Below are 46,178 nucleotides of genomic sequence, written 5' to 3'. Positions count from 1 at the left end.
GGAGCCGGAGTCGTCTGCGTGGGAGTCGGCTCCGTCGTGGAGCTGGTGGGTGTGGGAGCCGGCGTCGTCTGCGTGGGAGTCGGCTCCGTCGTGGTGCTGGTGGGTGTGGGAGCCGGCGTCGTCGGGACGGGCTCGGTCGTGGTGGCGGTCGGGGTCGGCGTCGTGGGCTCGTCCGACGGCGTGGTCGTCGGGGTCACCGGCGGCTCGGGCGCCCCGGGCTCGGTCGGCTCGGGCTCGGGAGCGACGGGCAGGTCGGGTGCATCAGGCGCATCGGGCACGGTCACATCAGGCGCATCGGGCACCACGACCGGGGGCACCACGACCGGCGGCAGGACGATCGTTGCCGTGACGGTCGGGACCTTGGGCCTCGGAGGGCAGGTCCCCAGGTCGGTGCCGGGCAGCGGCACCCACACCTGGCGGGGCGGGCACGGCCTCGGCCCAGACGGGGTGGGCGTCGAGGTGGAGCGGGTGGGCGTGGGGTCCGCGTCCGTGGTGGTCGGTCGGGGCGCGGTGGGCCGAGGCGTGCGGGTCCGGGTCGGGTCCGTGGTGGGGCGCGGTCGGGGCTCGTCCGGCACCGTCGTCGGTCGCTGGGGCCGCGTGGTGCGGCCAGGGGTGCTGGGGACGCTGGGCGCGGGCACCGTGACCGTGGCGCCGGGCGAGGTGAGCAGCGGCGGGATCGTGGTGGGCGACGAGGGGCTCGGCGGCGAGGGCGACGTCGAGGGCGGGGCCGTGGTCGACGGAGCGGGCGAGGAGGGCGACGTGGTGGCGCTCGGCCCCGGAGCCGGGACGGCGATCCCCGAGCAGGACTCGCCGCACGCGACGAGCTTGGCCCGCAGCTCGGTGGAGCCCTTGTCGACGGTGCTCTGCAGGGCGGCGAGCTCGCCCAGCGCCTCGGCCGGGACCTTCTGCCGCAGCGTCTGCAGCTGGGGCTGGACCCAGCTCGTGAACTCCTGGACGACCCGCAGGTGGTCGGGCTCCCGCGTGTCGTCGAAGGCCGCGAACAGCTCGGTCTGGCCGGACTCGACCGACGCGGCCGCGTCGCTCAAGGACGTGCGGATGTCGTCGGCGACCTGCGGCGTCCGATCGGCGAGGGCGCCCGCGTCGGCGACGTGCTCGCGGGCGTGCGACAGCAGTGTCCGGCCCTGGGCTCCGTCGGACCCCGCGAGACGGACCTCGAGGCCGTCGACGACCCCGCGGACGGCATACAGCGCGTCCCCGGGGAGAGCCCCCTGGGCCGCGACGCCGAGGCCGGTGCCGGCCACGACGACGCCCGCGGCAGCGCCGGCGAGGACCTTGGGCCAGGTGCCGTGGATCGTGAGGACGGACGGCTGGGAGACCGGCGCGGGGGCGGACGTCGGCGGGGAGGCCGCGACCGCCGCCGCCTCGGTGCGCAGGGTGGCGGCCAGTCCGGAGACGAACGACGGGTTGGGCCCGGGGATCGGCACGGAAGCGACCTGCTGGGTCAGGCTCAGCAGGTCGGACATCGCGGGGGAGGGTGGTGTCGTGCCCTGGAGCATGGCTTCGAAGGCGTCGGCGTCAGCGCGGGACACGAAGTCGTCGATGAAGCTCACCATGGCACCCCTCCTCTCCTCAGTGTCTGGGTCTGGCTCTGCGTATGGGACTGCGTCTGCGTCTGGGTGTGCTGGTCCGCCATGCTCAACGAGCGAGCGGGCCGTAGGTTACGGGAACCGTCACAGGTCTTCGCCCTCCAGCGCCCGCTGCAGCGCACGCACGGCCCGGAGCTGCAGCTGCTTGACGGCGTTCTCCTTCTTGCCCATGACCTCGGCGGTCTCGGCGAGGGACAGCCCCTGGACGAAGCGCAGCGTCACGCACTCCGCCTGCTCGGGGCGCAGCTGGGCGACGGCCTGCAGGAGCCGCTCGTCGCGCATCCGCTGGAGCACCTCGCCCTCGGGCGCCTCGACCTCGGTGTCGGCGTCCCGCATGTCCTCGGTGGTCACCTCGAGCCGGAAACGCGAGGACTTGGCGTGGTCGTTGACGACGTTGCGGGCGATCGTGACGAACCACGCCGCGATGTCCTTGCCCTGCCAGGTGAACCCCGACAGGTTGCGCAGCGCCTTGATGAAAGTCTCGCTGGTCAGGTCCTGGGCGGTGTGGACCGACCCCACGCGCACGTAGATGTAGCGGTAGACCACCTGGACGTAGCGCTGGTAGAGCTGCCCGAACGCGTCCTGGTCGCCGCCCTGCGCGAGGACCACGAGGGCGCGCACCCGCTCCAGCTCGTCGGGGTCCGGGCCGCTCCCACCGGAGGACGACCCGCCCCCGGTGCCGGATCCGCCCGGCGGGTCCGACAGCGCCAGCCACAGCAGGCTCAGGTCGACGGTGACCGACGCAGACACGGCGCCCCCCGCGTGCGGGTGGGCGCCGAGGAGGGCGGAGAGTCGCGTGGTCACCCGTAGGAGAGTGTCGCGATGCCGCGCCGTCGCGATGGTCTTGATAGGTCCTCCTGGCCCGAGCGACTCCCATTGCAGCACATGCCGCCTGCCAGGGACGAGCGCGCCGGGCCGGAACGTGCCGGCGCGTCCGCCCCGCGCGCACCGGCACCCGTAGAGTCGGCACCGTGCACACCGACCTCACCAGCGCCCGCGTCGTCCTGCTCGGCCGCCCCGGCTGCCACCTGTGCGACGTCGCCCGCGCGACGATCCACGAGGTCGCCGGGGAGAGCGGGGCGAGCGTCGCGGAGTACTCCATCGACGACGACCCCGACCTGCGGGAGCGCTACGCCGAGCAGATCCCCGTGGTCTTCGTCGACGGGCGCCAGCACGACTACTGGAGGGTCGATCCCGCACGCCTGCGACGGGCGCTCGGGTGACGGCCGCACCGTCCTTTTGGGTGCCCGCCAGGCCGGGGCATACCCTGGACAACGGTGCCTACCCGCCGGACGGGGCGGGCAGAAGGGAGCCCCAGGGGCTGTGAAGGTCGAGGTCGCCGAGCGTCGTGAGCTGTCCGACGCCACCGTGCTCCGGCTACCCCTGTATCTCGAGGCGGTGGCCGCGCTCGCTGCGCGGGGGGTGGGCAGCGTCTCCTCCGAGGAGCTCGCCGCCTCCGCCCACGTCAGCTCGGCCATGCTGCGCAAGGACCTGTCCCAGATCGGCTCGCTCGGCGTGCGCGGCGTCGGCTACGACACCGCGGTGCTGAGCGACCAGCTCGTGTCGGTCCTGGGCCGCGACGAGGTGCGTCCGGTGGTCATCGTGGGGATGGGCCGGCTCGGCCAGGCCCTCGCCTCCCACGGCGGCTTCGACGGCGACGGCTTCGAGGTGGTCGGGCTCTTCGACCACGACCCACAGGTCGTCGGCGGCTCCGTGCTCGGCCTCGTGGTCCAGGACGTGACCGACCTCACCGACGCGGTCTCCCGGCACGGCTCCCGCGTCATCGGCGTGGTCGCGACCCCCGCGTCGGCCGCTCAGCAGGTCGCGGACCTGCTCGTGGCCGCCGACGTCCGCGCCATCCTCAACTTCGCCCCCACGACCCTGCAGGTCCCGTCGACCACGGACGTGCGGGCCGTCGACCTGTCGTCCGAGCTTCGTCTGCTCGCCCACCGCTCGCGGACCTCGCCCGCGTCGGCCCTCGGAGGTGCCCCCGCGTGACCCTGCTCGTCATCGGCCTGTCTCACCGCAGCGCCCCCATCGACCTGCTCGAGCGCACGACGCTCGGCGACGACCGTGCCCAGACCCTGCGGTCCGTCCTCGCGACGAGCCAGCAGGTGCGGGAGGCGCTCGTCGTGACGACCTGCAACCGCACCGAGGTCTACGCCGACGTGCTCACCTTCCACGGCGGGGTGGGCGAGATCGGCCAGGCGATCGCCGACGTGACCGAGGTCGACGCCCTGGTGCTGCGCGATCACCTCTACGTCCACCACGAGGACCGGGCGGTCTCCCACGCCTTCTCGGTGGCCTGCGGCCTGGACTCCATGGCGATCGGCGAGAGCCAGATCCTCGGCCAGATGCGCTCGGCCCTGCGCGCGGCCCAGTCGCGCGAGGAGGTCGGGCCCGAGCTCAACGCGTTGTTCCAGCGGGCCCTGCGCGTCGGCAAGCGCGCCCACACCGAGACCGAGCTCGACGACGTGTCCCTGTCGCTGGTCAGCGCCGGGCTGGAGGAGGCCGAGCGACACGTCGGTCCGCTGACCGAGCGGTCCGTGCTCGTCATCGGTGCCGGGGCCATGAGCGCCCTGTCCGTCGCCACGCTCACGCGGTCCGGGGCCGCCGAGGTGATCATCGCCAACCGCACCCAGGCCAAGGCCGAGCACCTGGCCCGCGCGTATGCCGCGCGCACCGTCCCCTGGGCCGAGCGCGTGGAGGCGCTCGCCTCCGCGGACGTGGTCGTGACCTGCACGGGCGCGTCCGGTCGCATCGTCGGCCGGGAGCTGGCCGAGCAGGTCGCCGCCGCCCGCCACCACCGCCCGCAGGCCTACGTCGACCTGGCCCTGCCCCTCGACGTCGACCCAGCCGTGAGCGAGGTCGAGGGCGTGCAGGTCGTGGGCCTCTCCCGCCTCGGCGAGCTCATGGCGCGCGACGGCATGGTCCCCGCCCAGGTCCAGCAGGTGCGCGACCTGGTCGTGGAGGAGGTCGCGGCATACCTCGCGGCTCGCCGCGTCCAGGCGGTGGCCCCGACGCTGACGGCGCTGCGCTCGCGCGCCCGCTCGGTCGTCGATGCCGAGCTCGAGCGACTCGACACCCGCACCCCGGACATGGACGAGGCCACCCGCAAGCAGGTCGCCCTGACGGTCCACCGCGTGGTCGAGAAGATCCTGCACACTCCCACCGTGCGGGTGAAGGAGATGGCCGACAAGGACGTGACCGGCAGCTACGCCGAGGCGCTGCACCGGCTCTTCGACCTGGACCCGCACACCGTGGCTGCCGTGTCGGCCGCCAACGTCGAACCCGCCGTGGAGATCGGTCACGCAGATGCCTGAGCAGCAGATCGTCCGCCTGGGGACCCGCCGCAGCGCCCTCGCCACCACCCAGTCCGGCTGGGTCGCCGAGCGGCTGCGCGAGCTGGGCCTGCAGGTCGAGCTCGTCGAGATCACGACCGAGGGCGACGTCAGCGCCGCCCCCCTGACCACGATCGGCGGCACCGGGGTCTTCGCCTCGGCGATCCGCGAGGCGCTGCTCGACGGCCGGGTCGACTGCGCCGTCCACTCGCTCAAGGACCTGCCCTCCGCCCCCGAGCCCGGCCTCTTCATCGCCGCCGTGCCCCGTCGCGAGGACCCCCGTGACGCCCTCTGCGCCCGGGACGGCCTGACCCTCGCCGAGCTGCCGCCCGGGTCGGTCGTGGGCACGGGCTCGCCCCGCCGCGCCGCCCAGATCGCCGCGCTCGGCCTCGGGGTCGAGCTCGTCCCCATCCGCGGCAACGTCGACACCCGCCTGCAGCACGTCCGCGACGGACGGTGCGACGCCGTGGTCCTCGCCATGGCCGGCCTGTCCCGGCTGGGGCTGGTGGACGTGGTCAGCGAGGCTCTCGACACCGTGCAGGTGCTGCCGGCCGCGGGGCAGGGAGCCCTCGCGCTCGAGTGCCGCGAGGACCACCCCCTGCGCGAGGTCTTCGCCCGCATCGAGGACGCCGAGACCCGCGCCTGCGTCGAGGCCGAGCGGGGCCTGCTCGCCCGGCTCGAGGCGGGGTGCACGGCGCCGGTGGGCGCCCTCGCCGAGGTGGTCGAGTCCGAGGACGGGCTGGAGCTGTCCCTGCGAGCGTTCGTCGGGAGCCCAGACGGGTCCGACGGGCTGCGTCGTTCCCTGACCGGGTCGTGGACCGAGCCCCGTGACCTCGGTCACCGCCTGGCCGAGCTGCTCCTGGAGGACGGCGCCGCCGGACTCGCCGGGGCGGTGAGCGGACTTGGCAGCCCGACCGGGGTGGGCCAGACTGCCCCCCAGAGCACAGATCCCCTGGCGTAGGAGCACCCCCACGATGCGCAAGGCCTCGAGCACCGGCAGGACCACCGGGAGGCACGGCCCCGTGCCCGCACCCCGGGCGGCGACGGGGGCGCGTGCGCACGTCGCCTTCGTGGGGGCCGGTCCGGGTGATCCCGGCCTGCTCACGCTGCGGGCGGCCGAGCTCCTGGGCCAGGCCCGCATCGTCCTGCTGGACCGTCCTGACGACGTCGAGGTGGTGCGTCGCCACTGCCGCGAGGACGTCGACGTGGTGCCCCTCGTCCCGGTCGGCCGCGTCGACCCGGCTGCGACGACGCCCGACGGCCCAGCGCCTTCCGGGCCGGCGGGCTCGCTGGCGCTGCAACGACTCCTCGACGCGGTGGGCCGCCTCGGGGGGACCGGCCTGGTCGTGCGGCTCATGAGCGGCGACCCGGGCGTGTTCTCCGGGCTCGAGGCCGAGTGCCGCGCCCTGAGCGAGGCCGACGTCCCCTACGAGGTCGTTCCGGGCGTCTCCAGCCTCCTGGCCGTCCCGCTGTATGCCGGGATCCCGCTCACCTCCCAGGACTCCCCGCGGCTGCACGTGTGCGACGCGGCCCTGCCGCAGGACCTCGAGGCGTCCGCCGCCGAGGACGTCACGGTGGTGATGTCCGGGACCCCCGGACGGCTGGTCGAGCAGCTCAGCACCCTCCTGGACGCCGGTCGCGCCCCCGAGACGCCCGTCGCGCTGACCGACCACGGCACCACGGCGCACCAGCACACGAGCGCGACCACCCTGGGTGACGCCGCGCACGTCCTCGACCACGCCGACGAGGACCAGGAGCTGCTGGCCGTCATCGGCCGCACGGTGGAGCTGCGGAGCACCATGAGCTGGTTCGAGACGCGGCCGCTGATCGGCTGGAACGTCCTCGTCCCCCGCACCAAGGAGCAGGCGACCGGCGTCGTCGACCGGCTCGCGTCATACGGCGCGACCGCCACCGTGGTCCCGACCATCGGCATCGAGCCGCCCCGCACCCCGCAGCAGATGGACAAGGCCATCACCGGCCTGGTGACCGGGCGCTACGAGTGGATCGGCTTCACCTCGGTCAACGCCGTCCGCGCCGTGCGCGAGAAGTTCACGGAGTACGGCCTGGACACGCGGTCCTTCGCCGGACTGCGGATCGCGGCCGTCGGCGGCACCACGGCCGCGGCCCTGCGCGAGTGGGGTCTCGTGCCCGACCTCGTCCCGAGCGGGGAGCAGTCGGCCGCGGGGCTGCTCGAGGAGTGGCCGCCCTACGACGTGCTCCTCGACCCGATCAACCGCGTCTTCCTGCCGCGCGCCGACATCGCCACCGACACCCTCGTGGCCGGGCTGCAGGACATGGGCTGGGAGGTCGAGGACGTCACGGCCTACCGCACCGTGCGCGCCTCACCGCCGCCCGCCGAGGTGCGCGAGGCCATCAAGACCGGCCAGTTCGACGCCGTGCTGTTCACCTCGAGCTCCACCGTCCGCAACCTCGTCGGCATCGCCGGCAAGCCGCACCGCGCCACGGTCGTGGCCTGCATCGGTCCCGCGACGGCGCGCACCGCCGAGGAGCACGGCCTGCACGTCGACGTCCTCGCCCCCGAGGCCAGCGCCGACGCCCTGGTCGACGCGCTCGCCGACCACGGACACACGCTCGCTCGGGCGTCCTACGACGCCGGCGACCCCATCGTGCTGCCCAGCAAGCGCCGTCGCAGCCGCCGCAGCTGAGCACCGCCGGCGCACCACCACCTCGCGTCCCCGATCGCACCACACGACCGCACCACCGACCTCTGCTGGAGACACCCTTGAGCTACCCGCTCCACCGCCCCCGCCGCCTGCGCCAGAGCCCGGCCGTCCGCCGGCTCGTGGCCCAGACCCGCCTCCACCCGGCCCAGCTGATCCTGCCGGTGTTCGTCAAGGAGGGGGCGACCGAGCCGACACCCATCGGATCCATGCCCGGCGTGGTGCAGCACTCCCTCGACACCCTCGAGCAGGCGGCGCGCGAGGCGGTCGCGGCCGGGGTCGGCGGGATCATGGTCTTCGGGGTCCCCACCAGCAAGGACGCCGTGGGGTCCGGCGCGACCGACCCGGACGGCATCCTCAACGTCGCCCTGCGCCGCCTGGCCGACACGGTCGGGGACGAGCTCGTCGTCATGGCCGACCTGTGCCTCGACGAGTTCACCGACCACGGGCACTGCGGGGTCCTCGACGCCCGCGGCGGTGTCGACAACGACGCCACCCTGGAGCGCTACGCCGCGATGGGCCTGGCCCAGGCCGAGGCGGGCGCCACCGTGCTCGGGCTCTCCGGGATGATGGACGGCCAGGTCGGGCACGTGCGCCGAGCCCTCGACGAGGCCGGCCGCACCGACACGATCGTGCTGGCCTACGCCGCCAAGTACGCCTCCGGCTTCTACGGCCCCTTCCGTGAGGCCGTCTCCAGCTCGCTGCAGGGCGACCGCGCGACCTACCAGCAGGACCCGGCCAACTTCACCGAGTCGCTGCGCGAGACCCGCCTCGACATCGAGGAGGGCGCCGACATGGTCATGGTCAAGCCGGCCCTGCCCTACCTCGACGTGCTGGCCGCCGTCGCGGCCGAGTCCACGGTGCCCGTCTCGGCCTACCAGGTGTCGGGGGAGTACGCCCAGATCGAGGCCGCCGCGGCCCACGGGTGGATCGACCGCGACCGCGTCGCGCTGGAGGCCCTGACGAGCATCCACCGCGCCGGTGCGCAGCAGATCCTCACCTATTACGCAAGCTCGGCAGCACGCTGGCTGAACTAGTCGTTACGCTGGGTGCTTGTCGGTGCCCCGAATGACGGCACCCAGGGGAGCGAGGGTCTTGTGACGGACGACGTGCGGTGGTTGAGCCCGGCGGAGCAGGTGTCGTGGCGGGCCTACCTGCGTGGGCAGCGCCTGCTCGAGGTCGCCCTCGACCGTGACCTGCAGACCCACGGCGTCTCCCTGTCGGAGTACGAGATCCTCTCGATGCTGTCCGAGCAGCCCGGGCGCCGGGAGCGCATGTCCGAGCTGGCCGCCCTCGTGGTCCAGTCGCGCTCCCGGCTCACCCACACCGCCAACCGCCTCGAGCGACGCGGCTGGGTCCAGCGGCACCCGGTCCCCGGCGACGGGCGTGGCGTCGAGCTGGTCCTGACCGACGCCGGCGTCGAGGCCGTGGTCGCGATGGCCCCCGTCCACGTCGAGAGCGTGCGCCGCCACTGGCTGGACGCCCTGTCGCCCGAGCTCGTGCAGGCGCTCGGCGACGCCATGACCCGGGTCCGTGACGACAACGGCACCTCGCAGCAGCAGCGGGCCGAGGTCGCCCGCGTGTGCGGCGACTGACGAGCGCGGGTTCGACCCGCGCCCGGCCGGGCTGAGAGACTGAGCCGCATGACCACCCAGCCCCCGTCATACCCGTCTGCCGCTCCCGCCTCCGAGGCGTGGTTCGAGCGGGCGAGCGCCGTGATCCCCGGCGGGGTCAACTCCCCGGTCCGGGCCTTCCGATCCGTCGGTGGGACACCGCGGTTCATGGCGAGCGCGACCGGTCCCTATCTCACCGACGTGGACGGCCGGGAGTATGTCGACCTGGTGTGCTCCTGGGGGCCGATGATCCTCGGGCACCAGCACCCCACCGTGCTGGAGGCCGTGCACGAGGCCTCGCACAAGGGCTTCAGCTTCGGCACGCCCAGCGAGAACGAGGTGCTGCTCGCCGAGGCGATCGTCAACCGGGTCGACCCGGTCGAGCAGGTGCGCCTGGTGTCCAGCGGCACCGAGGCCACGATGAGCGCGCTGCGCCTCGCGCGGGGCTTCACCGGCCGCTCGGCGGTCGTGAAGTTCGCCGGGTGCTACCACGGCCACGTCGACGCGCTGCTGGCGCACGCGGGCAGCGGCGTCGCGACCTTCGCCCTGCCGGACTCCGCGGGCGTCCCGGCCAGCTCGGCCGGCGAGACGATCGTGCTGCCCTACAACGACGTCCGCGCCCTCGAGGAGGCCTTCGCGCGCCGCGGCGACGAGATCGCTGCCGTCATCACCGAGGCCGCCCCGGGCAACATGGGGATGGTCCCGCCGGCGCCCGGCTTCACCGCCGCCCTGCGCCGGACGACCCGCGAGCACGGCGCGCTCCTCATCAGCGACGAGGTCATGACGGGCTTCCGCGCCTCGGCCGCCGGGTGGTACGGCCTCGAGGGCCCGACCGTCCACGGCGCCCCCGACCTGTTCACCTTCGGCAAGGTCATGGGCGGCGGTTTCCCGGCCGCGGCCTTCGGCGGGCGCCGGGACGTGATGGAGCACCTCGCGCCCAACGGCCCCGTCTACCAGGCCGGCACCCTGTCGGGGAACCCCGTGGCCACCGCCGCCGGCCTCGCCACGCTGCGCGGCTGCACGCCCGCGGTCTACGAGCGCCTCGAGCACGCGGCGCACGCGATCGCCGACGGCGTGGCCGCCGAGCTGGCCGCCGCCGGGGTGGCCCACACGATCCAGTGGGCCGGCTCGATGTTCTCCGTCTTCTTCCGCGAGGGCCCGGTGCTGTCCTACGCGGACGCGCAGGGCCAGGACACCGCCGCGTTCGGACGCTTCTTCCACAGCATGCTGCGCCAGGGCGTCCACCTGCCCCCGAGCGCCTACGAGTGCTGGTTCGTCAGCGCCGCCCACGACGACGCCGCGGTCGACCGCGTCCTCGCGGCCCTGCCGGCCGCTGCCAGGGCGGCCTCAGCCGACGATGCTACGATGGGAGCGTGACGAGCAGCATGACCGCGACGGCCCGCACGATCGTGCACGTGATGCGTCACGGCGAGGTCTATAACCCCGCCAAGATCCTCTACGGACGCCTGCCCGACTACCACCTGTCCGACCTCGGTCGGCAGATGGCCGACCTGGTGGCCGAGTCGCTCGAGGGTCGCGACGTCGCCCTCGTCGTCGCCTCGCCGCTGGAGCGCGCGCAGGAGACCGCCCGGCCCGTGGCCGAGCACTTCGACACCCCGATCCTCACGGACAGCCGGCTCATCGAGGCCGGCAACCACTTCGAGGGCCGCCGGTTCGGCCACGGCGCGGGGTCGCTGCGCAACCCCGCCAACTGGTGGCTGGTCCGCAACCCGTTCACCCCCTCCTGGGGCGAGCCCTACCGCGCCATCGCCCGCCGCATGGAGGCGGCCGTGGACGCGGCCCGGCAGCACGCGCCCGGCCGCGAGATCGTGCTCGTCTCCCACCAGCTGCCCGTCTGGACGCTGCGCCGCCACCTCGAGGGTCGCCCCCTGTGGCACGACCCGCGACGCCGGCAGTGCAGCCTGGCCAGCCTCACGAGCCTGCACTACGACGGCGACCGTCTCACCTCGATCGTCTACAGCGAGCCCGCGGGCGCGCTCCTGCAGGTCGCCGAGCCCACGGTGGGGGCATGACGCAGGTCCGACGCACGCTCTGCGCCGCGCTCGCGGCGGTCGCGATCGGCATACCGCTCGCGGGCTGCTCCGACGACGCGGGCTCGATCAACGCCCAGGCCCGCTCGGGCGACCAGAAGGGCTACATCTCCGGCGACGGCACCATCGAGCGACTGACCGCGGCCCAGCGCAAGGAGCCGGTGGCGCTGCAGGGCACGACCCTCGACGGTGCCTCCTGGTCCGTCGCGCAGCAGCGCGGCCACGTCGTCGTCCTCAACCTCTGGGCCTCGTGGTGCCCGCCCTGCGTCGAGGAGCAGCCGCGGCTCAACGCCCTGCAGGCCGCCGTCCGCAAGACCCACCCCGACGCGGTCTTCATGGGCGTGCACGCGGGCCGCGAGTCCTCCGACAACGCCCGTGACTTCGCGCGTGCCCGTCAGGTGCCCTATCCCACGCTGGCCTTCGACGGCCAGACCGTGCTGGCGCTGCAGGGCAAGGCGCCCTCGCCGCCGACCACGCTCGTGCTGGACAAGCAGGGGCGCATCGCGGCCCGGGTGCTCGGCGCCATCACGTCCGAGCGCACCGTGCAGGACCTCGTCGACGACGTCGCCAAGGAAGCCGGGTGATCGCCGGCGTCACCGACGTCATCGCCGAGGGCACCCTCCCGCTCGCGGCGTGCGTCGCGCTGCTCGCCGGCGCCGCGTCCTTCCTGTCGCCGTGCGTGCTCCCGCTCGTGCCCGGCTTCCTCGGCTACGTCACGGGGCTCGGTGACACGCGCCTCGAGGACCGCCGCACCAGCCGCATGCTCGCGGGCACGCTGCTCTTCGTCCTCGGCTTCACCGTCGTCTTCGTGCCGCTCGTCATCCTCGTCGTCACCTCGGTCTCCACCCTGCTGCGCGAGCACCGGGAGGTCCTCGAGCGGGTCGGTGGCGTCGTCGTCGTGCTGCTCGCCCTCGTCTTCGCCGGGATGGGGACCCAGCGCCAGGTCAAGGTCGGCTGGCGACCCGCGGCCGGTATGGCGGGAGCCCCCCTCCTCGGCGCGGCCTTCGCGCTCGGCTGGACCCCCTGCATCGGCCCCACGCTCGGCGCCGTCATGGCGCTCGGCAGCCCCCTGGACGACTCCGCCACCGGGCCGCTGGCGCGCGGTGCCGTGCTGGGCGTGGCCTACTGCCTCGGTCTCGGCCTGCCGTTCCTGCTGCTGGCCGGTGGCTACGGCCGGCTCTCGGGCACCTGGACCGCGCTGCGCCGCCACCAGCGGGCGCTGCAGCTCGCCGGGGCCGGCCTGCTCCTCGTCCTCGGCCTGCTCATGGTCCTGGGGCTGTGGCAGCCCCTGGTCGCGGGCCTGCAGACGCGGCTCACCGAGCTCGTCGGGAACCCGGTCCTCTGATGCCCGCCACCTCCTCCCACACGCGTGACCGCGCCACCGGCGGCGGCGGCGCTGGCGACGGCGCCGACATCACCCAGCCTCGGCTCGGCCCGATCGGCTGGCTGCGCTGGGCCTGGCGCCAGCTCACCAGCATGCGCACCGCGCTGCTGCTCCTGCTGCTGCTGGCCCTCGCCGCCGTCCCGGGCTCGGTCTTCCCCCAACGCGACATCGACCCGGTCAAGACCCGCGACTACCTCGAGCAGCACAAGACCCTCGGCCCCTGGATGGACCGCGTCGGGCTGTTCGACGTCTACGCCTCGCCGTGGTTCGCCGCGATCTACCTGCTGCTGTTCATCTCCCTCGTCGGCTGCGTCGTGCCCCGCCTGCGCCTGCTGTGGCGCGAGCTGCGCGCCGCACCGCCGCGAGCCCCTCGTGTCCTCGACCGGATGCCGGAGCACCGCGTCGTGGAGCTCGGCGACGTCGAGCCGGAGCGCGCGCTCGCGGCGGCCCGCGAGGTGCTGCGGAGCCGGCGCTACCGGGTCCGCGCCGCCGACGCGGCGGCCACGGGTGGGGCGGGGCGGTCGGCATACGGCTCGGTCTCGGGAGAGCGCGGCTATCTGCGCGAGGTGGGCAACCTGATGTTCCACGTCGCCCTGCTCGTCGTCATCGTGGGCGTGGCCCTCGGCCACCTGCTCGGCTGGCGCGTCGACGCGATCGTGCCCGAGGGGGAGACCTTCGCCAACACGACCAGCCAGCACGACACCTTCACCAAGGGGCCGTGGGTCGACGAGGAGTCCCTGCCGCCCTTCACCGTCCGCGTGGACCAGGTGCGCGTGGCCTTCGAGACCACGCTCAAGGGCAAGCAGTTCGGGCAGCCGCGGTCCTTCGAGGCCGACGTGACCACCCGGGACACGCCCGGGGCCGCCGAGCGCCGCCGCAAGCTCGAGGTCAACGAGCCGCTGAGCTTCGGGCAGTCCTCGGTCTACCTGCTCGGCAACGGCTACGCCCCGGTCATCACCGTCAAGGACGCGCAGGGTCGTCAGGTCTACAAGCAGGCCACCGTCTTCCGTCCGCAGGACAACAACTACACGTCGACCGGCGCGGTCAAGGTCTCGGCGCTGCCCCCCGGCAAGCAGCTCGGCTTCCTCGGGCTGTTCGCCCCGACCATCTCCGACGAGGCGCTGCGGGCCATGCCCCAGTCGGACTTCCCGGCGCCGGTGGCCCCCGGCCTGCTGCTGGAGCTGTGGGAGGGCGACCTGTTCCCCGGCGGGCGTCCGCAGTCCGTCTACACGCTCGACACCCAGGCGATGAAGCAGCCGACGCTGGAGAGCGGCCTGCCCGTGCGCCTCGCGCTGCGTCCCGGCGAGACCCAGACCCTGCCGGGCGGTCGCGGGACGGTGACCTTCGAGGGCGTGCAGCGGTTCGCCGGGCTGTCGGTGCGCTACGACCCGGGCAAGCCCGTGGCCCTGCTCGGCGCCGTGCTGGTGCTCGTCGGCCTGGTGCTGTCCCTCGTCGTGCGGCGTCGACGCGCCTTCGTGCGGATCGGGGAGCGCGATGGACGTACCCTGCTGGAGGTGGCCGGTCTCGCCAAGAACGACGACCCCCGCCTGGGCGAGGCCGTCGACGACCTCACCGAGCAGCTCTGCGAGCGACTCGGGCTGACCCCGCCCGCCCGGTCCACGAAGGAGAACGCACGATGACCAACGAAGCCCTCGCGGGCTACTCCAACCTCGCGGTCTACTCCGCGCTCGTCGTGCTGGGCATCGCGTTCCTCGCCTTCGCCGTCGACCTGGCGGGCACCCGCAGCCGCGCGCTCGCGGGCCGGTCGGGCGCCTCGGGCGAGGGCCGTATGTCGGCCGCCTCCGGCGGCACGGACACCCTGGTCCGGGGTGACGCTCCCGCCGTGGTGCAGGCCGACGAAGGTCCGTCTCGTCGCCAGGCCGCCGGCATCGGGATCGCCCTGTCGCGGCTCGCGTCGCTGCTGCTCGTGGCGGCCGTGGTGATGCGGGCGCTGTCGGTGTCGCGCGCTCCCTGGGGCAACCTCTACGAGTACCTCCTGACCGCGGCGGCCGCCGTCAGCGTCGTCTACGTCGTGATGTCGCTGCGCCGGGACGTGCGCTGGCTCGGGGTCTTCCTCACCGCGCTGCTGATGCTCATCCTCGGGCCCGCCCTCACCGTCTACACCGAGGCGGGGCAGCTCATGCCCTCGCTGCGGTCCTACTGGCTGGTCGTGCACGTGTCGATCGCCATCATCGCCACCGCGATCTTCGCCATCGGCGCAGCGCTCAGCGCGCTCTACCTCGTGCAGGAGTCGAGCGAGCGGCGCCAGGCGGCGCAGGCCCGGCTCTCGGGGTGGCGCCAGACGCTGCTCGCGGCGCTGCCGCCGTCGCGGACGCTGGACCGGATGGCCTACGGGCTGCACGTGGTCGCGTTCCCGCTGTGGACGTTCACCGTCATCGCCGGCGCCGTCTGGGCCGAGAAGGCCTGGGGCCGCTACTGGGGCTGGGACCCCAAGGAGGTCTGGTCCTTCATCATCTGGGTGGTCTACGCGGCCTACCTGCACGCCCGCGCGACCACCGGCATGAAGGTCCGCACCGCCACGTGGATCGCGATCGCCGGGTTCCTCTGCATCGCCATGAACTCCTTCGTGGTCAACAAGTTCATGTCCGGCATGCACTCCTACTCGGGGATGTGATCGACCGATGAGCTCTCCTGGACTGCGCTACTCGCTGCTGCGGATCATGCTGTTCCTCGGCTGTCTGATCGTCCTGTGGCTCGTGGGGCTGCGCGGCCTGCTCCTGGTCATCCTCGCCGGCCTGCTGTCCATGGTCGTCTCGCTGTTCGTCCTCCGCGGCCCCCGTGAGGAGTTCAGCGCCCGCATCGCCGAGCGGGTGGACCGCAAGGCCGCGCGCGCCGAGGCGGCAGGGGCCCACAAGGTCTCCGACGAGGAGGTCGAGGACGACGAGATCGGCCGTTCGACCGGCGAGGGCACGGCCGACGACCGGGCCGCGCGTCGGACCGAGCGACGGCACGACGGTCTCTGACATGGCTGGCATCGACCCGACCGCCCCCGAGGTGGATGACGCTCAGCCGGCGGGAGAGACGCTGGGGTCCCCCACCTCGCTGCCGTTCCGGCTGGACGACTCCTACGCCCGCGCGGTCCCGGCGCTGTCGCTCGCGTGGTCGGCCGCTCCCGTGCCTGCACCACGCCTGCTCACCCTCGACGAGGGGCTGGCGGACGAGCTGAGCCTGGACCCGGCGTGGCTGCGCTCGCCCGACGGGGTGGCCCTGCTCAGCGGGCAGGTGCCCGAGGGCGTGACGACCGTCGCCCAGGCCTACGCAGGTCATCAGTTCGGCGGCTACTCCCCGCGGCTGGGCGACGGGCGCGCCCTCCTGCTGGGGGAGCTCGTCGACGGGTCCGGCGCGCGCCGCGACCTGCACCTCAAGGGCTCTGGCCGCACGCCCTTCGCCCGCGGCGGCGACGGCAAGGCAGCGGTGGGTCCGATGCTGCGCGAGCATGTCGTGAGCGCCGCCATGCACGGGCTCGGCATCCCGACGACGCGGGCCCTCGCGGTGGTCGCGACCGGCGAGACGGTGCTGCGCGAGACGCCGTTGCCGGGGGCGATCCTGGCGCGGGTCGCCGCCAGCCACCTGCGGGTCGGCACCTTCCAGTACGCCGCCGCGACCGGAGACCCCGCCCTGCTGCGATCGCTGGCGGACTATGCCATCGCCCGCCACCACCCGGAGGCGGCCGAGGCGGACGAGCCCTACCTCGAGCTGTTCCGCCGGGTGACCCTGGCCCAGGCCGAGCTCGTCGCCCGGTGGTCCCTGGTGGGCTTCGTCCACGGCGTCCTGAACACCGACAACATGACCATCTCCGGCGAGACCATCGACTACGGCCCGTGCGCGTTCCTCGACGCCTACGACCCGGCGACGGTCTACAGCTCGATCGACACGGGTGGTCGCTATGCCTTCGGCAACCAGCCTGCGGCCGCCCAGTGGAACCTCGCCCGTCTCGGCGAGACGCTGATCCTGCTGATCGCCGAGGGCACCAAGGACACTGAGGGCGCGGACGGCGCGGACGGCGCGGACGGCGCGGACGGCGCGGACGCTGCGGTCGAGGCCGCGACGGGCGTGCTGCACGAGTTCGCCGAGCGCTACGACCGGGTCTTCGTGGACGGCATGGCCGCCAAGCTCGGGCTGGCCGGTCTCGACGCGGCGACGACCCGTGACGTCGTCCGTCCGCTGGTCACCGACCTGCTCGCCCTCCTGCAGACCCATGGCGTTGACTGGACGTCCTTCTTCCGCGCCCTCGCTGCGGGGACGGCGGGCGGTCATTTCCTCGACGCCATGGCCTTCGACGCCTGGAGCGCCCGTCGCGACGCCCTGCTGCCGGACGACCGGGCGGCCGTCGCGGCCCGGATGGACGCGGTCAACCCGGTCTACGTGCCGCGCAACCATCGGGTCGAGGAGGCTCTGGCGCGCGCGACCGCGGGTGACCTCGGGCCGTTCGAGCGGCTGCTCGACGCCGTCGCCAGCCCGTATGCCGAGCGGCCCGGCCTCGAGGATCTGCGCGGTCCTGCGCCGGCGGGCGCGCCACGCCACATCACCTACTGCGGCACCTGACCTACCGCCGGTAAAGGCATCGACCGGCCTTCGTTCGCCAGGTCGATGCCTTTACCGGCGGTAGGTCTGTCAGTGGATCGCGAGGCCGGCGGCCAGGAGCCCGCCATAGGTCAGGGCCACCAGGCCCGTCGCCGCGAGCACCCGGATCAGCGCGGGACCGGTCGCGCCGCGCAGCACGTCGAGGCACGGCTTGATCGCGGGCAGCAGGCCGACCAGCCCGAGCAGCGCCCACCGGTGACCGGCCCAGGCGGCCAGGCCGGCGCACACCGCGGGGGTGACCATGAGCACGACATACAGGATCCGCGTGCCGCGGTCCCCGAGCCGCACCGCGAGGGTGCGCTTGCCCGCCACCTCGTCCCCGCTGATGTCGCGCAGGTTGTTGGCGACCAGGACTGCGGTGATGATCGAGCCGATGCCGACGGCGCCCGCCCAGGTGCCCGCGTCGACCTTCTCGGCCTGGGTGTATGCCGTGCAGACCGTCGCCACCAGCCCGAAGAACACGAACACGAACACCTCGCCCAGCCCGGCGTAGCCGTAGGGGCGGCGTCCGCCGGTGTAGAACCAGGCCGCCAGGACCGCGGCGATCCCGATCAGCAGCAGCCAGGTGTCACCGGACAGTCCCATGAGCGCCAGCCCGGCGAGGCAGGCAAGTCCGAAGCACGTGAACGCGGCGTATTTGACCAGCAGCGGCGTCGCGAGGCCGCCGCCGACGAGCCGCACCGGTCCGACCCGGTCGGCGTCGGTGCCGCGGATGCCGTCGCTGTAGTCGTTGGCGTAGTTGACGCCGACCTGCAGGAAGAGCGCGACCAGCAGCGCGAGGAGGGCGAGCGCGGCGTCCCAGTGACCCAGCCCCGCTGCGGATCCGGTGCCGACGGCGACGGGAGCAAGAGCTGCGGGCAGGGTCCGCGGGCGAGCGCCCTCGACCCACTGGGAGATGGTGGCCATGAGCACATTGTCTCGTGATCGAGAGATCGCGCTGCGCACGGCACGCGTGCCGGACGGGTGAGTCGCCGCCCCCGCGGCTCGGAACGCCCTGACCGACGCGTAGCGTCCGACCTGAGACGACCGGTCGACCGATGCCCGGTCCCTGGTGCGTTGGCGCAGAGAGTCGAGGCGGTCGATGGCGACCTTCGTCCTGGGTGTGACCCTCCTGGTCCTGGGTCTTGGACTCGTCGTGTGGGGGCGGAGGGCCCTGCGCGGTGCGGGCGCCGCGCCGGCCGGTCCGCCCCAGCCGCCGGCCATGCCTCCGCTGCCGTCCGAGCTGGGGCCGGGCGGCACGGACGCGTCGGGCGCCAACCGGTGGGAGCGCGCTGCCAAGGCCGAGAAGCGACGGCGTCCGATCGTCGCTCCGGGCGGGCCCTCACGCTGGCCGGTCGTCGGCGGCTGGGTGCTCACCGGTCTCGGGGCGCTGTGCCTGTTCCTGTCCACGCTCTACACCCAGGACGTGGGTGAGGCGATCGTCGTGCGCACCCCTGGCGGCACGGTCGCGGGGGTGGACAGCACCCCGGGGTTCTCGATGAAGGCGCCGTGGAACGACATCGTGAAGTACGACGTGCGCAACCAGGTCATCACCATGGCGCAGGAGAGCGGCGCCACCGACGGCCCGGCCATCAACGCCCAGACCACCGACAACGCGACCGCGGCGATCGACATCACCATCCGCTACTCGATCGTCCCGGCCAAGGTCGGCGACATCTACCAGGCCTACCGCACCCAGGAGGGCCTGGTCAGCCGGGCGCTGGACGTCGACGTCCGCTCGATCGTGCGGGACGTCCCGGTCAACTACACCGCCGGCGAGCTGCGGCAGCGACGAGCCCAGGTGTCGTCCGACATCGCCAAGGAGCTGTCCCGACGCTGGGAGCGGCTCGGCGTGACGGTGGACTCCGTGGACCTGCGCGACATCCGATTCCCCCAGGAGATCGAGCAGTCGCTGGCTGCCGTGCAGACCGCGCGCTCGCGCGTCGAGTCGGCGCGAGCCGAGCTGGAGTCCGCCAAGATCAACGCCGAGAAGGTCAAGACCGAGGCCCAGGCCCAGTCCGACTCGGACCAGATCATCCGCTGCGGAGCGATGTCCACCACGGTCAAGGAGATGATCGCCGGCAAGGAGGTCAACTCGGTCAAGGTCGTGCCCGTGCCACCGGCCCAGTGCCAGAACCGGCTCAACGAGCAGGTCCTGACCAGCAAGTACATCGACATGCTCAAGGAAGCGGCGGCCAAGGGAAACACGGTCTACGTCGTGCCGCCCACCCAGTCCTCGCTCATCCAGCTCCCGGCACCGGCCCCCTCTCCCGCCGCCTCGGCGCCGCGCTGAGCGCCTGGGACAGCAGTTCCCGGACGGCCGCGCGGTCCGGCTTGCCCGGCCCCCGCAGCGGTATGCCGTCCGCGGCGGCGACCACGCGGGGCAGGGCGTGGGCCGCGAGGTGGGGGCGCAGCGCCGCCCGCACCCGCTCGGCGTCCCAGCCGGTCGCGACCTCGGCCGCCGCCGGATCGCCGACTTCGTACCGTCCGGCGTGACCGCAACCCCCACCCCCACCGTCACCGTCGCTCCCGCCTCCGTTGCCGCCGTTGCGCGCGCCGTCCTCGACGACCAGCGCTCCGACGACCTGGCCCCACTCGAGGTCGGGGACGCCGACGACGACGCACTCGCGGACGCCGGTGACGTGGGCCAGGATCGCGTCCTCCACGACGCGGGGGGCGACCTTGAGCCCGCCGGTGACGATCACGTCGTCGGCCCGACCCAGCACCGTGAGGGTGCCGTCCTCGGCCAGCTCGCCGAGGTCGTCCGTGCGGAACCACCGCGTGCCGTCCTCGACCGTGAAGTGGGTGGCGGTGAGGGCCGTCTCGCCGAGGTAGCCGTCGGCCACCATCTCGCCCCCCAACGAGATCCGTCCCTCGTCGAGCCGGACGCGGGCGCAGGAGAGCGGCCGTCCGTCATACACGCACCCGCCCGCGGTCTCGCTCATGCCGTAGGTCCGCACCACGCGCAGCCCGGCCGCCACCGCCTGCGCGTGCACGGTGGCGGGCAGGGCGGCCCCACCGACGAGGATCCCGTCGTACGTCGCCGCGGCCTCGGCGCCCAGAGGTGAGGCGAGCAGCCGGACCAGCTGGGTCGGCACGAGCGAGGTGTAGTGGCGGACGCCACCGGTGAGACGCTCGGTCGCCGCGGCGAACCCCTCTGGGGTGAAAGGACCGTCGTCGGTCGCGACGGGGGAGTGCCCGGCCAGCAGCGAGCGGGCGAGGACCTGCAGGCCGGCGATGTGCGTGGGTGGCAGGGCCAGCAGCCACTGCCCATGGCCGCCGAGGTGCTCGGCCGTGGCCTCGCCGGATGCTCGCACGGCCGCGGCCGACAGGACGGCCAGCTTGGGTGTCCCGGTGGAGCCGGAGGTGCCGACGACGATGGCGGTGCCCTCCGGCGGCGAGGGCACGTGGTCCGATCGGCCCGGTGGCGCCCCGCTCGGGCACACCGCCGCACCACGCCCGGTGAGGGCCAGCTCGAGGGGCGCCAGGTCGCCGACCGCCGAGGCGGGGGACTGCGTGCCGGGCCAGTGGACCATCGTCATGCCACCGACCCTAGCCGCGCCCACCGACAGACCTCCTGCACAGGTCTGGCGCCATTCCTGCACATGTGTAGGATATGTGCATGTCCCTCCTCGAACGCCGCCTGCAGATCCTGCTCGACCAGGATCGCTACGACCGGGTCGCTCGCGCCGCCGAGGACTCCGGCCAGAGTGTCGGGGCGGTGATCCGGCACGCCATCGACGTCACCTACCCCGAGGACGTCGGCGCGGCCCAGCACGCGGCCCGGTGCTTCCTAGACCGTACGTCCGAGCCCCGCGACGAGCCGCCTCTCGACCTCCGGGAGCTCCGGCGCAACCTGGATGACGAGCTCATGGCCACGCTGCCCTCGTGAACGAGGTCTTCGTCGACAGCGCGGTGCCACTCCTGGCCGCGGGCGGCGCCCATCGCTTACGGGCGGCATCACGGGAGGTGATGGCTGCGGTGGCGGCCGGGAGCGTCCGCATGCACGCCAGCGTCGAGATGCTGCAGGAGTTCACCCACCACCGCATGCGGATGGGTGCGGTGCCCGAGGCGTTGCTGGACGCTCGAGACCTGGCGGACATGACCGTTGTCCATGCCTTTGACCTGGAGGTCTGGCAGGAGGCGACCCGCCTGATGCAGGTCAGTGCGATCCGCGGGCGAGACGCTGTGCACGCAGCGACCGCGCTGCTGGCCGGTTTCGACGAGATCATCTCCCCAGACACCGACTTCGTCGACGTGCCGGGTCTGCGACGCATCCACCCGGCCGACTGGCCGGCCTCCTGACCCCAGCCTCCGCCTGTCCGGTGCCCGTTGACCCGTCGACCTGTGGACCCACCGAGATCGGCGGCCGGGCTCAGGGACGGACAGGGAGGCCCAACGCCCTCGTCACCCCGCGCAGGGTGCTGAGGGTCACGACGATCGACAGGGCGGCGCACGCCGTCATCGCGGTGCCCACGGGCATCACCTCCGTCAGACCCCCCGCGAGCAGCGCACAGCCCCTGCGTCGTCATCCGCCCCGCCCCTGTGGCCGTAGGCGGCCCTGAGTGAGCTGGGAGCTCAGTTCGGGTCGTCTGAGGGCCGGTTCTGGGCGTGCAGGCGACCTGTTGTGAGCTGGGAGCTCAGTTCGGGTCGTCTGGGGCGACGCGCGTGATGGACATCTCCTCGCGGTCGTTGGTGGGGCGTGGACGGCATACGAGCCGGGCGTGCAGGCCCGGCCATGGACCGGGCAGGATGGGAGGCATGACTGACGCGATCACCACCCGTCCCCTGGCCGTCGTCACCGGAGCCTCCAGCGGCATCGGCGAGGCCACCGCCCGTCGCCTGGCCCAGGAGGGCTTCGAGGTGATCTGCGCGGCGCGGCGCACGGAGCGGATCGAGCAGCTGGCCAAGGAGATCGACGGACGGGCCGTCACCTGCGACGTCACCAGCGAGGAGGACGTGGCGCGCCTGGCGCAGGAGGTCGGCGACCGGCTCGACGTCCTCGTCAACAACGCCGGTGGCGCCCTGGGCACCGAGCGCATCGCCGACGCGGTGGTCGACAAGTGGCGGCAGATGTACGACTCCAACGTCATCGGCGCCCTCAACGTCACCAAGGCCCTGCTGCCCGCCCTCAGGCAGGTCAAGGGCGGCATGGTCGTCATCGTCTCCTCGATCGCCGGCCTCGGGGTCTACGAGGGCGGCGCGGGCTACTGCGCGGCCAAGCACGCCGAGACCGTCATCGCCGAGACGCTGCGCCTCGAGGCGGTCGAGGACGGCATCCGGGTCTGCGAGATCGACCCGGGTCTGGTGCACACCGAGGAGTTCTCGCTCGTGCGCCTCGGCGGCGACCGGGCGGCGGCCGACAAGGTCTACGAGGGGGTCGCGGAGCCTCTCGTGGCCGAGGACGTCGCGGACGCGATTGCGTATGTCGCGACCCGGCCCGCTCACGTCAACATCGACCGTCTGGTGATCAAGCCGCAGGCCCAGGCCGCGCCGCACAAGCTCGTCCGTCAGCGCTGACCCCGGTGGGACGCCGGCTGACGGACGCCTGACGGCGACGGCCGCGCGGGTGGGCGGCCCTCGCCAGGCGCCGGGCGGTCCGGCATACTCCCGCCCATGACCCGTGACACCGCAGTCCCAGGCGCTGCCGCCGACGCCGCCAACCCGCCCCGGTGGAAGATCATCGGCCCCGGCCTGATCGTCGCTGCCACCGGTGTGGGCGCCGCCGACCTGGTGGCCACGCTGATCGCCGGCAGCAAGTTCGGCTACGGCCTGCTGTGGTGCGTGCTCGTCGGCTGCATCATGAAGATCGTGCTGGTCGAGGGCGCGGGACGCTACTCCCTCGCCACGGGCCGCACGATGTTCGAGGGCTGGCGCTCGCTCGGTCCCTGGACGACCTGGTACTTCGGTCCGTACATCGTCATCTGGGGCTTCGTCTACGGCTCGGCGGCCATGGCCGGCACGGGCCTGCCGCTCAACGCGCTCTTCCCCGTCCTGGACACCAAGTGGTGGGGGATCATCTCCGGGCTGGTCGGCCTGATGCTCGTGTGGTTCCACCAGTACGGCCTGTTCGAGAAGGTCATGGCGGCGTTCGTCGGCCTGATGTTCGTGGCCATGGTCGGCGCCGCGATCATCACCCTGCCCAACCTCCTCGACATCCTGGCGGGCCTCAAGCCGTGGATCCCGGACGGTGGCCTGGTCAACGTCCTGTCGCTCGCGGGCGGCGTCGGCGGCACCATCACCCTCGCGGCCTACGGCTACTGGCTGCGCGAGAAGGGTTGGGACACGCCGCGCTTCATGCGGGTCATGCGCATCGACAACACCGTCGCGTATGTCGTGACCGGCATCTTCGTCCTCGCCACGCTCGTCGTGGGCGCCGAGCTGATGTACTCCATGAAGATCGCCAGCGACGACAAGGGGCTGCTCTCGGTGGCCGACGTCCTCGACAAGCGCTACGGGCCGTTCGCGGGCAAGGTCTTCCTGCTCGGCTTCTTCGGCGCGGCCATGTCCTCGCTGGTCGGCGTGTGGAACGGCGTCTCGTTGATGTTCGCGGACTTCGTCGGCAACCTCAAGGGACTGCCGTCGGGCCACGCCGACACGCGCACCGGCGGCCGCTACTACCGGTGGTACATCCTGTGGCTGACCTTCCCCCCGATGATCATGATGTTCTGGGGCAAGCCGGTGGTGCTGATCCTGGCGTATGGCGTCCTCGGCGCGTTCTTCATGCCCTTCCTGGCGGTCACGCTGCTGTGGATCCTCAACACCGACCGCGTGCCGCGCGAGTGGCGCAACAAGGCCTGGTCCAACGTCCTGATGGTGCTGTGCGCGCTGGCCTTCGCGGCGCTCGCGGTGAGCGAGATCGTCAAGGCGATCCAGAAGCTCTAGCTAGGCGGGCTGCTCGGCGAGGCGCTTGATGTTGAGCAGCATCTCCCGGCTCATCACGAAGCTCACGGGCTCGATGACATAGGGGCCGCCGGCCAGGCGCTGCGCGAGGCTGTCGCCGTGGGCGTAGGTGTTGCGCTCGATCAGCCGGGTCCGCCCCTGGCTGAGCGGCTGCAGGTGGTAGGACCAGACGGTGGTGGCGAGCGGCCCGCCCTCCGGCACACCCACGAGGACGAGCGAGGCGCCCGGCCGCACCTCGGCCACGACGAGCGGTGGGAGCTGCGGGTGCAGCCTGACCTCGTCGCCGACGCGAAGGTCCTGCAGGTCGGGACGGATCTCCTCGACGTTGCTGTCGAGGGAGCCGGCAGCCTGCTCCAGCAGCTGGTGGCTGTAGAAGCCCCCGCGTCCTCGCCCGATCTGGGCGAGCCACGGCCAGACCCGGTCGGGGGTCGTCCAGATCGTGATGGCCCGCGTGGATCGCCAGTCGTGGTCCTCGATCAGCTCGTCGCCGCTGAGCGTCGCGGACACCTCGTCCGGGGTGGCCCCCCAGGTGCGTCGCTCATGGCTGTGCAGCGGACCCGTCGCGAGGTGGGCGGCCATGCGCGCCGCGCCGGCCAGGTTGTCCTTGAGTCGATCACCCAGTGCCATGGCACCAGCCTAGGTCGGGCCGGGTCAGTACGGCAGGTAAGGTCCACCGCCGCGCAGGCTCTTGACCCCGGGGACCCCGGCAAGACCGCCGTATGTCGCCTGGGCGTAGCGGGCCCCCGCCATGATCTGGGCGACCGGGTCGTTGCGCTCCTTGCGCGTGGGCAGCGCGAACGCGTCGAAGGTCGGGCCGATCGTCTGCATCAGGCCGAACGACGGCATGCCGGCGGCGGCGTTGCGGTCGTAGGTGTTGACGACGCCGACGTCCCCGCCGGACTCGTTGTAGATGATGATCGCGAGGTTCTCCGCGTCCTGCGCACCCTGGGGGTAGCCGTTGGCGTAGAGCAGCCCGAGGGCCTCGCCGATCTGACGGCTGACCTGTGGCGACACGGTGTGCCCGTTGCCGATGACCGGGGTGCCGGGGCGGACCGTGCGCACGACCCGGCCGTCCGCCAGGACGACGAACGAGCCGTCGGCGACGGCGCGCCTCGTGTCCGCGTCGGTGAGGGTGGTCGCCTGGGTCCGGGCGGCGGTGAGGGCGTCGAGCGCGCGCTGCTGGGCCTCGACGGCGTCCGCGAGCGCGGCGTCGGCGGTCGTGCGTCGGTCGTCGGCCAGGCTCGTGGCGGTCTCGGCGCGCACGGCCGGCACCGCGATGGCGGCGGCAGCGGCGGACGGGGTGAGCGGCGCGGTGGCTGCCTCGGTGGCGGGACGCCCGCCGGCGGCGGAGGCCACGGACCGGGTCTGGGCCTCGACGGTCTGCTCCCAGGCGCGGTGAGCCGCGGTGGCCTCGGCGTGCGTCTGCTGCAGCGTGGCGCGGGTGCGGGCCTCGGCGGTGCGCGCGGACGCGAGACCGGCCTTGGCGGTGCGGGTGGTGGCGCTGTCGATGGGCCGGGCCGCGAGGAGTGCACCGGGCACCGCGACGGGCCGCAGCAGCCGGGAGACCGTGGCTGCGGGCAGGGCCGAGCGTGCGGTGGAGCGGGACGCCGTGTCCTTGTCGCGCGCGGCGAGCGCCGCCTGCACGACCGGGCGGGAGGACGGCGCGGGCGCCGCCTCGACCGCCGAGGCGGCGGGGGCCTGGCCGGAGATGTCGGTCGTCACCACGGCGGTGGTGGCAGCCACGGCGAGGGTGACGGCGACGAGGCCGGGGGTGGACGGACGGCGCGCGGAGGCGCGATGGCGAGGGTGATGACGCATGGGGGCCGATCAGGGAGGGGGCGGCGGTCAGGTGCTGCGATGCTGCGGGCACAGCGGCGCCGGGGCCGTGAGGCCGGGGACGGGGCCGCCAGGGCGCCAGCACGCATGAGATGGGCCGACGCGGGGCGCGTGCTGACTCGTTCGGGGCGAGGCACGCTCTCACTACCATAACGCTCCGGACTCGGTGGTCCGAATCGACCGAGCACAGCTGTGTGACCTGGGCAACGCCCATCCGGGTGAACTAGTTGCGATCTGCAGCCGTCAGTGGCGCTGCGCGACCTGCTCGTCCTGCCCCACATCGTCTGCGCCGTTGCGCGACTCGTCGTCGGCGTCACCGGTGGCCCGGTCCCGGGTGGCTCGCAGGCTCGTGACCGTGACGATCGCGAGCACCGCCACGATGAACACCAGCGACCAGGCGGTGGGCACGGTGGGGACGCGCGGCCAGATGCCGTGGGCCCAGTGCAGGATCAGCTTGACGGCGATGAAGCCCAGGATGATCGCGAGCCCGTGGCCGAGGTGCACGAGGCGGGACAGCGCGCCCTCGAGCACGAAGTACAGCGCGCGCAGGCCCAGCAGGGCGAAGGCGTTGGTGGCGAAGACGAGGTAGGGGTCGCCGGTGATGCCGTAGACCGCGGGCACCGAGTCGATGGCGAAGATGATGTCGGTGCCGAGCACGGCGAGGGTGACGACGGCGAGCGGGGTGAGGGCGCGGCGCCCGGCGTCCCGCACCGTCATCCGGGTGCCGCGATAGTCGCCGGTGACCGGCCACACGCGGTTGATGAGCCGGACGACCGGCATCTCGGCGACGGGGGTGTGCTCGGCGTCGCTCATCGCGTCACGCGCCACCTTGACCGCCGTCACGAGCAGGATGATCCCGAAGAGCAGGAAGGCCCAGTCGAAGCTCGCGATCAGCTGGGCGCCGAGGGCGATGAAGATGCCGCGCAGGACCAGGGCCCCGGCGACGCCGATGAGCAGCACGCGCTGCTGCAGCTCCTTGGGGACCGCGAAGCCCGCCAGCAGGAGCATGAAGATGAACAGGTTGTCGACCGAGAGCGACTTCTCGACGAGGTAGCCCGTGTAGTACTCCATCCCGATCTGCGACCCGTGCTGGGTCCAGACCCAGGCGCCGAAGAGCAGGGGGAGCGCGATGTAGAACGCCGACCAGCCGATCGCCTCGCGCATGGAGACGGCGTGCGGCTTGCGGGTCAGCAGGAAGTCGAGCGCGAACAACGCCAGCACGGCGCCCAGGGTCACGGCCCACAGCATCGGGGTGCCGATGCTGTCGAGGGCACCGCCCGTGGCGGCGGCCGGGCTCGCGGCGGGCGCGGCGGCATACGGCAGGGACAGGGTCAGCATGAGATGGGGTTCCTCAGATCGTCGTATGGCGGTCTGAGGTCTCCTTCACCCGCGCCAGGCGCCGGGCCCCCGTCCGAGGCGGCCGTCTGACGTGGCCGCCGGAATGACCGGATCGGGACTGGGAAGTACTCCCCTCGGCGAGCAACCCTAGTCGCCGGCCCTGGGCGTTCCCTGGATGTCCGGAGGCTCGGGAGGGCTCGGGAGGGGCTCGCGAGCAGCTCGCGACGGCGGTGTGATCTCGTCCACATCCTCTGGTGAGGATGGCCTAACTGAGGTTAGCCTTGCCGACATGATCGTCTGCCACTGCCGCATCGTGCGCGACACCGAGATCCTCGATGTCGCCGCGGCAGGGGTGCCCACCCTCGGAGCCATCTGCCGGTCTACCGGCGCCGGCACCGTGTGCGGCGGGTGCGTCCCGGCGGTGCGATCGCTGCTCCAGAGGTTCCGGGAGGACACGTTCGAGCCCGTCGGCGCTAGGCTGACGCTCGAGCACGCACTGACGCCGCAGTTCGCGCGTCTCGCGTCCGTCCAATCGGCCCTGGAGGATTCACATGCAGCCGCGTAGCCCACGGATCATCGAGCTCCTCAACGAGGCGCTGACCTTCGAGCTCACCGTCGTCAACACCTACTTCCTGCACGCGCGCATGCTCGACAACTGGGGCCTGCCCAAGCTCGGCAAGGTGTTCTACGACCTGTCGATCGGCGAGATGAAGGACGCGGACGAGCTCATCGAGCGGATCCTGATGTTCGACGGTCACCCCAACGTGCAGCGCCTCAACCCGATCAGCATCGGCGAGTCCGCCGAGGAGATGCTGCGGCTCGGCCTGGCCAGCGAGGTGGCCGCCGTCGCGCAGTTCAACGGCGCGGCCGAGGAGTGCCACGCGCTCGGCGACCACGCCACGGCCTCGATCTTCGAGGAGATGGCGCGCGACGAGGAGACCCACGCCGACTGGTTCGAGGGCCAGCTGGACGCGGTCGCCCGCACCGGCGTCGAGAACTACCTCGCGATGCAGCTCGCTCCGGGCGAGGCACCCTGACGCTCGCCGTTCGCAGCGGTCAGAAGTACCACGGGAAGGGCGACCAGTCCGGGTCGCGCTTCTCCAGGAACGAGTCCCGCCCCTCGACGGCCTCGTCGGTCATGTAGGCCAGGCGTGTCGCCTCACCGGCGAACACCTGCTGACCGACGAGGCCGTCGTCGGTCAGGTTGAAGGCGAACTTCAGCATCCGCTGTGCCTGCGGGCTCTTGCCCATGATCTCGGTCGCCACCTGCAGCGCCTCGCGCTCGAGGTCGGCGTGGTCGGCCACGATGTTGACCGCGCCCATCCGGTGCATGTCCTCGGCGGTGTAGGGCCGGCCGAGGAAGAAGATCTCGCGGGCGAACTTCTGCCCGACCTGCTTGGCCAGGTAGGCCGAGCCGTAGCCGGCGTCGAACGAGCCCACGTCGGCGTCGGTCTGCTTGAACCTGGCGTTCTCGCGCGAGGCGATCGTGAGGTCGCAGACGACGTGCAGGCTGTGACCGCCGCCGGCCGCCCAGCCGTTGACCACGGCGACGACGACCTTGGGCATGGTGCGGATCAGGCGCTGCACCTCGAGGATGTGCAGCCGCCCGCCGGCGGCCTTGACCCGCGCCTCGTCCACCGCGGCGGCGGTCTCGTCGGTGCTGCCCTCGACGGCGTACTGGTAGCCGCTGCGGCCACGGATGCGCTGGTCACCGCCGGTGCAGAAAGCCCAGCCGGCGGTCGTGGCCGACTGGCCGGTGCGGGGCGTGGGGCCGTTTCCGGTCAGCAGCACGACACCCACGTCCGGCGTCATCCGCGCATGGTCGAGCGCGCGGTAGAGCTCGTCGACGGTGTGCGGCCGGAAGGCGTTGAGGATCTCGGGGCGGTCGAACGCGATGCGGACCACGCCGTTGGCGCTGCGGGACGGGCCGCCCACGCGGCGGTGGTAGGTGATGTCGGTGAAGCCGAAGCCCTCCACCTCCGCCCACTCGGCGGGGTCGAAGGTCTCGCTGACGAAGTCCAGGGCGCTCACGGACCCGAGGATAGCCGCGCGGTCCGATGGCGGCGGCCCGCGGGCGGCATACGGTGGAGGTATGCCGATCCCCGAGTTCATCGTCGAGCTGCGCCGCCACGTCGGTCACGCACCCCTGTGGCTGACCGGAGTGACCGCCGTGGTGCTGCGTGGGGAGGGCGACGAGCAGGAGGTCCTGCTGGTGCGGCGCGCCGACACCGACGAGTGGAGCCCCGTGACGGGCATCGTCGAGCCCGGCCAGGAGGTGCACGAGGCGGCCGTCCGCGAGGTGCAGGAGGAGGCGTCCGTCGTCGCCGCGGTCGAGCGGCTCGTGTGGGTGTCGACCACGGAGCCGGTGCGGCACGCCAACGGTGACCAGGCGCAGTACGTCGACCACACCTTCCGGCTGCGGTGGGTGTCGGGGGAGCCGGCGGTCGGCGACGACGAGAACCTCGAGGCGCGCTGGTGGCCGGTGCGCGGCGTGCGGGAGGGCGTGCCGCCGATGCGGGCCCACTTCGGGGACCGGGTGCGGGTGGCGCTGGACGACCCGTCCGACGTCCTCCTCGGACCTACCTCAGGTCGTCACGTCCGCCGGGGTTAGCACGCCGGGCGGACGTGACGACCTGAGGTAGGCACATCGACCGGGGTTGGACGGGGGTCAGGACGGTGGCGTGGGCTGCCCGGACTGCCACAGCGCCCACGCGCTGACCGCCAGCAGGACGCCGCAGATCGCCGCGACGACGAGGTAGGTGAGGCGACGGCGCGCGTGCTCCGGCTCGCCGGCACGGGCCGCACGGGCGCGTGCGAACCTCCCCGCGTAGTGCTGGAACCACAGGTCGTTCGGGCGGGCGGCGCCATACCCGGCCACCAGGGTGAGGATCGCCAGGACGATCACGAAGGCCATGAGGCGGTCGGCTCCTCTCGGACGGCTCGGGGCGCAGGCGGGGGATGATGGGTCGTATGCCGACCCGCGTGCTGCCAGCCCTCGACGAGCTGCTCGGACAGATGTCTGTCGTCACGATCCCCCTCCACGCACGGTTCCGCCGGGTGACACACCGTGAGGCCGTGCTGCTCGACGGTCCGGCGGGGTGGGGGGAGTTCGCGCCGTTCCTGGAGTACGAGCCCCGCGAGGCCGCGCGCTGGCTCGCCGCAGCGGTCGAGGCGGCGTGGGTGGGCTGGCCGGACCCCGTGCGCGAGGTCGTGCCGGTCAACGCCACCGTCCCGGCGGTGGCTGCCGGTGAGGTGGCGGGGGTCGTCGCGCGCTTCGACGGCTGCCGGACCGCCAAGGTCAAGGTGGCCGAGCGCGGCCAGTCGCTCGACGACGACCTCGCCCGGGTCGCCGAGGTGCGGCGGGTGATGGGGCCGGACGCGCGGGTGCGGGTCGACGCCAACGGCGGCTGGTCCGTCGACGACGCGCTGTGGGCCCTGGATGCCTTGTCACGCCACGGGCTGGAGTACGCCGAGCAGCCCTGCGCCACCGTCGAGGAGCTCGCCGCCCTGCGGATCGCCCTGGCCCGCAACGGGATCGACGTGCCGGTCGCGGCCGACGAGTCCATCCGCAAGGCCGAGGACCCGCTGCTCGTCGCCCGGCTCGAGGCTGCCGACATGGTCGTCGTCAAGGTCGCCCCGCTCGGAGGGGTGCGTGCGGCCCTGGGCGTCGTCGAGGCGTGCGGGCTGCCCGCCGTCGTGTCGTCCGCCCTCGACACCTCGGTCGGCATCCGCGCCGGCGTCGCCCTGGCCGCCGCGCTGCCCTCGCTCGAGCACGCCTGCGGGCTGGGCACGGTCGCGCTGCTGGACGGCGACGTCGCCGCTGCGCCCCTCGTGCCGAGGGGCGGGGCGCTCGGCATACGGCCGGTGGAGGTGTCGCGCAACCGGCTGGAGGCGCTCGCGGCGCCGCCGGACCGGGTGCGGTGGTGGCGGGAGCGGGTCGCCGCGTGCCATGCGGAGCTGGCCTCGTCGTCTGGCAGCATCGGGGCATGAACCCCTCCCAGGCCCTCGCCGAGGTCCTCGTCGACGAGCTGGTCCGCCACGGCGTGACCGACGTCGTCCTCTGCCCCGGATCCCGTTCTGCGCCACTGGCCTACGCCGTGCACGACGCGGACCGGGCCAGTCGCGTGCGGCTGCACGTGCGGGTCGACGAGCGGTCCGCCGGGTTCCTCGCGCTGGGTCTGGCCAAGGTGTCCCGGCGGGTCGTCCCGGTCATCACGACCTCCGGCACCGCCGTCGCCAACCTGCACCCCGCCGTCCTCGAGGCGCACCACGCGGGCGTGCCGCTGCTCGTCCTGTCCTGCGACCGCCCGGCGGAGCTGCTGCGGACGGGCGCCAACCAGACCACGGTGCAGCCGGGCCTGTTCGGCGAGGCGCTGCGGTGGCGGCACGAGATCCCCGCCCCGGAGCGGCGGGCCGGTCAGACGGCCGTATGGCGCTCCGCCGTCTCGCGGGCCTGCGCCGCGGCGGCTGGGGCCCTCACGGGCTGGGCCGGCCCGGTGCACCTGGACGTCGGGCTGCGAGACCCGTTGACGCCGGACGACTCTCACGACTGGCCGGAGTCCTTGGAGGGACGGCCGGGCGGCGATCCGTGGACGGCGGTCGCGTCCCGTGCGTCACGGACGGCGCCGGGGATCCCCCACGGTGCGGGGGTGGACGACGTGCCCCGGACCGTCGTGCTGCTCGGCGACCTCCCGGAGCCTGCGATGGCCGACGAGGCGGTCCGGCTCGCGGCGGCGGCGGGGTGGCCTGTGGTGGCCGAGCCCTTCGGCCTCATGGACCGGACGTCGGTGCTGCCGCACGGGCCGCTCCTGCTGACCTGCCGGCCGTGGCTCGAGTCCCATCTGCCGGCGCGGGTTCTCGTGGTGGGGCGCCTCACGCTGACCCGCGACGTGGCGGCTCTGATGCGCCTCGTCGATCGGGTCGAGTGCGTGACGCCGGTCCCCGACTGGCCGGATCCCTCCGCCCGCGTCGGTCGCGTCCACGCGTGGGAGGCGTTGTCCGCCACCGAGATCCGCCCGCGCTCTGCGGAGGACGCGGAGTGGAGCGCGCGCTGGCGCGAGGCCGGCCGGCGGCTCGCCGCGACGCCGCTGTGGGCGGCCGACGAGCCGTCCGGGCTGGCGGTGGCGTCCGCCGTCCTCGAGACGCTGGCCGAGCTGCCCGGCGCGGCAACGCTGTTCGTCGGCTCGTCCCAGTCCGCGCGTGACCTCGACTGGGCGTCAGCGGGATTCGCGACGCCCGTGACGGTCGTCGCCTCCCGAGGACTGGCCGGCATCGACGGGTGCGTCTCCACCGCAACGGGTCTCGCGCTGGCCGGCGACGGTCCGACGGTGGCGCTGATGGGTGACCTGACCTTCCTGCACGACGCCAACGGTCTGCTGATCGGCCCCCACGAGCCGGTGCCCGAGCTGACGATCGTCGTCGTCAACGACGACGGCGGCGCGATCTTCTCCACGCTCGAGCACGGGGACCCGTCTCGTGCAGCGCAGTTCGAGCGCGTCTTCGGCACACCGACGGGCACCGACCTGGCCGCCCTCTGCGCCGCGCACGGGGTCGCGCACGAGCGGGTGACCACGATCCCGGCGCTGCGGGATGCGTTGCGGCGCAAGGCTTCCGGCATACGGGTCGTCGAGGTCCCGTTGTCCCGCACGGGTGTCCGGGGCGCCCGGGCCACGGTGCGGGCGAACGTCGCCGCCGCGCTGGCCTGATCGCCCCCGCCCCGACAACGTGAGTGTTTCGTCCACCATTCTTGGACGAAACACTCACGATCTGGCGGGGCAGCGGTGCGGGGCGGCGGTGCTGGTGGGGTGGTGGGGGGGAGCCGTCAGGTCTCGCGGATCGCGGCCACCAGGGCGTCCCCGTCGACGCCGTGCCAGCTCCCGGGGAGCTCACGGTGCTGCGCCCCGGGGACGGCCTGCTCCACCTCGCGCGCCCAGCCGCGCAGGCGGTCGTCGCTGCCGCTGCTCGCGAGGACCAGCGTGGGACAGGTGATCGCCGCCAGGTCGGCCGCGCGGGTCCGGCCGGTCAGGGTGAGGTCGTAGGGGAGGGTGTGGGCGGCCGGCTCGCCCGGCCCCGTCGGGATCTGGGCGACGACCTCCTCCGGGATGCCGATGCGGCGGTTGAAGGTGCGGACCGCGTCACCGCGACGTCCCTCGCGCACGAGCGCGCGGATCTCGTCGCGCACGTCCGGGCCGTCATCCGCCAGCACCGGCTCGAGGGCGACCACGCCGGTGACGCCGGCGACGTCACGCGCGGCCAGCAGGGCGAGGGTCGCACCGGAGGAGAAGCCGTAGAGGCGGGCGCTGCCCCCGTGCTCGGCGACCAGCGCGGCGAGGTCCTCCACCTCGCGGTCGGGCTCGTAGGCCTCGGCGTCGCCGCTCTCGCCCTTGCCGCGCCGGTCGTAGGTCACGACGGTCGCCTGCTCGGCGAGGGCGGGCGCGAGGTCGGCGAAGGCGGTGAGTCCCCGGTGCATCATGACCGGCTCGACGAGGACCAGGACCGGGCCGGAGCCCCGGAGGGTCCAGGCGATGGTCGTGCCGTCGGCCGAGGTGGTGGTGCCGTGCTGCGGGTCGTGCGACATGGGTTCTCCTGCGGGGAGGGACGGACCGGGGTGCGTGGGTGCGACGGGCGCCGAGGGGTCACGCCTGGGGGAGGAGCGTGACGAGCCGGCTCGGGGCTGTGCAGCGGTAGGAGTCCTCCAGGATCTCGGCGACCTCGTCCCAGTCGGTCGTCCCGGTCAGGTCGAGACCCGTCCAGCCCGAGGCCCCGAGGTAGCCCGGCACGTACGCCCCAGGGCTCTGCCGCAAGGCATCTCGATCCTCCGGCGCGGCCTGCACCACCACGGACTGCGGGTGCTGCACCCACTCGCCGTCCACCTTGAGCGAGCCGCCGTAGTAGGCGAAAACCTTGACCGTGAAGAACGCCGGTCGTCCGTGCGAGACCTTCTCGTCGATGTCGGGCAGCGCGCGGGCCAGGGCCCGGACGCGCGCGAGCAGGGGATCGTCCTCGTCGTACATCGCGTCGTGCATGGGTGCACCTCCGGCCCCCAGCATGCCGGAGGACCGCCCTAGGGGGAATGCCTCACGGGGAACGCCCCCAGAGACGCGGTCGGGCCGGGCGCCCCCAGAGATGCGGTGGGCCGGGCGCCCCTAGGAGGAGAGGGCGTCGCGCATGGGGACGAGCTTGGCGTCCGACTCGGCCAGCTCGGCCGCGGGGTCCGAGCCGGCGACGATCCCGCAGCCGGCGAAGAGGCGGATCTCGCGCGGGTCGTCGGCCGAGATGGCCCCGGACCGCAGCGCGATGCCCCACTCGCCGTCGCCGTCGGCCGAGAGCCAGCCCACGGGTCCGGCATACCGCCCGCGGTCCATGTGCTCCAGCTCGGAGATCAGGGTGTCCGCGACGTCGCGGGGCGTGCCGCAGACCGCCGCCGACGGGTGCAGCGCCTCGGCGAGCGCCAGCGAGGTGGAGCGGGACGACAGCACGCCGGCCACGTCGGTGGCGAGGTGCATGACGTTGGGCAGGTGCAGCACGAACGGCGACTCGGGCACGTTGATCGAGTCGCAGTGCGGGGCCAGGCGATCCGCCACGGAGCGGACGGCATACTCGTGCTCGACGAGGTCCTTGGAGGACCGGGCGAGGTGCGCGGCGAGGGACAGGTCGCGCTCGTCGTCGCCGGTCCGGCGGATGGTCCCGGCGAGGACGCGGGAGGTGATCAGGCCGCGCTCGAGCCGGACGAGCATCTCGGGGGTGGCCCCGACCAGCCCGTCGACCGAGAAGGCCCACGTGTTGGGGTAGCTCGTGCTCAGGCGCTGCAGCAGCGTGCGCGTGTCGAGGGGCGTCCGGGCGCGGGCCGTGAGGTCGCGCGCGAGGACGCACTTGTCCAGCTCTCCGGCCGTGATGCGCGAGACGGCGGTCGCCACCGCGCCCATCCACTGGGTCGGCGTGAGGGAGCCGTCGCCGAAGGACACGCCCGCGGAGGCCGCCGGGACGGTGCTGGGCTCGAGGACGACCGACGGGGTGGCCTCGCCGGCGGGCGTGCACGTCGTCAGCCACGCCTGGTCGCCGCGGCGGCCCACGACCACCGACGGGACTATCAGCGTGCCGCCGGCGGGCGAGGACGAGGAGTAGGCCATCGAGCCGAACGCCACGAGTCCCGAGCCGGGCAGCCGGACCTCGTCGTCGACGGACGACTCGGCCACGAGCGCGGTCCACCAGCGGGACGCCTCGGCGAAGCGCTCGGCCCCCGAGGTGTCGACGCGGCCGGCCGCGCCCCAGCCGACGATGCCGTCACCACGGCGCAGCCACGAGAACACCTGGGTCGCAGGCAGGTCCGCCGGGACCAGTGCCAGGAGGTCGCCCGGGTCGGCGATGCGGCGCGTCACCACCCGCAGGGCGGGCACGGGAGCGGAGCCGTCCGTGCCGGTGGCGGACGACGTGGTCGAGATCGTCACCGCCGCAGGTCCCCCGGGGAGCCAGAGCCGGAGCCGGGGCCGGACTCTGCGCCCCGCACCTCGACCTCGTCGAAGCGCGTGACGGTGATGCGCATGTCGCACGCGAGCCAGTCACCCGGCCGCACCGCGTCGCCGGACGGGACGCTGACCATCGACACCTGCATGTGCGGGACGTCGGCGTAGGTCAGCCGGCGACCGTCGAGCCGGAACGGTGACGGCGCCCCACCCAGCTGGGTCGCGACGACCCGGGCGGCCTTCCGCGCCGCCAGGCGCGGCGTCATACGGGGACGAGCCGTCTCGATGCCGACGCCGTGCGCGGTGCCGCCGCCCACGACGGCCAGCCAGCCGTCCTTGCGAGCGGTCCGCTGGGAGTAGCCGATCGAGCGGCCCTTGGCGACCGGGTGCACGTCGATGACCTGGCCGTATGCCGTGAGCGCGGCGGGGTCGCCGAGCCACAGGTCGGTGCCCGTGCGGACCAGCACGACGGTGTCGCCGGCGGTGCCGGAGAGCCGCCCGACCTCGTCCGCGGTCAGGTGGGAGGCATAGAGCCGCGGGACCGCCACGCCCAGCTCGCCGAGGCGGTCCAGGAGGGACGAGACGAACTCGACGCGGTCGCCGAAGGGCGGGTTGTGCAGGGCCACGCCCTCGCAGCGCTCGTCGCGCAGCGCGTCGACGAGCGAGGGCAGCCGCGGCCACTCGATGCCGTGGCGACCCATCGGCGAGTCCACCTCCACGACGAACCGCCGCCCGGTGCCGAGGATCTCGCGCAGCGTGGTCTCGGAGGCCACGGTGTGGACGAGCCGCGGGTCGTCGGGGAGCGCCTCGCCCGGCAGGGTGGGAAAGAGGACGAGCACGTCGCCGTCGGTGGCGTCCAACGCCTGCTGCGCCTCGGCCGGGGTGCCGACCGCGACGACGGGGGCCTGGACGCGACGGCACTGGGCCAGCACGCGCTCGGCGCCGATGCCGTAGCCGTCGCCCTTGACCACGGGCACCACCCAGGGGTGCTCCGCGAGATAGGTGTCGACGTGCGTCTCCCAGCGGGGCCGGTCGATGACGAGCGTGAAGGTCATCCGCGCCGCCCGAGGTAGAGCTGGAAGGCCTTGTGCAGCAGCCGGTTGATCGGCAGGTCCCACTCGCCGACGCGCTCGTGGACGTCGCAGCCCACGGAGATCTTGAACCGGACGAGCCCGGCGTGCGGGTCGTCGTTGCCGATCTCGTCGGTGATGCCGCGCATGTCGTAGACGGAGCACCCCTCGGCGAGGGCGCGCTGGATCCCGAACCACTGGGTGCCGTTCATCGCCCGCGCCTCGCGGCGCGCGGTGGTCGAGGCGCCGTAGAGGTACCAGCAGCGGTCGGCGACCGTGATGTTGATCGTGGCCGCCAGCAGCCCGCCGTCGAGCTCGCCCAGCGCCAGCTCGAAGCGGGCCGGCGACCCCGGGGCGCCCATCAGCTCGGCCATGCGGTGGAAGTAGGACTCCGGGCGGGGCGTGAAGCCGTCGCGCTCGGCGGTCTCGACGTAGACGCGGTGGAACGCGGCCACGTCCTCGCGCAGCGTCTCGGGGGTGGCCAGGCGCACCTGGACGCCGGCCTTGGTGGCGGCCTTGATGTTGCGGCGCCACTGCTGGTTCATGCCCTTGAGCAGGGACTCCTCCGTCTGACCCGCGAGGGGGAGGCCGGCCGTGAGGCGCGGCTGCCCGGCGGCGAAGCCCGGCCCGTCGTCGGCCCGCGACCAGCCGTGCGCCTGCAGCCAGGAGACGATGGCGGAGCCGGACGCGTCCACGGAGTCGGCGGGGACGGCATACAGGCTCGTCTGCTCCTCGTCGGCCAGGGCGGCCTTGACCGTCCCCGGGTCCCAGGTGCGAGCCGTCGAGGGGCAGCCGACGCGCAGCGTGAACGCTCCGGAGCGCCGGGCGTGCTCGACGAGCGGGCCGAACCAGCGCTGCGGGTCCTCGGCCACCTCGTCCCACGGCAGGACCGGCCCCTCGGGCAGGTAGGCCAGGGAACGGCGGACCTTGGGGAGGCGACGGTGCAGGACCAGGCCGACCCCCTGGACGTCGTCGTGCTCGTCGACCCAGGCGATCCGCTCGCCCTCCCACTCGGACTTCAGCGCGGCCCACGACGACAGCTGCAGGAAGCTGCCGGAGCGGGCCTCCACGCCGGCGTCGAGGCCGTCGGCCCCCAGCGACACGATGCGCAGGGGCGGGCGGGCGGTGGTCGAAGGCTCGGTCATGGTCCTCGTCCGGGTAGGCGATCGGTCGGGCGCAGGCGAGCCTGACGCCGGTTCAGGCTACACCGGGCCCGGGGCCCCGCCGTGTGAAGATGTCCGTCATGAGCCGAGCCACGCTGTCCAAGCAGCCGCACGAGGTCGCCTCGATGTTCGACGAGACGGCGGGTCGCTACGACCTGATGAACGACGTCATGACCTTCGGTCAGATGCGCCTGTGGCGGCGGGCCGTGACCTCGGCGGTGGCCGCCGGCCCGGGGGAGACGATCCTGGACATCGCCGCCGGCACCGGCATGAGCAGCCTGCCGTTCGTCGAGGCCGGGGCGCGCGTCGTGCCCGCGGACTTCTCGCTCGGCATGCTGCGGGTCGGCAAGGAGCGCCGGGCGGCGCTGCCGTTCACCGCCGCCGACGCGACCCGGCTCCCGTTCGCCGACGACAGCTTCCACGTCGTCACCATGTCCTACGGCCTGCGCAACGTCGTCGACACCGACGCCGCCCTCGCCGAGTTCCTGCGGGTCACCCGCCCGGGCGGCCGCCTGGTGGTCGGCGAGTCCAGCCAGCCCACCAACCGCGCCTTCCGCACCCTCTACACCACCTACCTCATGGGGGCGCTGCCCACCGTGGCCCGCACCCTGTCGAGCAACCCCGACTCCTACGTCTACCTCGCGGAGTCGATGCGGGCCTGGCCCGACCAGCGCACCCTGGCCACCCGCATCCAGCGGGCCGGCTGGTCCCAGGTGCAGTGGCGCAACCTGACCGGCGGGATCGCCGCGGTGCACCGGGCCGTCAAGCCCGTCTGACCCGACTCCTCGCCCAGCCCGCCGTCGCTGGGGCAGCATGGGTGGATGAGCGACGTCGCCGATGCCCTGCGTTCCTCCCTCGACGGCCCGTGGGCCGAGGTGCGCGAGCTCGCGCGCCGACAGATCGAGCCCGGACGGTTCGGACCACCCGAGACGGACCTGTCGACCGAGGACTACCGCGCCCGGGTCCTCGACCAGCTGCTCGACCTCGCCTCGCTGGGCTTCGCCGGGCTCGGGCTGTCGACCGACCAGGGCTCGGCCGACCAGGGAGCCTCGGTCACCGCCTTCGAGATGCTCGGGCACGGCGACCTGTCGCTCTTCGTCAAGGCAGGGGTCCAGTGGGGACTCTTCGGCGGGGCCGTGGCGGCGCTCGGCACCGAGCGGCACCACGAGCGCTACCTCGAGCCCATCGCCCAGGCGCGGCTGCTGGGCTGCTTCGCGATGACCGAGACCGGGCGCGGGTCCGACGTCCAGTCGCTGCGCACGACGATCACCCACGACCCGGCCACCGACGAGCTCGTCGTGCACACCCCCGACCCGAGCGCGCGCAAGGACTACATCGGCAACGCCGCCCGGGACGGACGGATGGCGGCCGTCTTCGGCCAGCTCGTCACCGCGGACGGCACGGGGCACGGGGTGCACTGCGTGCTCGTCCCGGTCCGGGACGACGCCGGCCGGTCCCTGCCCGGGGTGACCATCGGCGACTGCGGTGGCAAGGCCGGCCTGCCCGGCGTGGACAACGGCCGGTTCACCTTCGACCACGTGCGGGTGCCGCGCGACAACCTGCTGGACCGGTATGGCGCGATCGACGCGGAGGGCACCTACTCGTCGCCGATCGAGTCCGACGGCCGCCGCTTCTTCACCATGCTCAGCACCCTGGTGCGGGGCCGCATCACCGTGGGGGCCGCCGCCGGCTCCGCCACCCGCAACGCCCTCACCCTCGCGACGATCTACGGGCTGCACCGCCGCCAGTTCGCCGGCCTCGACGGGCAGGACGTCGTCCTCCTGGACTACCGGGTCCACCAGCGCAAGCTGCTCCCCGCCCTGGCCCGCAGCTATGCCCTGATGTACGCCCAGAACGACCTCACGAGGACGATGCACGAGGTGCTCCGGGCCGGTGACGACGCCGACGAGCGGGACCGGCGACGGCTGGAGACGCGCGCCGCGGCGCTCAAGGTGGCGTCGACGTCGCACGCCTCGACGACGATCCAGACCTGCCGCGAGGCGTGCGGTGGTGCGGGCTACCTCTCCTTCAACCGGCTGGGCAAGCTGCGCGCCGACACCGACGTGTTCACGACCTTCGAGGGCGACAACACCGTCCTGCTGCAGCTGGTCGGCAAGAGCCTGCTCACGTCCTACGCGTCCCAGTTCGAGGACCTCAACGCCGTCCAGACCGTCGCGACCGTCGCCCGCCAGGCCGGGGCGGCGCTGCTGGAGCGCACCATCAGCGGCTCGCTCGTGCAGCGGCTGCTGACCGGGGCGCCGGGCCGCGACGCCGACGACGCGCTGGGCGACCGCGGCGGCCAGCTCGCGCTCCTGACCGACCGCGAGGAGCACGTCCTGGAGACCCTGGCCGCCCGGCTGCGCCGGGCCGACCGGGACGACCCCCGTCAGGCCTGGCAGACCTTCGACGCGGCGGGGGAGCACGTCCTCGAGGCGGCCCGGGCCCACACCGACCGCATCCTGCTCGAGGCCTTCGCCGCGGCGATCGACGAGTGCCCGCCGGGGGAGGCGCACGACCTGCTCGACCTCGTGGCCGACCTGTTCGCCTGCTCGACCGTCGAGGCCCACCGGGCGTGGTACCTCGAGCACGGGCGCCTGTCGCCCGAGCAGGCCAAGCGGCTGACCGGGCGCGTGGACGACCTGCTGGCCCAGGTGCGTCCGCACGCGCAGACGCTCGTGGACGCGTTCGCCATCCCACGGGAGTGGCTCGCCAGCGACCTGCTCGACCCGCTCAGCAGCACCGAGGTCGAGGCCTCGGTGCAGGGTGCCGTCTCCGGCCAGGGCGGGATCACTACCGGGTGAGGACCACGACGGCGGGCACGACCACGCAGACCGCCAGCGCGGCCAGGGCGTGCACCACGGGGTGACGTCCCAGGGTCATCACGACCTCGTGCCGCACGACCCGCGCCCACGGCAGACCGACGGCGGGCGCGCCGGCCAGGAGCGCGGTGAGGCCGGCGCTGCGGGCCAGGTCGGCGACGCGAGGCACGTGGTAGCCGCTGGTCACCAGCACCCCCACCGCGGCCGGCCCGAGCAGGTCGGCGACCAGCGCGCGCGTGAAGGCGACGTTCTCCTCGGTGGTGCGCGAACGGTCCTCCAGCACGATCGCGGCGTCGGGCACCCCACGGGACCGGGCGTGCTCGGCCATGGCGGCGGCCTCTGACCGGGGCTGGCCCGGTGCCTGCCCGCCGGACAGGACCAGCCGGACCTGCGGGTCCTCGGCGTGCAGGGCCGCCCACCGCTCGATGCCCGTGTCCATCCGGCGCGTCAGCAGGTCCGGCATCCGGCCGGCCTCGAGCCCGGACCCCAGGACGGCGACGTAGCGGGGGCGTTCGCGCAGCCGCAGGCGGGGGAGCAGCACGCCGACGGCGACGTAGGCCAGGGCGACCAGGACGATCCAGGCGGAGGTGGCCGCGAGGACGGCCGCGAGCAGGAGCAGGAGGGTCGCGAGCACGGCGGCGAGTCTAGGTCCGGGGGGGGGGGGGGGGGGGGGGGGGGGGGGGGGGGGGGGGGGGGGGGGGGGGGGAGGGCGTCATACGGCCGGTCCGGGTCCGTCACCGGAGATCACCCGCGATCGCGCCGGCGCGGGTCACGATCGGGCGACGATCTTGTGAAGGCGTGCACAAGTGAGGCTTGCCTAACGCGACATCGGTGCGGAGCCCTCCTAGACTCCCGAGGTGGTGCGCCTCCTGCCGGCCGTCGAGCGCGGCGGAGCACAGGAGTTGCCGACGACGGACGAGCGATGCGGAGTGGCTGTGACCTCTGGGACGATCCCACGACCTGACGGCGTGGAGAGCGCAGACGTCATCGTCGTCGGGGCCGGCCCCGGCGGCTCGGCCACCGCCACCCACCTCGCGCGGCACGGCCTGGACGTCGTCCTGCTCGACAAGGCAACCTTCCCCCGCGACAAGATCTGCGGCGACGGGCTCACCCCCCGAGCCGTCCGCGAGCTGGCGACGCTCGGCGTCCCCACCCGCGAGGAGGACGGCTGGATCCGCAACAAGGGCCTCCGCATCGTCGGCGCGGGGCAGACCTTCGAGCTGGACTGGCCGGAGAGCTCGGCCTTCCCGGGCTACGGCCTGGCCCGGGCCCGCGCCACCCTCGACGAGACCCTGGCCCGCCACGCCTCCGCGACCGGCGCCCGGCTGATGGAGGGCATGAACGTCACCGCTCCCGTCGTCGAGCGCGGCCGGGTCGTCGGTGTCCAGGCCAAGGTCATGCAGGACGGACGCGCCACCGGTGAGGTCCGCGAGCTGCGAGCCCCCGTCGTGATCGCCTCCGACGGTGTCTCGAGCCGGCTCGGCACCGCCGTCGGCCGGCAGAAGCTCGAGCGCCGCCCCATGGGCGTCGCGGCGCGCACCTACTACACGAGCCCGCGCACCAACGACGACTACATGGAGTCCTGGCTCGAGCTGTGGGTGCCCGAGGACCCGTATGCCGACCCGGCCGACCCCGACGCCAAGCGCATCCTGCTGCCCGGCTACGGCTGGATCTTCGCCCTCGGCGACGGACGGGTCAACGTGGGCCTGGGCATGCTCGACACCTCGCCCGCCTTCGGTCAGGTGGACTACAAGGACCTGCTGCGCCGCTGGGTGGCCACGCTGCCGCCCGAGTGGGAGTGCACCCCCGACACGATGACGGCGCCCATGCGGGGCGCGGCCCTGCCGATGGCCCTCAACCGTCAGCCGCTGTACGCCGACGGCCTGCTGCTCGTCGGCGACGCCGGAGGCATGGTCAACCCCTTCAACGGCGAGGGCATCGACTACGCCATGGAGGCCGGCCGGCACAGCGCCGAGGTGGTGGTGCAGGCCTTCGCCCGCAGCGACGACGCCGGGCGCGAGCGCGTGCTGCAGGCCTACCCGCGGATCATGAAGGACCAGCTCGGTGGCTACTACACGCTCGGGCGCGGCTTCGCCTCCCTGATCGGCCACCCCGAGATCATGCGGCTGGCGGTCAAGTACGGCCTGCCGCGGCGGACCCTGATGAGGCTCCTGCTCAAGGTGATGGCCAACCTCGCCGACGAGCACAGTCCCGCGCTGACCGACCGCGCCATCATGGCCCTCACCCGTCTGGTGCCCTCGTCATGACCGCCCGTGAGCGAGTGGGCGGGGCTGACCCTAGGATGAAGTCGCAGACCAACCGAAAGGGGTGCGTGGCGGGATGAGCATCAACCCGTATGTGCCGATCCTCTTCCTCTTCGCCCTCGGCATCGCCTTCGCCGTGGTGTCGGTGCTCGTCTTCGGCTTCATCGGCCCGAAGCGCTACAACCGGGCGAAGCTCGACTCCTACGAGTGCGGCATCGAGCCCAGCCCGGTCGCCCAGGGTGGGGGCCGCGTCCCGGTCAAGTACTACGTGACCGCGATGCTCTTCATCATCTTCGACGTCGAGTCGCTGTTCCTGCTGCCGTTCGCGGTGGCCTTCGACCGTCTGGGGCTCTTCGCCCTGGTCGAGATGGTGCTCTTCGTGCTGACCGTCTTCATCGCGTACGCCTACGTCTGGCGACGTGGCGGATTGGAGTGGGACTGACCCATGGGTGTGGAAGACAAGATCCCGTCGGGCATCGCCCTGACGACGCTCGAGGCCGTGGCCGGGCAGATGCTGCACCGGTCCATGTGGCCGGCGACCTTCGGCCTGGCCTGCTGCGCCATCGAGATGATGGCCTCGGGCGGCCCCGACTTCGACATCGCCCGCTACGGCATGGAGCGGTTCTCCGCGACGCCGCGGCAGGCCGACCTGATGATCGTCGCCGGCCGGTGCTCGCAGAAGTTCGCCCCCGTCGTGCGCCAGGTGTGGGACCAGATGCCCGAGCCCAAGTGGTGCATCGCCATGGGCGTCTGTGCCAGCTCCGGCGGCATGTTCAACAACTACGCGATCGTGCAGGGCGTGGACCACATCGTGCCGGTCGACGTCTACCTCCCCGGCTGCCCGCCGCGGCCGCAGATGCTGTTCAACGCCATCCTTACGCTGCACGACTACGTCAAGGCCTCGCCCCAGGGCGTCAACCGCGAGGAGGCGGCCCGGGCCGCGGAGCGGGCCGCCATGGAGGCGACCCCGCTCCACCTGCAGAAGGGTCTGCTGGCATGACCGACGACAAGCTCCCTGCCGAGGCGCAGGGCGAGGCCGCGCGCCGTCTGCCCGTCGACGGCGGGTCCCTGCGGCCCGTGGAGATGGGTCGCCGCCACGGCATGTTCGGCGGCTCGCGCGGCGGTGACACCTCCGGGTATGGCGGCCTGGTCTCCCCGGTGCTCTTCCCCGGGCAGTCCGACCGCCCCTACGGCTCGTACTTCGACCACGTCGCCGACACCCTCGAGAAGGCCCTGCTCGGCGGCTCCGCGTCGTTCGCCGAGGCCATCGACGCCGTGGTGATCGACCGCGGCGAGATGACCCTGCACGTGCGCCGCCAGCACCTGGCCGCCGTCGCGCAGGCGCTGCGCGACCACCCCGGCCTGCGCTTCGAGATGTGCACCGGCGTGTCCGGGGTCCACTACCCGCAGGTCGAGGGCGCCGAGCTGCACGCGGTCTACCACCTGCTCTCGCTCACCCACGGCTCGCGTCGCGTGCGCCTCGAGGTCAGCTGCCCCGACGCGGACCCCCACATCCCGTCCGTGACGAAGGTGTGGCCGGGAGCCAACTGGCACGAGCGCGAGACCTGGGACTTCTTCGGGATCGTCTTCGACGACCACCCGGCGCTGACCCGCATCATGATGCCGGACGACTGGCCCGGCCACCCCCAGCGCAAGGACTACCCCCTCGGCGGTGTCCCGGTGGAGTACAAGGGTGCCACCGTCCCGCCCCCCGACCAGCGGAGGTCGTACAACTGATGAGCACCGCACACAGCGAGTTCACGGCCACCGGCGGCGCCGGGCAGGACGAGGAGGGCTACGAGCTGACCTCGGTCGGCGGCGACTGGGACGACCTCGCCCAGGAGGCGATCGAGCACTCCGACGAGCGCATCGTCGTCAACATGGGCCCCCAGCACCCGTCCACGCACGGGGTGCTCCGCCTCATCCTCGAGCTGGACGCCGAGACGGTCACCGACGCCCGCGTCGGCATCGGCTACCTGCACACCGGCATCGAGAAGAACATGGAGTACCGCTCCTGGACCCAGGGCGTGACCTTCTGCACGCGCATGGACTACCTCACGCCGCTGTTCCAGGAGGCGGCCTACTGCCTCGCGATCGAGAAGCTCCTCGGCATCACCGACCAGGTCCCCGAGCGGGCCAACGTCATCCGGGTGCTGATGATGGAGCTCAACCGGATCGGCTCGCACCTGGTGTGCACCGGCACCGGCGGCATGGAGCTGGGCGCCACCACCGTGATGGAGTTCGGCTTCCGCGAGCGCGAGCGCATCCTGCGGTTCTTCGAGGCGGTCACCGGGCTGCGCATGAACCACGCCTACATCCGTCCCGGCGGCGTCATCCAGGACGTCCCCGCCGAGGCGATCCGCGACCTGCGCGCGGAGCTGCCCGACCTGCGCCGCGGCATCCACGAGCTGGAGCTGCTGATCAACGAGCAGCCCATCCTCAAGGGCCGCATGGAGAACGTCGGCTACCTCGACCTGACCGGCTGCATGGCCCTCGGCGTCACCGGCCCGATGCTCCGCGCGACCGGCTACCCCTATGACCTGCGCAAGGCCGAGCCCTACTGCGGCTACGAGACCTACGACTTCGAGGTGGCGACCTGGGACACGTCGGACGCCTACGGACGTCTGCGCCTGCGGTTCACCGAGATGTGGGAGTCGCTCAAGATCGTCGAGCAGTGCCTCGACCGCCTCGAGGCGACGCCCGGCCCGATCATGGTCGACGACAAGAAGATCGCGTGGCCGGCCCAGCTGGCCATCGGTGGCGACGGCATGGGCAACTCGCTCGAGCACATCCGCGAGATCATGGGCGAGTCGATGGAGTCCCTCATCCACCACTTCAAGCTGGTGACCGAGGGCTTCCGCGTGCCCGCGGGCCAGGCCTACCAGGCGGTCGAGTCGCCCAAGGGCGAGCTCGGCTGCCACCTCGTCTCCATGGGCGGCACCCGCCCGCACCGTGCGCACTTCCGCGACCCGGGATTCAACAACCTGCAGACCGTGGCTGCCATGTGCGAGGGCGCCCAGGTGGCCGAGGTCATCGTCGCCGTCGCCTCCGTCGACCCGGTG

Annotated in this window: 47 protein-coding genes (1 of these 47 cut by a window edge); 32 read left to right on the top strand and 15 right to left on the bottom strand. The window is 73.2% G+C overall.

The window, feature by feature from the left end; translation table 11 throughout:
• Window positions 1-1,574 (bottom strand): hypothetical protein (locus tag K313_RS22305; protein WP_029211329.1); only part of this gene is annotated, 1,574 nt, incomplete at its 3' end.
• A gap of 117 nt (window positions 1,575-1,691) precedes the next feature.
• Window positions 1,692-2,411, bottom strand: coding sequence for a sigma-70 family RNA polymerase sigma factor (locus K313_RS20590; protein ID WP_029211328.1), 720 nt, complete (start codon window positions 2,409-2,411; stop codon window positions 1,692-1,694).
• 167 nt (window positions 2,412-2,578) lie between these two features.
• Here K313_RS20590 and K313_RS0108910 point away from each other — a divergent pair, with 167 nt between their 5' ends.
• The 15 genes from K313_RS0108910 (at window position 2,579) to K313_RS0108840 (ending at window position 17,243) form a co-directional block, all read left to right on the top strand.
• On the top strand, window positions 2,579-2,830 hold the full coding sequence (locus tag K313_RS0108910) for a glutaredoxin family protein (protein ID WP_029211327.1): 252 nt from the start codon (window positions 2,579-2,581) through the stop codon (window positions 2,828-2,830).
• 100 nt (window positions 2,831-2,930) lie between these two features.
• Window positions 2,931-3,605, top strand: a complete 675-nt coding sequence (locus K313_RS0108905; RefSeq protein WP_029211326.1) for a redox-sensing transcriptional repressor Rex — start codon at window positions 2,931-2,933, stop codon at window positions 3,603-3,605.
• Window positions 3,602-4,930, top strand: a complete 1,329-nt coding sequence (locus K313_RS0108900) for a glutamyl-tRNA reductase (RefSeq protein WP_029211325.1) — start codon at window positions 3,602-3,604, stop codon at window positions 4,928-4,930. The genes K313_RS0108905 and K313_RS0108900 overlap by 4 nt, the downstream gene beginning before the upstream one ends.
• Complete coding sequence (hemC, locus tag K313_RS0108895; protein ID WP_029211324.1) at window positions 4,923-5,909, top strand: hydroxymethylbilane synthase; 987 nt, start codon at window positions 4,923-4,925, stop codon at window positions 5,907-5,909. Before K313_RS0108900 ends, hemC begins: the two co-directional genes overlap by 8 nt.
• Window positions 5,910-5,922: 13 nt before the next feature.
• On the top strand, window positions 5,923-7,614 hold the full coding sequence (locus K313_RS0108890; protein ID WP_029211323.1) for a bifunctional uroporphyrinogen-III C-methyltransferase/uroporphyrinogen-III synthase: 1,692 nt from the start codon (window positions 5,923-5,925) through the stop codon (window positions 7,612-7,614).
• 77 nt (window positions 7,615-7,691) lie between these two features.
• Window positions 7,692-8,666, top strand: coding sequence for a porphobilinogen synthase (hemB, locus tag K313_RS0108885; RefSeq protein WP_029211322.1), 975 nt, complete (start codon window positions 7,692-7,694; stop codon window positions 8,664-8,666).
• A 60-nt stretch (window positions 8,667-8,726) separates the two neighbouring features.
• Window positions 8,727-9,224 carry a MarR family winged helix-turn-helix transcriptional regulator gene (locus tag K313_RS0108880; protein WP_029211321.1) on the top strand — a complete coding sequence of 166 codons (498 nt, stop codon included), beginning with the start codon at window positions 8,727-8,729 and terminating at the stop codon, window positions 9,222-9,224.
• A gap of 48 nt (window positions 9,225-9,272) precedes the next feature.
• Window positions 9,273-10,619: a glutamate-1-semialdehyde 2,1-aminomutase gene (hemL, locus tag K313_RS0108875; protein ID WP_029211320.1), complete on the top strand. Its 1,347-nt coding sequence runs from the start codon at window positions 9,273-9,275 to the stop codon at window positions 10,617-10,619.
• Window positions 10,616-11,275, top strand: coding sequence for a histidine phosphatase family protein (locus K313_RS0108870; RefSeq protein WP_446680499.1), 660 nt, complete (start codon window positions 10,616-10,618; stop codon window positions 11,273-11,275). Before hemL ends, K313_RS0108870 begins: the two co-directional genes overlap by 4 nt.
• Window positions 11,272-11,877, top strand: coding sequence for a TlpA family protein disulfide reductase (locus K313_RS0108865; RefSeq protein ID WP_029211318.1), 606 nt, complete (start codon window positions 11,272-11,274; stop codon window positions 11,875-11,877). The genes K313_RS0108870 and K313_RS0108865 overlap by 4 nt, the downstream gene beginning before the upstream one ends.
• Window positions 11,874-12,638: a cytochrome c biogenesis CcdA family protein gene (locus K313_RS0108860; protein ID WP_029211317.1), complete on the top strand. Its 765-nt coding sequence runs from the start codon at window positions 11,874-11,876 to the stop codon at window positions 12,636-12,638. The genes K313_RS0108865 and K313_RS0108860 overlap by 4 nt, the downstream gene beginning before the upstream one ends.
• Window positions 12,638-14,317 carry a cytochrome c biogenesis protein ResB gene (gene resB, locus K313_RS0108855; protein ID WP_029211316.1) on the top strand — a complete coding sequence of 560 codons (1,680 nt, stop codon included), beginning with the start codon at window positions 12,638-12,640 and terminating at the stop codon, window positions 14,315-14,317. Before K313_RS0108860 ends, resB begins: the two co-directional genes overlap by 1 nt.
• Window positions 14,314-15,312 (top strand): c-type cytochrome biogenesis protein CcsB, encoded by a 999-nt coding sequence (gene ccsB, locus K313_RS0108850; RefSeq protein WP_029211315.1) that lies wholly within the window; start codon window positions 14,314-14,316, stop codon window positions 15,310-15,312. Before resB ends, ccsB begins: the two co-directional genes overlap by 4 nt.
• Before the next feature lie 7 nt (window positions 15,313-15,319).
• The gene (locus K313_RS22300) at window positions 15,320-15,661 is read left to right on the top strand and encodes a DUF4229 domain-containing protein (RefSeq protein ID WP_029211314.1); all 342 of its coding nucleotides are present in this window, start codon (window positions 15,320-15,322) and stop codon (window positions 15,659-15,661) included.
• 1 nt (window position 15,662) lies between these two features.
• Entirely contained in the window at window positions 15,663-17,243 is a 1,581-nt protein-coding gene (locus tag K313_RS0108840) for a protein adenylyltransferase SelO (RefSeq protein WP_084412627.1), read from the top strand.
• Window positions 17,244-17,312: 69 nt separating this feature from the next.
• Here K313_RS0108840 and K313_RS0108835 read toward each other — a convergent pair whose 3' ends face one another.
• Entirely contained in the window at window positions 17,313-18,188 is an 876-nt protein-coding gene (locus tag K313_RS0108835) for a 1,4-dihydroxy-2-naphthoate polyprenyltransferase (RefSeq protein ID WP_029211312.1), read from the bottom strand.
• Window positions 18,189-18,363: 175 nt separating this feature from the next.
• Between K313_RS0108835 and K313_RS0108830 the strand changes: the two genes are divergently transcribed.
• Window positions 18,364-19,554, top strand: coding sequence for a prohibitin family protein (locus K313_RS0108830; RefSeq protein ID WP_029211311.1), 1,191 nt, complete (start codon window positions 18,364-18,366; stop codon window positions 19,552-19,554).
• Here K313_RS0108830 and K313_RS0108825 read toward each other — a convergent pair.
• Complete coding sequence (locus K313_RS0108825) at window positions 19,502-20,803, bottom strand: AMP-binding protein (RefSeq protein ID WP_029211310.1); 1,302 nt, start codon at window positions 20,801-20,803, stop codon at window positions 19,502-19,504. The genes K313_RS0108830 and K313_RS0108825 overlap by 53 nt on opposite strands.
• Window positions 20,804-20,883: 80 nt before the next feature.
• Here K313_RS0108825 and K313_RS22295 point away from each other — a divergent pair, with 80 nt between their 5' ends.
• The 4 genes from K313_RS22295 to K313_RS0108800 all read left to right on the top strand — a co-directional run bounded on the left by K313_RS22295 (window position 20,884) and on the right by K313_RS0108800 (window position 24,146).
• Window positions 20,884-21,153, top strand: coding sequence for a hypothetical protein (locus K313_RS22295; RefSeq protein ID WP_019286446.1), 270 nt, complete (start codon window positions 20,884-20,886; stop codon window positions 21,151-21,153).
• The gene (locus K313_RS0108815; protein WP_019286445.1) at window positions 21,150-21,566 is read left to right on the top strand and encodes a type II toxin-antitoxin system VapC family toxin; all 417 of its coding nucleotides are present in this window, start codon (window positions 21,150-21,152) and stop codon (window positions 21,564-21,566) included. Before K313_RS22295 ends, K313_RS0108815 begins: the two co-directional genes overlap by 4 nt.
• A 456-nt stretch (window positions 21,567-22,022) precedes the next feature.
• Entirely contained in the window at window positions 22,023-22,781 is a 759-nt protein-coding gene (locus tag K313_RS0108805) for an SDR family oxidoreductase (RefSeq protein WP_034252443.1), read from the top strand.
• A gap of 96 nt (window positions 22,782-22,877) precedes the next feature.
• Complete coding sequence (locus tag K313_RS0108800; protein ID WP_029211308.1) at window positions 22,878-24,146, top strand: Nramp family divalent metal transporter; 1,269 nt, start codon at window positions 22,878-22,880, stop codon at window positions 24,144-24,146.
• Here K313_RS0108800 and K313_RS0108795 read toward each other — a convergent pair whose 3' ends face one another.
• From K313_RS0108795 to K313_RS0108785, 3 genes are all read right to left on the bottom strand, one after another.
• The gene (locus tag K313_RS0108795) at window positions 24,147-24,791 is read right to left on the bottom strand and encodes an SRPBCC family protein (RefSeq protein ID WP_029211307.1); all 645 of its coding nucleotides are present in this window, start codon (window positions 24,789-24,791) and stop codon (window positions 24,147-24,149) included. It abuts the gene before it with no gap.
• Between the two features lie 24 nt (window positions 24,792-24,815).
• Window positions 24,816-25,907 (bottom strand): transglycosylase SLT domain-containing protein, encoded by a 1,092-nt coding sequence (locus tag K313_RS22290; RefSeq protein WP_156911263.1) that lies wholly within the window; start codon window positions 25,905-25,907, stop codon window positions 24,816-24,818.
• Between the two features lie 336 nt (window positions 25,908-26,243).
• Entirely contained in the window at window positions 26,244-27,338 is a 1,095-nt protein-coding gene (locus tag K313_RS0108785; protein ID WP_019286438.1) for a TerC/Alx family metal homeostasis membrane protein, read from the bottom strand.
• Window positions 27,339-27,627: 289 nt separating this feature from the next.
• Between K313_RS0108785 and K313_RS0108780 the strand changes: the two genes are divergently transcribed.
• Window positions 27,628-27,903 (top strand): (2Fe-2S)-binding protein, encoded by a 276-nt coding sequence (locus tag K313_RS0108780; protein WP_029211305.1) that lies wholly within the window; start codon window positions 27,628-27,630, stop codon window positions 27,901-27,903.
• Entirely contained in the window at window positions 27,890-28,375 is a 486-nt protein-coding gene (gene bfr / locus K313_RS0108775; protein ID WP_019286436.1) for a bacterioferritin, read from the top strand. Before K313_RS0108780 ends, bfr begins: the two co-directional genes overlap by 14 nt.
• A 19-nt stretch (window positions 28,376-28,394) precedes the next feature.
• Here the strand turns inward: bfr and K313_RS0108770 are convergent, their stop codons facing one another.
• Entirely contained in the window at window positions 28,395-29,369 is a 975-nt protein-coding gene (locus K313_RS0108770) for a 1,4-dihydroxy-2-naphthoyl-CoA synthase (protein ID WP_029211304.1), read from the bottom strand.
• Between the two features lie 61 nt (window positions 29,370-29,430).
• Between K313_RS0108770 and K313_RS0108765 the strand changes: the two genes are divergently transcribed.
• Window positions 29,431-29,949, top strand: coding sequence for an NUDIX hydrolase (locus K313_RS0108765; protein WP_029211303.1), 519 nt, complete (start codon window positions 29,431-29,433; stop codon window positions 29,947-29,949).
• 57 nt (window positions 29,950-30,006) lie between these two features.
• On the opposite strand, the gene K313_RS0108760 is transcribed toward K313_RS0108765, so the two are convergent.
• Window positions 30,007-30,252, bottom strand: coding sequence for a hypothetical protein (locus K313_RS0108760; protein ID WP_029211302.1), 246 nt, complete (start codon window positions 30,250-30,252; stop codon window positions 30,007-30,009).
• A gap of 56 nt (window positions 30,253-30,308) precedes the next feature.
• On the opposite strand from K313_RS0108760, the gene K313_RS0108755 reads away from it, so the two are divergent.
• Window positions 30,309-31,328: an o-succinylbenzoate synthase gene (locus tag K313_RS0108755; protein ID WP_156911261.1), complete on the top strand. Its 1,020-nt coding sequence runs from the start codon at window positions 30,309-30,311 to the stop codon at window positions 31,326-31,328.
• A complete protein-coding gene (gene menD / locus K313_RS0108750; RefSeq protein ID WP_029211300.1) occupies window positions 31,325-33,043 on the top strand; it encodes a 2-succinyl-5-enolpyruvyl-6-hydroxy-3-cyclohexene-1-carboxylic-acid synthase in 1,719 nt (572 codons plus the stop codon). The genes K313_RS0108755 and menD overlap by 4 nt, the downstream gene beginning before the upstream one ends.
• A 116-nt stretch (window positions 33,044-33,159) precedes the next feature.
• On the opposite strand, the gene K313_RS0108745 is transcribed toward menD, so the two are convergent.
• The 5 genes from K313_RS0108745 to K313_RS0108725 form a co-directional block, all read right to left on the bottom strand.
• Complete coding sequence (locus tag K313_RS0108745) at window positions 33,160-33,915, bottom strand: alpha/beta fold hydrolase (RefSeq protein ID WP_029211299.1); 756 nt, start codon at window positions 33,913-33,915, stop codon at window positions 33,160-33,162.
• Window positions 33,916-33,973: 58 nt separating this feature from the next.
• Window positions 33,974-34,363, bottom strand: a complete 390-nt coding sequence (locus tag K313_RS0108740; RefSeq protein ID WP_240483963.1) for an MmcQ/YjbR family DNA-binding protein — start codon at window positions 34,361-34,363, stop codon at window positions 33,974-33,976.
• A 120-nt stretch (window positions 34,364-34,483) separates the two neighbouring features.
• Entirely contained in the window at window positions 34,484-35,779 is a 1,296-nt protein-coding gene (locus tag K313_RS0108735; protein ID WP_029211297.1) for an isochorismate synthase, read from the bottom strand.
• A 2-nt stretch (window positions 35,780-35,781) separates the two neighbouring features.
• Window positions 35,782-36,855 carry an alanine racemase gene (locus K313_RS0108730; RefSeq protein WP_029211296.1) on the bottom strand — a complete coding sequence of 358 codons (1,074 nt, stop codon included), beginning with the start codon at window positions 36,853-36,855 and terminating at the stop codon, window positions 35,782-35,784.
• A complete protein-coding gene (locus K313_RS0108725) occupies window positions 36,852-38,015 on the bottom strand; it encodes a lipid II:glycine glycyltransferase FemX (RefSeq protein WP_051274068.1) in 1,164 nt (387 codons plus the stop codon). Before K313_RS0108725 ends, K313_RS0108730 begins: the two co-directional genes overlap by 4 nt.
• 98 nt (window positions 38,016-38,113) lie before the next feature.
• Here K313_RS0108725 and K313_RS0108720 point away from each other — a divergent pair, with 98 nt between their 5' ends.
• Window positions 38,114-38,809, top strand: coding sequence for a demethylmenaquinone methyltransferase (locus tag K313_RS0108720; RefSeq protein WP_029211294.1), 696 nt, complete (start codon window positions 38,114-38,116; stop codon window positions 38,807-38,809).
• A 45-nt stretch (window positions 38,810-38,854) separates the two neighbouring features.
• Window positions 38,855-40,834, top strand: coding sequence for an acyl-CoA dehydrogenase family protein (locus K313_RS0108715; protein ID WP_029211293.1), 1,980 nt, complete (start codon window positions 38,855-38,857; stop codon window positions 40,832-40,834).
• On the opposite strand, the gene K313_RS20570 is transcribed toward K313_RS0108715, so the two are convergent.
• On the bottom strand, window positions 40,824-41,486 hold the full coding sequence (locus K313_RS20570; RefSeq protein ID WP_029211292.1) for a YdcF family protein: 663 nt from the start codon (window positions 41,484-41,486) through the stop codon (window positions 40,824-40,826). The genes K313_RS0108715 and K313_RS20570 overlap by 11 nt on opposite strands.
• A 334-nt stretch (window positions 41,487-41,820) precedes the next feature.
• On the opposite strand from K313_RS20570, the gene K313_RS0108705 reads away from it, so the two are divergent.
• The 5 genes from K313_RS0108705 to K313_RS0108685 form a co-directional block, all read left to right on the top strand.
• Window positions 41,821-43,119: a geranylgeranyl reductase family protein gene (locus K313_RS0108705; RefSeq protein ID WP_240483962.1), complete on the top strand. Its 1,299-nt coding sequence runs from the start codon at window positions 41,821-41,823 to the stop codon at window positions 43,117-43,119.
• A 73-nt stretch (window positions 43,120-43,192) separates the two neighbouring features.
• Window positions 43,193-43,558 carry an NADH-quinone oxidoreductase subunit A gene (locus K313_RS0108700; protein WP_156911259.1) on the top strand — a complete coding sequence of 122 codons (366 nt, stop codon included), beginning with the start codon at window positions 43,193-43,195 and terminating at the stop codon, window positions 43,556-43,558.
• Window positions 43,559-43,561: 3 nt separating this feature from the next.
• Window positions 43,562-44,116 carry an NADH-quinone oxidoreductase subunit B gene (locus K313_RS0108695; protein WP_029211289.1) on the top strand — a complete coding sequence of 185 codons (555 nt, stop codon included), beginning with the start codon at window positions 43,562-43,564 and terminating at the stop codon, window positions 44,114-44,116.
• Complete coding sequence (locus K313_RS0108690; protein WP_019286417.1) at window positions 44,113-44,853, top strand: NADH-quinone oxidoreductase subunit C; 741 nt, start codon at window positions 44,113-44,115, stop codon at window positions 44,851-44,853. The genes K313_RS0108695 and K313_RS0108690 overlap by 4 nt, the downstream gene beginning before the upstream one ends.
• On the top strand, window positions 44,853-46,178 hold the 5' portion of the coding sequence (locus K313_RS0108685) for an NADH-quinone oxidoreductase subunit D (RefSeq protein ID WP_019286416.1). Its footprint extends 21 nt past the window's final position; the window shows 1,326 of its 1,347 coding nt (coding positions 1-1,326); the start codon lies at window positions 44,853-44,855; its stop codon lies beyond the right edge, outside the window. Before K313_RS0108690 ends, K313_RS0108685 begins: the two co-directional genes overlap by 1 nt.

The organism is Arsenicicoccus bolidensis DSM 15745 (assembly GCF_000426385.1).
In the GTDB taxonomy this organism is placed as follows: domain Bacteria; phylum Actinomycetota; class Actinomycetes; order Actinomycetales; family Dermatophilaceae; genus Arsenicicoccus; species Arsenicicoccus bolidensis.
Note: the sequence above shows the minus strand (reverse complement) of the source record. Positions and strands in the feature narration are given on the sequence as shown.

Coding starts and splice junctions, on each gene's coding strand:
- hemC (WP_029211324.1), top strand. CDS start 4,923: ATGCCTGAGCAGCAGATCGTCCGCCTGGGGACCCGCCGCAGCGCCCTC.
- K313_RS0108890 (WP_029211323.1), top strand. CDS start 5,923: ATGCGCAAGGCCTCGAGCACCGGCAGGACCACCGGGAGGCACGGCCCC.
- hemL (WP_029211320.1), top strand. CDS start 9,273: ATGACCACCCAGCCCCCGTCATACCCGTCTGCCGCTCCCGCCTCCGAG.
- K313_RS0108865 (WP_029211318.1), top strand. CDS start 11,272: ATGACGCAGGTCCGACGCACGCTCTGCGCCGCGCTCGCGGCGGTCGCG.
- resB (WP_029211316.1), top strand. CDS start 12,638: ATGCCCGCCACCTCCTCCCACACGCGTGACCGCGCCACCGGCGGCGGC.
- ccsB (WP_029211315.1), top strand. CDS start 14,314: ATGACCAACGAAGCCCTCGCGGGCTACTCCAACCTCGCGGTCTACTCC.
- K313_RS22300 (WP_029211314.1), top strand. CDS start 15,320: ATGAGCTCTCCTGGACTGCGCTACTCGCTGCTGCGGATCATGCTGTTC.
- K313_RS0108840 (WP_084412627.1), top strand. CDS start 15,663: ATGGCTGGCATCGACCCGACCGCCCCCGAGGTGGATGACGCTCAGCCG.
- K313_RS0108835 (WP_029211312.1), bottom strand. CDS start 18,188: ATGGCCACCATCTCCCAGTGGGTCGAGGGCGCTCGCCCGCGGACCCTG.
- K313_RS0108830 (WP_029211311.1), top strand. CDS start 18,364: ATGGCGACCTTCGTCCTGGGTGTGACCCTCCTGGTCCTGGGTCTTGGA.
- K313_RS0108825 (WP_029211310.1), bottom strand. CDS start 20,803: ATGACGATGGTCCACTGGCCCGGCACGCAGTCCCCCGCCTCGGCGGTC.
- K313_RS22295 (WP_019286446.1), top strand. CDS start 20,884: ATGTCCCTCCTCGAACGCCGCCTGCAGATCCTGCTCGACCAGGATCGC.
- K313_RS0108805 (WP_034252443.1), top strand. CDS start 22,023: ATGACTGACGCGATCACCACCCGTCCCCTGGCCGTCGTCACCGGAGCC.
- K313_RS0108800 (WP_029211308.1), top strand. CDS start 22,878: ATGACCCGTGACACCGCAGTCCCAGGCGCTGCCGCCGACGCCGCCAAC.
- K313_RS0108795 (WP_029211307.1), bottom strand. CDS start 24,791: ATGGCACTGGGTGATCGACTCAAGGACAACCTGGCCGGCGCGGCGCGC.
- K313_RS0108785 (WP_019286438.1), bottom strand. CDS start 27,338: ATGCTGACCCTGTCCCTGCCGTATGCCGCCGCGCCCGCCGCGAGCCCG.
- K313_RS0108780 (WP_029211305.1), top strand. CDS start 27,628: ATGATCGTCTGCCACTGCCGCATCGTGCGCGACACCGAGATCCTCGAT.
- bfr (WP_019286436.1), top strand. CDS start 27,890: ATGCAGCCGCGTAGCCCACGGATCATCGAGCTCCTCAACGAGGCGCTG.
- K313_RS0108765 (WP_029211303.1), top strand. CDS start 29,431: ATGCCGATCCCCGAGTTCATCGTCGAGCTGCGCCGCCACGTCGGTCAC.
- K313_RS0108760 (WP_029211302.1), bottom strand. CDS start 30,252: ATGGCCTTCGTGATCGTCCTGGCGATCCTCACCCTGGTGGCCGGGTAT.
- K313_RS0108755 (WP_156911261.1), top strand. CDS start 30,309: ATGCCGACCCGCGTGCTGCCAGCCCTCGACGAGCTGCTCGGACAGATG.
- menD (WP_029211300.1), top strand. CDS start 31,325: ATGAACCCCTCCCAGGCCCTCGCCGAGGTCCTCGTCGACGAGCTGGTC.
- K313_RS0108745 (WP_029211299.1), bottom strand. CDS start 33,915: ATGTCGCACGACCCGCAGCACGGCACCACCACCTCGGCCGACGGCACG.
- K313_RS0108740 (WP_240483963.1), bottom strand. CDS start 34,363: ATGCACGACGCGATGTACGACGAGGACGATCCCCTGCTCGCGCGCGTC.
- K313_RS0108730 (WP_029211296.1), bottom strand. CDS start 36,855: ATGACCTTCACGCTCGTCATCGACCGGCCCCGCTGGGAGACGCACGTC.
- K313_RS0108725 (WP_051274068.1), bottom strand. CDS start 38,015: ATGACCGAGCCTTCGACCACCGCCCGCCCGCCCCTGCGCATCGTGTCG.
- K313_RS0108720 (WP_029211294.1), top strand. CDS start 38,114: ATGAGCCGAGCCACGCTGTCCAAGCAGCCGCACGAGGTCGCCTCGATG.
- K313_RS0108715 (WP_029211293.1), top strand. CDS start 38,855: ATGAGCGACGTCGCCGATGCCCTGCGTTCCTCCCTCGACGGCCCGTGG.
- K313_RS0108700 (WP_156911259.1), top strand. CDS start 43,193: ATGAGCATCAACCCGTATGTGCCGATCCTCTTCCTCTTCGCCCTCGGC.
- K313_RS0108695 (WP_029211289.1), top strand. CDS start 43,562: ATGGGTGTGGAAGACAAGATCCCGTCGGGCATCGCCCTGACGACGCTC.
- K313_RS0108690 (WP_019286417.1), top strand. CDS start 44,113: ATGACCGACGACAAGCTCCCTGCCGAGGCGCAGGGCGAGGCCGCGCGC.